37 protein-coding genes are annotated in these 41284 nt (G+C 35.4%); 15 read left to right on the top strand and 22 right to left on the bottom strand.

All coding sequences use genetic code 11. The features are described 5' to 3' along the window. Positions 1–481 precede the first annotated feature (481 nt). A complete protein-coding gene (gene glyS / locus VKJ25_RS23390) occupies positions 482–2638 on the bottom strand; it encodes a glycine--tRNA ligase subunit beta (RefSeq protein ID WP_324239090.1) in 2157 nt (718 codons plus the stop codon). A 1774-nt stretch (positions 2639–4412) separates the two neighbouring features. On the opposite strand from glyS, the gene VKJ25_RS23395 reads away from it, so the two are divergent. The 3 genes from VKJ25_RS23395 to VKJ25_RS23405 are packed head-to-tail and all read left to right on the top strand — an operon-like array spanning position 4413 to position 5812. Next, positions 4413–5198, top strand: coding sequence for an ABC transporter ATP-binding protein (locus VKJ25_RS23395; protein ID WP_324239056.1), 786 nt, complete (start codon positions 4413–4415; stop codon positions 5196–5198). Between the two features lie 54 nt (positions 5199–5252). After that, positions 5253–5477: a DUF433 domain-containing protein gene (locus VKJ25_RS23400; RefSeq protein ID WP_324239057.1), complete on the top strand. Its 225-nt coding sequence runs from the start codon at positions 5253–5255 to the stop codon at positions 5475–5477. Further along, complete coding sequence (locus VKJ25_RS23405) at positions 5474–5812, top strand: DUF5615 family PIN-like protein (RefSeq protein WP_324239058.1); 339 nt, start codon at positions 5474–5476, stop codon at positions 5810–5812. The genes VKJ25_RS23400 and VKJ25_RS23405 overlap by 4 nt, the downstream gene beginning before the upstream one ends. Before the next feature lie 342 nt (positions 5813–6154). Here VKJ25_RS23405 and VKJ25_RS23410 read toward each other — a convergent pair whose 3' ends face one another. Beyond that, the gene (locus VKJ25_RS23410; RefSeq protein ID WP_324239059.1) at positions 6155–7186 is read right to left on the bottom strand and encodes a hypothetical protein; all 1032 of its coding nucleotides are present in this window, start codon (positions 7184–7186) and stop codon (positions 6155–6157) included. 119 nt (positions 7187–7305) lie between these two features. On the opposite strand from VKJ25_RS23410, the gene VKJ25_RS23415 reads away from it, so the two are divergent. Further along, positions 7306–7611 carry a hypothetical protein gene (locus VKJ25_RS23415; RefSeq protein ID WP_324239060.1) on the top strand — a complete coding sequence of 102 codons (306 nt, stop codon included), beginning with the start codon at positions 7306–7308 and terminating at the stop codon, positions 7609–7611. Positions 7612–8214: 603 nt separating this feature from the next. Here VKJ25_RS23415 and VKJ25_RS23420 read toward each other — a convergent pair. The 7 genes from VKJ25_RS23420 to purE all read right to left on the bottom strand — a co-directional run bounded on the left by VKJ25_RS23420 (position 8215) and on the right by purE (position 14618). Further along, positions 8215–8397 carry a hypothetical protein gene (locus tag VKJ25_RS23420; protein WP_324239061.1) on the bottom strand — a complete coding sequence of 61 codons (183 nt, stop codon included), beginning with the start codon at positions 8395–8397 and terminating at the stop codon, positions 8215–8217. Positions 8398–8422: 25 nt separating this feature from the next. Further along, a complete protein-coding gene (locus VKJ25_RS23425; protein ID WP_324239062.1) occupies positions 8423–8635 on the bottom strand; it encodes a hypothetical protein in 213 nt (70 codons plus the stop codon). Continuing rightward, the gene (locus tag VKJ25_RS23430; protein WP_324239063.1) at positions 8610–8855 is read right to left on the bottom strand and encodes a hypothetical protein; all 246 of its coding nucleotides are present in this window, start codon (positions 8853–8855) and stop codon (positions 8610–8612) included. Before VKJ25_RS23430 ends, VKJ25_RS23425 begins: the two co-directional genes overlap by 26 nt. A gap of 127 nt (positions 8856–8982) precedes the next feature. After that, a complete protein-coding gene (locus VKJ25_RS23435; protein ID WP_324239064.1) occupies positions 8983–10188 on the bottom strand; it encodes a 4-hydroxy-3-methylbut-2-enyl diphosphate reductase in 1206 nt (401 codons plus the stop codon). A 409-nt stretch (positions 10189–10597) separates the two neighbouring features. Next, positions 10598–11380 (bottom strand): SGNH/GDSL hydrolase family protein, encoded by a 783-nt coding sequence (locus VKJ25_RS23440; RefSeq protein WP_324239065.1) that lies wholly within the window; start codon positions 11378–11380, stop codon positions 10598–10600. A 1087-nt stretch (positions 11381–12467) separates the two neighbouring features. Continuing rightward, positions 12468–13841: an ammonium transporter gene (locus VKJ25_RS23445; RefSeq protein ID WP_375340368.1), complete on the bottom strand. Its 1374-nt coding sequence runs from the start codon at positions 13839–13841 to the stop codon at positions 12468–12470. Positions 13842–14108: 267 nt separating this feature from the next. Further along, complete coding sequence (gene purE, locus VKJ25_RS23450) at positions 14109–14618, bottom strand: 5-(carboxyamino)imidazole ribonucleotide mutase (protein WP_324239067.1); 510 nt, start codon at positions 14616–14618, stop codon at positions 14109–14111. 619 nt (positions 14619–15237) lie between these two features. On the opposite strand from purE, the gene nagA reads away from it, so the two are divergent. After that, on the top strand, positions 15238–16422 hold the full coding sequence (nagA, locus tag VKJ25_RS23455; RefSeq protein WP_324239068.1) for an N-acetylglucosamine-6-phosphate deacetylase: 1185 nt from the start codon (positions 15238–15240) through the stop codon (positions 16420–16422). A 455-nt stretch (positions 16423–16877) separates the two neighbouring features. Here the strand turns inward: nagA and VKJ25_RS24900 are convergent, their stop codons facing one another. Next, entirely contained in the window at positions 16878–17048 is a 171-nt protein-coding gene (locus VKJ25_RS24900) for a hypothetical protein (RefSeq protein ID WP_483143755.1), read from the bottom strand. Continuing rightward, positions 17045–17326, bottom strand: a complete 282-nt coding sequence (locus VKJ25_RS23460; protein ID WP_483143756.1) for a hypothetical protein — start codon at positions 17324–17326, stop codon at positions 17045–17047. Before VKJ25_RS23460 ends, VKJ25_RS24900 begins: the two co-directional genes overlap by 4 nt. A gap of 206 nt (positions 17327–17532) precedes the next feature. Here VKJ25_RS23460 and VKJ25_RS23465 point away from each other — a divergent pair, with 206 nt between their 5' ends. Together VKJ25_RS23465 and VKJ25_RS23470 are read left to right on the top strand one after the other, a co-directional pair. Next, positions 17533–19155, top strand: a complete 1623-nt coding sequence (locus tag VKJ25_RS23465) for a cation:proton antiporter (protein ID WP_324239070.1) — start codon at positions 17533–17535, stop codon at positions 19153–19155. Positions 19156–19288: 133 nt separating this feature from the next. Next, positions 19289–19456, top strand: coding sequence for a hypothetical protein (locus VKJ25_RS23470; protein ID WP_324239071.1), 168 nt, complete (start codon positions 19289–19291; stop codon positions 19454–19456). A gap of 548 nt (positions 19457–20004) precedes the next feature. Here the strand turns inward: VKJ25_RS23470 and VKJ25_RS23475 are convergent. Beyond that, a complete protein-coding gene (locus VKJ25_RS23475) occupies positions 20005–21471 on the bottom strand; it encodes a high affinity choline transporter 1 (protein ID WP_324239072.1) in 1467 nt (488 codons plus the stop codon). Between the two features lie 187 nt (positions 21472–21658). Between VKJ25_RS23475 and VKJ25_RS23480 the strand changes: the two genes are divergently transcribed. Together VKJ25_RS23480 and VKJ25_RS23485 are read left to right on the top strand one after the other, a co-directional pair. Further along, positions 21659–22033, top strand: a complete 375-nt coding sequence (locus VKJ25_RS23480; RefSeq protein WP_324239073.1) for a DMT family transporter — start codon at positions 21659–21661, stop codon at positions 22031–22033. 80 nt (positions 22034–22113) lie between these two features. Continuing rightward, the gene (locus tag VKJ25_RS23485) at positions 22114–22440 is read left to right on the top strand and encodes a DMT family transporter (RefSeq protein ID WP_324239074.1); all 327 of its coding nucleotides are present in this window, start codon (positions 22114–22116) and stop codon (positions 22438–22440) included. Positions 22441–22799: 359 nt separating this feature from the next. On the opposite strand, the gene VKJ25_RS23490 is transcribed toward VKJ25_RS23485, so the two are convergent. Next, complete coding sequence (locus VKJ25_RS23490) at positions 22800–24446, bottom strand: urea transporter (RefSeq protein ID WP_324239075.1); 1647 nt, start codon at positions 24444–24446, stop codon at positions 22800–22802. Between the two features lie 642 nt (positions 24447–25088). On the opposite strand from VKJ25_RS23490, the gene VKJ25_RS23495 reads away from it, so the two are divergent. Next, a complete protein-coding gene (locus VKJ25_RS23495) occupies positions 25089–25964 on the top strand; it encodes a type 2 periplasmic-binding domain-containing protein (RefSeq protein WP_324239076.1) in 876 nt (291 codons plus the stop codon). 14 nt (positions 25965–25978) lie between these two features. On the opposite strand, the gene VKJ25_RS23500 is transcribed toward VKJ25_RS23495, so the two are convergent. From VKJ25_RS23500 to VKJ25_RS23535, 8 genes are all read right to left on the bottom strand, one after another. After that, positions 25979–26113 (bottom strand): hypothetical protein, encoded by a 135-nt coding sequence (locus tag VKJ25_RS23500; RefSeq protein ID WP_324239077.1) that lies wholly within the window; start codon positions 26111–26113, stop codon positions 25979–25981. Between the two features lie 315 nt (positions 26114–26428). After that, positions 26429–27544, bottom strand: a complete 1116-nt coding sequence (locus VKJ25_RS23505; RefSeq protein ID WP_324239078.1) for a Gfo/Idh/MocA family protein — start codon at positions 27542–27544, stop codon at positions 26429–26431. A 610-nt stretch (positions 27545–28154) separates the two neighbouring features. Then, positions 28155–29144 (bottom strand): glutathione synthase, encoded by a 990-nt coding sequence (gene gshB / locus VKJ25_RS23510; RefSeq protein ID WP_324239079.1) that lies wholly within the window; start codon positions 29142–29144, stop codon positions 28155–28157. Positions 29145–29413: 269 nt separating this feature from the next. Continuing rightward, positions 29414–29674: a glutaredoxin 3 gene (gene grxC, locus VKJ25_RS23515; protein WP_324239080.1), complete on the bottom strand. Its 261-nt coding sequence runs from the start codon at positions 29672–29674 to the stop codon at positions 29414–29416. A gap of 253 nt (positions 29675–29927) precedes the next feature. After that, positions 29928–31115 (bottom strand): glycosyltransferase family 4 protein, encoded by a 1188-nt coding sequence (locus VKJ25_RS23520; RefSeq protein ID WP_324239081.1) that lies wholly within the window; start codon positions 31113–31115, stop codon positions 29928–29930. Between the two features lie 383 nt (positions 31116–31498). Beyond that, the gene (locus tag VKJ25_RS23525; RefSeq protein ID WP_324239091.1) at positions 31499–33274 is read right to left on the bottom strand and encodes an N-acetylmuramoyl-L-alanine amidase; all 1776 of its coding nucleotides are present in this window, start codon (positions 33272–33274) and stop codon (positions 31499–31501) included. 562 nt (positions 33275–33836) lie between these two features. Beyond that, a complete protein-coding gene (locus VKJ25_RS23530) occupies positions 33837–34514 on the bottom strand; it encodes a PspA/IM30 family protein (protein ID WP_324239082.1) in 678 nt (225 codons plus the stop codon). Between the two features lie 289 nt (positions 34515–34803). Then, positions 34804–36039: a hypothetical protein gene (locus VKJ25_RS23535; protein ID WP_324239083.1), complete on the bottom strand. Its 1236-nt coding sequence runs from the start codon at positions 36037–36039 to the stop codon at positions 34804–34806. A 283-nt stretch (positions 36040–36322) separates the two neighbouring features. Between VKJ25_RS23535 and VKJ25_RS23540 the strand changes: the two genes are divergently transcribed. Continuing rightward, positions 36323–36883, top strand: a complete 561-nt coding sequence (locus VKJ25_RS23540) for a DciA family protein (RefSeq protein WP_324239084.1) — start codon at positions 36323–36325, stop codon at positions 36881–36883. Positions 36884–37525: 642 nt separating this feature from the next. After that, the gene (locus VKJ25_RS23545) at positions 37526–37774 is read left to right on the top strand and encodes a hypothetical protein (RefSeq protein WP_324239085.1); all 249 of its coding nucleotides are present in this window, start codon (positions 37526–37528) and stop codon (positions 37772–37774) included. Between the two features lie 293 nt (positions 37775–38067). Here VKJ25_RS23545 and menB read toward each other — a convergent pair whose 3' ends face one another. After that, positions 38068–38901 carry a 1,4-dihydroxy-2-naphthoyl-CoA synthase gene (menB, locus tag VKJ25_RS23550; RefSeq protein WP_375340369.1) on the bottom strand — a complete coding sequence of 278 codons (834 nt, stop codon included), beginning with the start codon at positions 38899–38901 and terminating at the stop codon, positions 38068–38070. Between the two features lie 207 nt (positions 38902–39108). Between menB and tadA the strand changes: the two genes are divergently transcribed. From tadA to VKJ25_RS23565, 3 genes are all read left to right on the top strand, one after another. Further along, positions 39109–39585 carry a tRNA adenosine(34) deaminase TadA gene (gene tadA / locus VKJ25_RS23555; protein ID WP_324239087.1) on the top strand — a complete coding sequence of 159 codons (477 nt, stop codon included), beginning with the start codon at positions 39109–39111 and terminating at the stop codon, positions 39583–39585. Between the two features lie 184 nt (positions 39586–39769). Further along, positions 39770–40549, top strand: a complete 780-nt coding sequence (locus VKJ25_RS23560; protein ID WP_324239088.1) for a lysophospholipid acyltransferase family protein — start codon at positions 39770–39772, stop codon at positions 40547–40549. 178 nt (positions 40550–40727) lie between these two features. Beyond that, complete coding sequence (locus tag VKJ25_RS23565; protein WP_324239089.1) at positions 40728–41153, top strand: hypothetical protein; 426 nt, start codon at positions 40728–40730, stop codon at positions 41151–41153. The last annotated feature ends 131 nt before the right edge of the window (positions 41154–41284 follow it).

Consider the following 41284-nt stretch of genomic DNA (forward strand, 5'->3'; position numbering starts at 1 on the left):
AGTAGCAGGGGCGGGTCTAGCTAGCTTCAGGTCAAGACTCGTGAGCTTACTGGTGAGTAGCAGGGGCGGGTCTAGCTAGCTTCAGGTCAAGACTCGTGAGCTTACTGGTGAGACCCGCCCCTACAGAGGTGGTGTAACTTCCTACTAATTAGGAATTTTTGCTGTTTTCTGATGGTAGAACCTGATTCTCCAAAGCTAGCGGGTTTGATATTACACAAATAAATGCGGTTTTGACAATAAAAAAGAGGAAATAAGGAATAGGAAAAAAGAATTATTTTGAAATTGGAGCTACTAAAAAAAAGCTTCTCCAATTAATTTTTAGACAGCTATCTCTATCATTTTTCTTTTTTTTCAATATTTCCAGGACTTAGGCATGCGAAACCTGGTTTCTTTGGTAAATCATTGTTTTTAATAATAAACATCTGGGAGAAACCTGGTTTCTGGGTTCAATATTTCTTCCTTCTTCGTTCTTTTTTCTTCCTTAACTTTTAACTATTTGCCCAAAGTCTGCTAATACCCTCGCATTATTCCGAAGTATACCCAATAAATTCAAGCGATTTTGTTGAATTTTGGGGTCAGGATCCATTACTAATACACTTTCTGGTCCATCAAAGAAATTACTAACTGTGGGAGCTATTTTTGCTAAAGCATCGACTAATTGTTGATAATTCCTAGTTTTTTGAGATATTTCTGTTTGAGGAACTAGCTCAACTAAAGCATCATAAAAATCTGATTCGGATTTACTTTTAAACAGTTTTGCATCTACAACTTCTCCAGGTGTAATTTGCATTTTATTCAATTCACCTTGAGCTGCTAAACGAGTTGAACGATTGACAGTTTCATAGATTTTATCAAGCATACCATTTTGCCGAATATTTTGTAAGAAAACTGCTCGGTTACGCACATCTAATAAATCTTTTAATCCTCTTTCCTGATATTCAGAATCATTATCTCCTAAAACTGCATTTACCAAATCATAATCAAGATTTTTTTCTTCTTGTAAAATAGTTCTAATTCGCTGTAAGAAAAATTCAAATAATTGTGGTAATAGCTCAGAATTTGCTTCTGCATAAATTTTTATAAAACTCTCAGCAGCTTGTTCTAATAATTGATGTAAATTTAATGGTAAATTCGCCGACCAAGTAATATTAATTACAGCATTTGCAGCTCGACGTAAAGCAAAAGGATCGGCGGAACCTGTAGGTAACATTCCTAATCCAAAAATACTCACCAAAGTATCCAGTTTATCTGCCAAACTTACAACTTTACCGACAATCGTTTCTGGTAAAATATCTCCTGCACCTCTAGGCAAATAATGTTCAAAAATTGCCGTTGCTACTGCTTCATTTTCTCCACCAGCACGGGCATATTTTTCTCCCATTACTCCTTGTAATTCCGGAAATTCATAAACCATTTGAGTTACTAAGTCAGCTTTGCAAAGTAGAGCTGCTCTTTCTATATTTTCCGATTCTACTTGACTAACTTCTAATTGTTCAGCAATTAATTTAGCTATATTAATAATACGTTTTACTTTTTCTCCCATTGAGCCTAATTTTGCTTGAAAAGTAACTGTTTCTAATTCCGGCAAATAACTTTCTAATGGTTTAGATAAATCTGCTTTATAGAAAAATTGTCCGTCAGCTAATCTGGCTTTAATTACTCTTTCATTTCCTTTAGCAATAATCTCTGATTTTTCTGGGTCGCCATTAGAAATAGTAATAAAATATGGTAACAATTCTATTTCTTTAGTAGTTTTTGGAGATTTTAAAACTGGAAAATAACGTTGATGTGTCACCATTACAGTTGTGGTAACTTCCGCAGGTAAAATTAAAAATTCTTCGTCAAATTTTCCAACTACTGCTGTGGGAAATTCTACTAAATTTGTAACTTCTACTAATAATTCTTCGGGAATTTCTGCTGTGCCTTCAACTTCTTTAGCAGCAGTTTTTATTTGTTCTTCTATCTGGCTTTTTCTTTGTTGATAGTCTACTTCAATATATCCTTTTCTCAACTCTTCCACATAATCTTTGGCTTGAGAAATTTCTATTGGTTGAGGATGTAAAACTCGATGACCGTAAGATAGGCGATCGCTGGTTATTTTTTCTGAACCATTCTCTAAATTTATCGGCAATATTTCATCATCTAATAATGATACTAACCATCTAATTGGGCGGGGAAATTTAATATCTCCATCCGCCCAACGCATGAATCTTTTACCTTCTAATTTATTAATCCATTCTGGGATTAATTCTGTCAAAATTGCTGTTGTTTGTTGACCTTTAATTTTTTTATTTACGAAGACAAAATCACCTTTTTCTGTAGGGCGTATTTCTAGGTCACTAAGTTCGACTCCTTGCTTTTTCGTAAATCCTTCTGCTGCTTTAGTAGGTTTACCATCCTTAAAAGCTGCTTTTGCTGGAGGTCCTTTAATTTCTTCTTCTCGGTCTGGTTGTTTAATTGGTAAACCATTAATCACCACTGCTAAACGTCTAGGGGTTGCGTATACATTAACTGCATCATTTGTCAAGTATGCTTCTGTAAGGGTTGTGGGAATAAGTTTTTGCCACTGTTGTATAGCTTCAGAAACAAAAGTTGCAGGTAATTCTTCTGTACCAATTTCTAATAAAAATGTTGCCATTGTCATTTCAGTTATCAGTTATCAGTTATCAGTACCTCCCAGCTATTGCCAGAAGTTTGAAATACTGAAGTTTATGGGAATAATTACCACAGTTTAGCAGAAAGAAGGAAGAAGGAAGAAGGGAAGAGGAAATATCTAAAAAATCCTTAGTAAACTGAGTCTTATTGTGGTGTTTCAACAAATTAAAATACTTTTCCTATCCCTTATTCTGGTGCTGCTGAAACCAGGGGATGAATCTTTGGATAAAAGGTAAATCCCATCTTTTACTTCTTCTTTCTATAAAACTATAGCAATCCTATTTTATTTGTGTATAAAAATCCTATTGCTTTTAGGGAATAGTTCAATAATGGATAATTGATAATTGATAATTATCTCTCCCTAAAAGGAAGAGCATTCAATAAAAGGAAAAAATTTATTTCTCAAGGGGAGATTAGAAATGGTTAGGGAACTCATCCATCTCACCCTACAGGAAGCTCGGCTTTTCATGTCGGCTTAATCAAGGGCCGAAACGACCGCTTTTTCCCTTTTAAAGGGGAGGCTTCAAGGGACGAATTATTTAATTATTTAATTATTTAATTATTAATTCTTCGGTAAGAGTTTGAGTTTTTTTTATCTACTTTTTAATTGGTCGCAACATAAGCACGGATTGCCATATAATCCATCCCGTAAATATGCAATGCCCTAATTATCCATTATCCATTATCCATTATCAATTATTAATTATCCATTCGTAACAATTCAGACATTATTTTTTGAAGTTCAAACTTAAAATTTAAGTAAGCATTTATAAGGGATTAGTTTCTCAAGAAAATTAAAAAATTAAGATATGAAAATGGCTTTAAATGAATATGACCTTGAAAGTCGGCTTTGATAAGAAAATTCAATTTACCTCAATTAATAAAGCTTTGTTTATTGTTTATTGCTCCTAAAATAAATAGCTGACCGCTGTTGGCGTAGCATTCCGTAGGAAATGCTTACCTGAATTATTATTAATTCCTTTCTCAGTCAACTTTCAGACAAAGGCTAGTTAAAACTAATCTATTTTATGTAATTTATATAGCCATAAGAAATCAGAGGTAATTCTCCATTATCCAAATTATGAAAACCTATTTATAATTCCTATAAGTTCCATGTATTAATTTATCAAAATAATCGGATCTAAAACCCCTACTTATAAGGCGAAACGTTTTTGGAGCTTTGCTCTAAGTTCCCTTTACAAAAACAACTTTTGACTTCTGAATTCTGACTTCATTAAAGAGGATTTAAGGAACGGATTTTATAGAGATTGTAGCATTTACTATCACAGCCAAAATGTCTATGGTACAAAGATTTTACTATTAACATTTATACTTCAAAATCCTAATAATCCGCTGTAAAACTTAGCAAGATTATATAATAAAGAATAAATCAATAAACTTTATTTTTATTTAGTTCAAAGGCCATTCAATTTGCCAAAATCTATGAAATCAGATTTCAATTTTAAAAAGATATACAATTTAAGTTGAATACAAAAATTTAAGTAACTCAAGCAAATAATAAAAAACTTGCATCAGCAGACCATTTATTCTACCTTATTCCTAAATATTTCCCAAATACTCTAGCCTACCAAAAGTTGTACATAATGACCAAAATAAGGTCTCAACCTCCCCCTCCCTGGACTTAGCTCCTCCGCTAGCTTGTCGTTCTACAAGGGTAAAAAAAATAAACCTTAGTATTTCCAGCCTTTGGCTTCACAGAGGTATTCGTAACTGATAACTGATAACTGATAACTGAAATGACTACTTTCAATATGTACATGACTGCTGCAACTAAGACTCACAACCAATCTCTTTCTAATTCTAGGGATTTTGCTAGCTTCAGAACAGCAGCAATCAAGTCTTGTGGGGTGACAATGACCTACCAAACTGGACAACAATCTTATCAGGTACTCAATAATATTGACTTGACTATCAAGAAAGGTGATGTCCAACTATTGATGGGACCATCTGGTTCTGGCAAAACTACGTTGCTGTCCATTTTAGCAGGATTATTAACACCAACATCTGGCAGAGTTTGTCTCTTGGGACAAGAAATTACGAAAATGTCCAGAGAACAATTGACCAAATTTCGACTTGAAAATATCGGCTTTATTTTTCAGGGGTTTAACTTATTTCCAGCATTAACCGCTACAGAAAATATAGAAGTGGCTTTGAATATGAAGGGTATTAAAGGTAAGGCAGCAAAACATGAAGCTCAGACACTTTTGGAACAGGTAGGGTTAGCTCCTCAAGCCAAACTACATCCACGAGATTTGTCTGGTGGCCAAAAACAAAGGGTAGCGATCGCTCGTGCCCTATCTGGAAGTCCTAAAATAATTATGGCTGATGAACCAACAGCGGCTTTAGATTCTCGTAGTGGTCATACGGTGATTGAGTTATTGCGTCGGTTGGCTAAGGAGGGTGGTTGTACGGTATTAATGGTAACTCACGATCCGAGAATATTAGATTCTGCTGATAGAGTGGTTTATCTTGAGGATGGAGTTGTACAGGAAAATAAACTTTTATCAGATAATTTGTTATAAATTTTTGTGAAATATTATTGACAACTGATAACTAACAAGTAACTAATAACTGAAATGACAATCCTACTTGAAAGAATCACCATTAATCCTCGTCAATGTGGTGGTCGTCCCTGTATACGAGGCATGAGAATTAGGGTATCAGATGTATTAGATTTATTTGCAGCTGGTCTCAGTGCAGGAGAAATTTTAGAAGAAATGCCCGATCTTGAAGAGGATGATTTGAAAGCCTCGCTTTTATATGCTTCACGGAAACTTAACCACCCAATTTTAGTGCCATGATAATTTGGGTTGATGCACATCTGTCTCCTGCAATTTCAATCTGGATTAGTAGTACATTTGAGATTGAGGCTTTAGCTTTGCGCGATCTTGGACTGAGAGATGCTGAAGATTATGAAATCTTTGAAGCGGCAAAAGCTCAGGGAGTTATCATAATGACTAAAGATAGAGATTTTGTAGATTTGGCTGAACGACTTGGTTATCCTCCACAAATTATTTGGCTGACTTGTGGCAATACTTCTAATACTCGGTTGCGTGAAATTTTGAGCGAGACGTTGCCGAGAGCTTTAGAGCTTTTAGCTGCTGGCGAGAAATTAGTAGAAATTAGCGGAAACTAATTGTACAGATAAGCATTATGGACATTAGGTAAAGAGACACTACTTTTTCATCCAAACTATGGGATAAATAAATTTGATTATGATCGATCTCCTTTCTATCTTTTTTATAGTTCTAACGCTCACCTTTGCTATAATATCAGGATTCAACTCAATCTACCCCATTGTGGAATTATTTTCACATGAGCTGCTCTGTCTTAATTTTTATCAACAGGAGTTGATTAGCAGTCAATTTGGGCTACAAATAGTAAGCTTAATCCTTGGCATTAAAACATCTTTTCATCCGAAATGTAGGTTTTATCTTTACCTTTTTTGATATTTTTACTTACTAATTCTCAATTTTTTTCATTCAATTGAAAAACGGTTTCCTCGATAGCATCCTTGAAAAGAAGTTAAATTAGTATCAGTCAATTTCTCAAGTTTAGTTACTAAAGAAACCGTCTCAGAATTAGGAGAAAGTTTATTCCACTTATAAACAAATTCACCTAAATATTTACCTGTTCCTTCGTAACTAAACTCTTCTATAGGAATGCCAGAAACACCAGAAATTTTCTGGTCATGGTATCCATTAATAATAATTTTTTCTATCTTAACATCTTTACCCAAACTTAAATTCCAATCTACAGGTTCGTAGGAGGATAATGCTAATATTATGGGTTGGTTTTGGCGTTCTATCGAAACATTAATAATACCAGTAGGATGATATCTTCCTTTATGATCGGAACTTGCTTCATACACACCTATTAAATGCAGTTCCTTATTTCTTTTAGGGGTATTAAAAAAAGATGAAAAATCATTACTACCTCCAACACCACAAGCCGCACTACCAACTACTACTTGAGGAATTGGATTTTGATTAGCTTGCTGTGAAAATCTTGACCTAATCAATGACCAACTACCAAAACTTAAAGTAGCAAATAAAGCACCAAAAATTCCTATAGGAATTAAGGGTTTAATAGAATGAGCAAATAAATCTAATCTCAGTCGTTCTGTTTGAGTATTAAAAATAGAGATGCCATGATTTTTTTCATCCAGAGCAGCTAATAAATTTAAACTTTCTGGTTGTTCAAACATTGTTGGAACTATTGTGGCTTCTGCTACATATAAATTTCGATTTTTTCTATCTAGAATTAACCAATATTTATCAGTTTCATCTAATTGATAATCTTTAAGTTCAACACTTACCAAAGGATGGTGAATAAAAATTTCCCAAGCAGGATTAATACCTGCACCAAAATTGTGATTATCATTATAAATAACTTGGTTGGTTTCTGGTTCCCAGTGAAAAGCTACCCAACGATAGTTTGCTTGATATCCTAATGATTTTTCTAATTTTGGGTGAGCTGTTAAATTTAATGGTTTTATTAAGTGAGACATAATTAACTTAGGAAATAAGTTTGATAGTGGCAATGTTCAGTTTTATGAACTAGCAAACAAAAGAGATACAAAAATCTGGGATTTTGCCAGATTAAACTATAAGTCAGGTGGAAATAACAATGCTCAAACTAAAACGAGATTCCGGCTCGGTTGATTTATTGCGTGCATATAAAGTTGTGCTTGATGGTAACATAATAGGCTATATTAAAAATGGTGAAGAAAGAGAATTTGATATTGCAGAAGGAAATCACGACTTATTTCTTAAAATTGATTGGTGTCGTAGCAATGTTCTTAGTTTTAAAGATAATGCTAATACAGTTAATTTTGAATGTGGGAGTAGCTGTAGAGGCTGGAAAGCTTTTCTGGTTATTATCTATATTATATTCCTCCCGAATAAGTACCTATGGTTAAAAAAGAATCTGTAATTTCTCCATGAACTAGGACAGCAATTTTAGTACACTCTACTTTCATTAGTAAGATTAGTCTAAAGAAACCTGATTTTTAGGATAAATCGTTGTTTTTATAACAGAAACCTAGGCAAAAATTTGGTTTCCGGGTTTGTTCACCGACACAGCAATTTCCAAAGTTATGAGGTACAATGATTTTTCTTCTTTTCTGTTCCCTATTCCCCATTTCCTGTTCTCTCAAACCTAAAATTTTTACCTCATAACAACGGGAAGCACTTTGTATTTATCATAGATTCAGTAATTATAAACACACACTATAAAAATAAAAGTTGTATTTTTTAGCTGCTCATCAACTCCGTAATTAAGATCATATATTTCTCAGGCAAGAGGGCGACAAAATTTTCTAAGGAATCAATTAAAAAAGCAGTTTTAGTTAACTATTGGAGTGACTAAATATTATCAATTTTATTAACAGTATCTACAATATTTGTAGGTACATTTTCAAACCTAGTTTCTCAAACTATGATGATTGATTCCTTAGCAGATTTTAGCTCCCCTTTCTCTCAACCAATTTCTTCAATACTGGTAATATAAGACATCTTTTTTTCCTCCTCATGGGTTCTATACTTTTGTTGGAAATTCTCTTTTCAATTCTTCTGGTAATATCATCATCCAATCTATTAATCTGAATAACTGAATCACCATTTTTCTACTATAACCCCTATCATATCGCACCAAAGTCAACTTAGTTTTCAATCTAATCAGAGGAGTTTTCCTAATTTCCTGACTTTTTAAGTAAGTCATAATCACCACCGCAAAAGGATTATTATTAAGGATTATTATTTTCGACTAATAACTCCCAATTTTTGTTATATTCTAATAATTTAACTATCGGAAACTTCAATTTTAATTGACAACCCCAAGGACTATAACTATATTTTTTAGGTCGCCATTTTTTCTGTTCATCTCCCAATACAGCTAAACTTACAACTTCTGTATTTTTCAACCGATACTTATCATAAATGCCGCAGGTGATAAACATACATTCTTTCAGCAAAATCACTTTCATATTGCCCTGGGATTTCTGTATGAATCAAAATCACAGTTTCTTGATTATTTTTTAGACAAACTTTAACTAATTTATCAGCTAAACGTTTACCTAAACTAGCATCTTGAACAATTTGTTGAAACTCTTTATCCAAAATTTCATAACCTTTTTCCCAATCAATTTCTTGGTAAGTATCAGGAAAAAAGAAAGCCATAAATTTAGGAAAGTAAACATAATCATATTTCTTTCCCAAGACTATCTTACGCTCCTAGAGTTTGTGGTTCCATATCAAATATTCATCAGTAAAGGGAGGCTTTAAATTTATAAGGATTAATAATTAATTATCCATTAGTATTTAACTTCATTTCTAAAATTTTATTAATAGTATCTTCAACAGCTTTATCAGGAGTTGAAGCACCAGAAGTCACGCCCACAACTACCTGACCTTCAGGCAACCAACCCTCTGATATTTTCACCTCATTTCCTAAAGGTTTATGTTCAATTCTATTCCCAGATAAAATCCTTTTGGCACCATCAATATGATAAGATGAAATGCGATTTTCTATAGCCATTTCCTGTAAATGAGTCGTATTAGAAGAATTAAAACCTCCTATTACTATCATTAAATCTACCTCTTCATCAAATAAACCTGCCATTGCATCTTGTCGTTCTTGAGTAGCATCACAGATAGTATTAAAGTTTTGATAATGCTCATTTAATTTATCTGGTCCGTACTTTTTCATCATGGTTCTTTCAAACAACTTTCCTATTTCCTCAGTTTCACTTTTGAGCATAGTTGTTTGATTAGCAATACCAACTTCTTCTAAATCTAAATCTGGGTTAAAACCTTCAGAATAAGAAAATTTAAACTTACTTAAAAATTCATCCCGGTTGCCACCATTGAGAATATAATTACAAACATATTCTGCCTGCGACATATTCAGAACTATTAAATATTTATCAGCAAAAGAGCTAGTGGCAATAGTTTCTGCATGACTATATTTCCCATGAATAATAGAAGTAAATTTCTTCTTTTTATGTTTTTCTACACTGTTCCAAACTTTAGAAACCCAAGGGCAAGTAGTATCAACAATTTGGCAATTTTTATCCTTTAAAATCTGCATTTCTTGAACACTTGCACCAAAAGCAGGTAAGATTACTACATCGTTATTTCCAGCTACAGAAAAATCTTTTTTACCATCAATTACAGGAATAAATTTAATTTCCATATCCCTCATATCTTGATTCACAGAAGGATTATGAATTAGTTCGTAAGTAATCCAAATTTGTTGATTAGGAAAATGTTGACGAGTTTCATAAGCCATTGCTACTGACCTTTCTACACCCCAACAAAAACCAAAAGCTTTGGCAAGTTTAATAGTAACATTACCTTTTTTTAAAGTATAATTATTGTTTCTAATTTGTTGGATTAGGTTACTTTGATAAACAGACTCCATAACTGTCGCTACTTCTTCTGCATGACCAAATCCTTTACGGTTATAATTGTCAGATTTTTTTAGTTCCCTAGTAAAAGCTTTTGTATCCATTATGTTTTGTTATTAACCTTTCCTAATATCTGTTTTATCTTACAATATTTTTCCTAATAAAAATTCCAGATATCTATGTTGATGAGAATAAGGGGATAAAAGTTAAGACAGAGCAGTAGGGGAGTCGGGGAGTCGGGGAGTCGGGGAGTCGGGGAGCAGAAAAGTAATTTTTTTTGCTCTAAGGATGTGCCTAAAATGGTAACTTTTGGATTTTTCGGTTCCCGATAAATCGGATATTTTATCCCTTGACTTGGGTACCCAAATATAACCAAAATACTCACTTTTTTACCCAAAAAGGGCGAAAATCTGGTACTTTTTTAGTCACCAAAAATGCTATAACCTTTACCTGTAAAGCTTTTGAAGTTTAACCAGCCAGCCCTATTTATAACTGAAAAAGCTGATAACTGAATTACTGAGGTTCTTCCAATGTCATTTTACTGTACATATTAATTGCGGTACTCCAAACTTGATAACCTTTATCATTCAAATGTAGACCATCGGTACTTAATTCAGATCGGAGAAAACCTTGAGCATCTGTAAATAGTGGATGAATATTTAAAAAGAAAGCCCCTTCATTATCAGCTATGGCTTTCAAACGACGATTTATTTTTTTAATCTGGCTATTAGATAGTTTCAATAGGCGATCGCGACCTTCCCAAGTAGCCGATTGGCCACTATGGGGCAAAATAGACTGGACAACTATTTGACTTCCTGGATGGACAGCTCGTAATTGATGAATAATTTTTCTGTAATTGGCCAAAACAGTTCCATCATTTACTCCATGTATCAAATCATTAATCCCAATCATTACAAAAATTGTTTCTGGTCTGGTACTATCTAATAAATATAATCTCTTCAATAAACCTGCCGAAGTTTCTCCAGAAATTCCTTGATTTAACCAACTTCTATCCCAGGGAAGAAGTTTTGAGGGAAACCAAAGACTCAAAGAATCTCCTAATAAAATTGTTAGACGTTCAGGACGGTTATTAGCTGCAGCGATCGCCTCTCGCTCCAACTGTTCCACCCATTGTTGATATGTCCACTTGTGATTTCTCCCAATAGCCAGAAGTTTTGTGCGAGCTGCCCCGAATAGTGGACTTGGTGTATTAGGTTTGATACTGTGAGAAGTAGGGGATATTATTGTAGTAGTTGCTTGAGGGTTTTCTGGGTTATAATCAGTGACGATTAGCATAGCCACTATGAATGATAGTAGCCCATTTGCAGCTACAGAACACCAGACCCATTTTGGAACATCTCTAGAGAAAGTAAACACCGTAGCTAAATTGAATTAGTCTCTATTAAGAAAACCAAGCCTAATCTGGAACATCTTGAGAAAAATTAAGGTTACCAAATAATTAATAATTAATAATTAATAATTAATAATTAAATAATTCAGTTTATAAAGTCTCCCTTTTCAAGGATAAAAAGCAGTCGGGAGATGGGGAAGTTTCCCGCTCTTGCGGAGGTTTTCCCAAGTACGCCATCTCTAATATATATCAAGAGAAATAAATTTTTGACTTTTAGAGAGAGGTAATTATCAATTATCAATTATCCATTAATGAATTTTATTTTGCACAAGGGAAGGTGGGTTTTCCCAAATTCTCTGAGAGTTTGGTCTTTCGGCTAGCCGAGGCTTGGATTTAGTTTATTATTACCGAAATCATTAGGGTATGTGCCTCCCCTTGGCTGCGCCACTAGCTGTAGCTCTACAGCAGGATGAAAAAAAATTCAATTCAGTATCTTAAGCCTCTCAGCTACTAATTTCTGATAACTGAAATAATCAGCTTATGCTATTTTATCCAGAGAGTTGATTAAATTAAGTTAAGAAAGTTAAGTAGTTGTGAAAAATTATTCCTAGTTGAGATAGGGAATAGGGAACGCTTAACTGGGAACAGGGAAAAAATTAATAATTTCTAGATAAGATTGAAGATTTATAATAGAATGTGCGATTGATTTTGCTTATGAAATTATACAATTAATTTTGCATAAGCACTTATTCATATATCAAAAGTAATATCTGGATAAATTTTTCCTGTGGAAATGCTTGACAAATAAAATTTAGCAATTTCCGCCTCTTTTGCTTCTACTGCTATATCTAAATACTTCCCCAAAAACTTTCAATCCTCCCCATGCTTTGCTTAGGGAGGGAGTAGGGATATTAAGGAAGTTTTGAATCAACTTTTTGGAAGTTTCTCAATCCCAAGACCTCACAAACTTCCTACTCTCCCCACACTCTTTTACCTTAGTCTCTATCTAAATAACCTTAAGTTATGACTATTTTAGTGAGAATGATCTTGAATAGCACCAGTTCCCAGGGAATCAGGTTCCTTCACAAAACCATGATAAGCTTCCATGCCATGTTCAGAAATATCCAAACCTTGATATTCTTGTTCTGCATGAACACGAATACCAATAGTAGCCTTCAAAGCTAGCCAGAAAATAACACTCATAATCACTGTAAACAATCCGACTGAGATAATACCTATAGCTTGAGTTACGATATTAGCTCCTTCGACAAAAATACCAACTGCTAAAGTACCCCAAATTCCACAGACTAAGTGAACTGAAGTAGCACCTACAGGGTCGTCAATTTTCAATTGGTCAAAGAAGGGAACTGAGAAAACTACAATTATACCTGCAACAGCACCAATAATTACTGCTGATAAATAAGATACTCCATCACAACCTGCGGTAATTCCGACTAGGCCAGCCAAAACACCATTAATAATCATGGAAAGGTCTGGCTTAGTATCTTTCAACCAAGATGTAATAGTTGCGGTTACACCACCTGCTGCTGCTGCTAAGTTTGTAGTTACAGCAATATAAACCACATTTTCGTCTGCTGCAAGTTGAGAACCGGGGTTAAAGCCAAACCAGCCGATCCAAAGAATTAGACAGCCCAAGGTCGCAAAACCCATGTTATGACCGGGAATAGCTCTAGGTTGATTATTTTTATCGTACTTGCCCATTCGCGGTCCAAGTATATAGGCCCCTACTAAGGCTGCCCAGCCACCTACTGAATGAACTGCGGTTGAACCAGCAAAGTCTTTGAAACCCATTGCACCTAGCCAACCACCACTACCCCAAATCCAATGTCCAGTAATGGGATATGAAATACCTGTGATTAGTAAGCTAAAAAATAAAAAGGCTGAAAATTCAATCCTTTCTGCTACTGCTCCAGAAACAATAGTGGCTGCAGTGGCTGCAAAAGCTGCTTGGAATAGGAAAAATATGGGGACTGGCAAACCCGCAGGAAATGGGTCTAGTCCATAAGTGCTAGAGTCACCAGTTAGAAAAAAACCACCCCCACCAATGAAGGGATTTTCTCCAGCAAACATTGTGGAAAATCCTATAGACCAATAGACTAATGTCGCCAAGGCAAATACAATTAGGTTTTTTGCTAAAATATTAACTGCATTTTTCTGGCGACAGAATCCTGTTTCTAACATTCCAAAACCAGCATTCATAAAAATCACAAATACTGAAGCTACTAGAATCCAAATTGAGTCTAGAACTCCTTTTACATATTCTGTGGTTAACTCTTGGTCTTGAGCTGCTGCTGCTCCTGCCCATACAGCTATAATTATACATACTAAGGGTATGCAGGCTAATGTGGTTGGGGAAAACCATTTTTTCCGACTTAACCGATTCATTATTTTTGTCGGTTCTAAGAGACGGGTATTCTTTATTTTGTTGCTCCTAAATTTTAGCTTAGATGTCATTTTTTAGGCCAAATTAATTAGTTATATTGCAAATGCCAAAAATATAGCACCAGTTGTTGTGTGATTTTTCTGTATCATCTACTACTATTATTGATTTTTTAGTAGCTGCATAAACAGTATTTCTACAACAGTTTCTGACACAAAGAATAGCAAGTATTTGTGAATTTTTAACACAAAATATTTGCATGATGGTTAAGTTTATCTCAAATATTCTTGATATCCAAGTTGTTCTAACCGATTTTGTTTTTCTATCACTGATTCTGCTAAAATTTGACGATATTTTTGTATTTTTTCTAACAATTCTGGTTGGTGGGTTCCTAAGATTTGAACTGCTAATAAGCCAGCATTTTTGGCATTGCCGATCGCTACTGTAGCAACTGGTATTCCTCCTGGCATTTGCACTATAGAATATAAGGAATCTATTCCTTGTAATGTTTTAGTTTGGACTGGTACACCGATGACTGGGAGTGGCGTTAAAGATGCGACCATTCCTGGTAAATGTGCTGCTCCTCCAGCTCCAGCAATAATGACTTTTAGTCCTCTTTGATGAGCTGTTTGGGCATATTCAAACATTCTTTGGGGTGTACGGTGGGCTGAGAAAATGCCTACTTCCGAGGGTATGTTAAATTCTTCGCAGATAGCGATCGCTTCTTTCATGGTGGGCAAGTCTGAGTCACTGCCCATTATTATTCCGATTTGGGGAGTCATTTCAGTTATCAGTTACCAGTTATCAGTTATCAACATTTAGTTTTTTCTAAATTTTCAACAATAACCCTGTAGAGACCTTGCATGCAACGTCCCTACGTTGTGGTTGAATAATCATAAAAAACTATCTAAACTATATCGCTTTTTTTAGCAAACTTAAAGATGCAAAAGATATAGAATTCCTATTTAATTTGTAATATTTGCCTGGCAGCTTTAAGTATAGTAATATGAAATAATTTGTGAAAAAAACTGTAGGGATTTGGTCTCAATATCCATTAGCGCTTGGGTTTGGAGATCAAACCCCTACGTTAACCAAGTCAGAAGTCAGAAGTAATTTTTGTAAGGGTTATTTGAACAAGGTTCCCAAAATATTTCGCCTTATAAAGGCGGGGTTTTAGACCCATATTATTTTGATAAAATATTATCACCTATTTAGGATTTCTATACATATAAAAATTATCACAACTGAATTTAGGATTGCTATAGTTCTTAAAATGAAAAATTTAAAGTTGATTAATCTACATTTTAAGATTTTTTTCTAGCAGAAAAACTACTTTTAAATTGCTTTCTAGTTGAACACCAGTTATCATAATTTCTGACAAATAATTAGAAATTTAAACCTGTGAACGTAACTACTAAAATTATTAATGCTAAAGTCCCTGGTTATCAAAACCTACAGCAAATTTTCATTAATTCTACTGGCAAAATTGAGCAAATTATTCCTCAGACTGAAGAACTTTTACCTACCACATCTGCCACCATTGATGTAGAACAAGACTGGATTTCTTTAGGTGGAATTGATTTACAAATAAATGGTGCTTTAGGCTTACCTTTTCCTGAAGTAAATGAAACTTCTATCACTAAAATACATGAAATTTGTCAATACTTATGGCAACAAGGAATAGATGCTTTTTTGCCTACTATTGTCACAACTTCCATAAATAATATTCAGCGATCGCTCCAAATATTCCAAAATTTTGCCTCTCAACCTCCACAATCAGAAACATCCCAAATTTTGGGTGTACATTTAGAAGGACCTTTTTTAAATCCAGAAAAGCGGGGTGCTCATCCTCAAGAATATTTATTACCATTAACTCTAGAAAATGTCAAGCAAGTAATTGGGAATTATGGTGAGACAGTTAAAATAATTACATTAGCACCGGAATTAGACAGTACAGAAACAGTAATTCCCTACTTAAAAAATCTAGGAATTACAGTTAGTTTAGGGCATTCTCAAGCCACAGCAAATCAAGCAGAAATAGCATTTAAGTTAGGAGCTTCAATGGTGACTCATGCTTTTAATGCCATGCCAAGTTTACATCATCGTCAACCAGGTTTATTAGGAGCAGCAATTACAAATTCTGAGGTTATGTGTGGGTTAATTGCTGATGGTCAACACGTCTGTTCAACAATGATTGAAATTTTGTTGAAAGCCAGTCAATTTCAGCAGGGAATATTTTTAGTTAGTGATGCTTTAGCACCTTTAGGATTACCTGATGGAATTTATCCTTGGGATACTAGAGAAATAGAAGTTAAAAATGGTACAGTCAGACTAGAAGATGGAACTTTAGCAGGAACTACTTTATCTTTATTAGTTGGGGTTAAGAATTTGGTTAAGTGGGGAATTTGTGATGTGGAAACAGGAATTAATTTAGCAACTATTGCACCTCGGAAAGCTTTAGGAATGAATAGTGAAATTATCGGGAAATGTGAGAAAGATTTATTAAGGTGGCGAGTAAATAATGTAGGAATTTCCTCTTCTAAAGCAGTTGATATAGAGTTGAGTTGGCAGAGACTTTTATTTTAATATTAAATAACTTTCTCGTAGGTTGGGTTAAGCTGGCGAAATCCAAAAATCCCTCTAAATCCCCCTTTGAAAGGGGGACTTTTTCTTGGCTCCCCCCTCTTTACAAAGCGAGGGGGATACGAATGAGCGATCGCTGATAATGTAGGTTGGGTTGAGGAAGTACGAAACCCAACAAATATATTTTTTTAGATAGATATTTTTGTTGGGTTTTCTGTCGTCAATCCAACCTACAAACTACAAATATAGAGTAGAGTTGGCAGAGACTTTGTTGTTTAGTTTATGGCTTTGATAGTAACATAAAAAATGTCTGTTGGAGAGCGATCACTCATTGATAAACTCAAAACTTTTTTTCTTAATTATTGTAGTTAAGACATAATTTTTATTTAGTTTTATCTTCTGGTATTATGTGACTATAAATTATTATAAAATATCTCCAAAAACTATGACCGTAAAAGTTAATTATCCTCATATAAAAATAGAATAAAATCAACTGGTTTGTCCAAACAATCACCAATTTCACATCTTGCTAAAATTGAAGCAATTTCTTGATTAGCATTGCTATAGGAACTTCCAAATAAAAGAAGCTCAATAGCATCTTTTTGTCTTTCATCTAAAGAATGTTTTATAAAAAGGTCTTTTCCATTAAATTAATTTTAGGAGTTTGATTACTTAAGCTTTTTGTAGGTAAGGCTTGAAACTTATAAATGCGGTGAGTATTTTTCCAGTAATATTTCATTTCTTGATTAGGAAACAAATTATTAAATTCTCTACTTATACGTTTGAGCATTTCTCCTCCAAAGTCAGCCATAATAACCAAATTCTTAACAAATAAGTTTCCTGACAAAGCCGAAGAGTTTACTATTGTAAATAAGTCCTCTAATTCTAATACATCAATACTTAAAATTTTTAGGACTTACGCATTAACGCTATCCGTAGGGTGGGTTTTGCGTTCCGCAAAGCTCCGCTTTATATGTCCGCTCAAGCGCCTAAACGCTACGCGACATGGAAAGCGTATCTCGTAACCCACCGATACTCTATATCTAGTGTCTTTGCGTAAGTCCTGATAGTAAATTAAATTAACCTCTAATTTCTTCTTCCCTCTTCCTTCTTATGTTAGAAAGTATTATTTTAATATTATTAATCGGCTTTTTTGTCGGCGAAATAGCCTTTAGATTAAAAGCACCACCCCTAGTCGGAATGGTCTTAGTGGGAATATTATTAGGTCCCCAAGTTAGCAATACCATCGACTCTAGCATTCTGCAAGCTGCTGACTCCCTGAGAGCGATCGCCGTAACTATAATTTTAATGAAAGCAGGGTTAGGGTTAGACAGAGAAAAATTAGCACAACAGGGAACTGTAGCACTCCGGTTAGGTTTTCTCCCGGCAACCTGTGAAACTATTGTTGTTGCTCTCGCAGCTATGTGGTTACTTAATTTTGACTTTGCTACCGGGTTATTACTGGGTTGCATTATCGGTGCTGAGTCGCCCGCAGTTATTGTTCCTGGAATGTTGCGTCTCAAAAGTTTGGGTTGGGGCGTAACTAAAGGTATTCCTGATGCTATTTTGACTGGTAGTGCTTTATCAGATGTTTTGCTGTTGTTAGTTTTTAGTTTACTGCTGGCATTTTTGTCCCAGGGAACAACAATTGTAAATTTACCTGGTGGCATCACTCTCAACGCTTTACAAATATTACCGTTCCAGGTTATTTTACAAATTATTTTGGGAGCGATCGCCGGATGGTTGACAGCACGAATATTAGTATTGTTGTTAGTCAAACAAAATTGGACTAAAAATGCCACCCAGGATACTTTGGTGGCAGCAAGTATGGCTTTATTGTTAGTCGTCTTAGCAGCAAAATTTCCTGTATTTTCTGGTTATTTGGCAGTTATGGCAACAGGATTTTTTCTGATCGAACTTGATGCACCTCTGGCGCGACGGTTAAGAAATGGTTTTGATACTTTGTGGTTGGTAGCGCAAATAATTTTGTTTGTCTTGCTCGGTGCAAGTATCCCTTTGCCAGTGCTGGAAAATGTCTTATTGGTAGGGTTGTTAATTTTAGCCGTCGGTACTTTAGTCGGACGAATGATCGGTTGGTATCTCTCGACTTTAGGCAGTAATTGGAATTTGCGAGAACGTCTATTTTTACTGCCAGGAAATTCTGCGAAAGCAACGGTGCAAGCTGCTATTGGTGCTATTCCTCTAGCAGCAGGTATTGAAGGAGGAGAAACAATTTTAGCGATCGCTGCCTTATCAATATTAGTCACAGCACCTTTGGGAGCTTGGGCAATACCTACTTTTGCACCCAAACTCTTAGAAAAAGGAGAAGTCGATCCGACAAAAGTAGCGATGGCTCGTCGTATTATTTTGTTAGCTGCCGTTGATACTTCACCTCTTGCTGTGGATGTGTTGTCAAAAGTTGCCGAGTTAGCAAGACGTTGTGATGGGGAAGTTGTGGTGTTGCACGTTATGCAGTCTGATGATGCGGAAAGTATTGATCGACTGCAACAGCAAACCAAGCAACTTTTAGCAGATATTCGGTATCGGTTTATAACTGTTACGGGTGTGGTATCAGAGGAAATAATTTCTATTGCGCAAGAGTATAGAGTAGCAGAAATAGTGATAGGAAAAAGAGGGCATCGTTTATGGGAAAATGTGTTAGTTGGTTCCGTTTCTCAAACAGTTTTGGAAAAGAGTTTAATTCCTGTGACAATAGTTGAAAAAATAAAAATATAGTTGTTTCTTTCCATCAAAAACTATATTTTCAAGATAGGGTTGACAACTTTATTTTTTCTGTTACTATTTAGATAATAAATTGAACCAATAATTCTCTGTTGATGAAACTATATTTAGATACTAGCCGATTGAATTGAATAGAATATTTGATGACCAATCTCAGGTAAGAATATATTTAGAATCAGTATCAATGACTCTGATTTTTTTATTAAAAGAAAATCAAACATTAGAGATTGTCTCATCAGAAGCTTTGGTAACAGAAACTAATAATAACCCATACAATAGACATCTCCAAAAATGAAAAATAAAATCAATTATTATCCATAAATTATCAATTATTTCTTCCTGTTCCCACATATCTAGTGTTCCCTGTTTCCTCTTTTCTGGAGATGTCTATTGAATAGAATATTTGATGACTAATCTCAGGTAAGAATATATTTAGAATCAGTATCAATGACTCTGATTTTTTTATTAAAAGAAAATCAAACATTAGAGATTGTCTCATCAGAAGCTTTGGTAACAGAAACTAATAGACATCTCCAAAAATAAAAAGTAAAATCAATTATTATCTATAGATTATCAATTCTTCTTCCCTGTTCCCTCCATACCTGTTCCCTCTTTTATGGAGATGTCTATTGGTATAATTTAGAATTAGGGAAAAATAGTTAATATTGTAGGGGCGTTTCATTTCGCGCCAGCGTTTCGCTATGCGATATATAAAGCGGAGCTTTGCGGAGCGCAAAACGGCCGTTCGCCCCTACTGACGGTAAAATTATATTGCTCCGAAGCCACCGGATTTGATATAATTACTTTAATTGCAATGATTTGTGCAAAACCCACTGATCCGAATCACTCTTGCACCCCAAGCTTTTTACCACTACTCGTCAGCAGAGATACAGTAATAAATGCTACCAAACCCACTAAAGGAGAAATTAAGGTAGGAAAGCCATCAAAATCAGCAGTAAAAATTGAATTTTTGATGTATAATAAAGTGTTATCGCTACCAAACATTTTGGGCATGAAAACGAACAATATTAGTCGAGTTCCCGTTCCGGCAATGACGCAAGCTAAAGCCCCGTATTTATTTGCTTTCGGCCAATACAAACCCCCTGCTAGAGGAACTAATAATCCTGCAAACCCCAAATCGAAAGCCAACAACAACAAAATCCCAGTCTGGGGAACCAAAACAGCAAACAAAACCCCTAAAGACGTAATGCCAAAAGCCATCAACCGAGTCAACCTTAATAAGCGATCGCCACCAATATCACGATTGCCTTGGCGAATACCAATCACATTATGGGCAATCACTGAAGAAGTACCGAGAATAGCTCCATCAGCAGTAGAAAGGGAAGCAGCAAGAATAGCAGCAATAACCAGCAAACCTAAAACTGGTGGAATTACCCCTTTGATTAACGCTAAAAGTAAGGGACCTTCAGGAGTAATACCTGCTTGAGCTAATATTTGGGGAGCAGATAGAGCCATTATCGAAAATGGTACGCCGATAATTACCGTTCCTGCTGAAGCGATCAAACAAGCGCGTTGAGCAGTTTCCGGACTGTCAGCCGCAAAAATTCGTGCCATAAAGTCGATCGCCACAATATCTCCCAAACCGAGTGCTAACAAAGTTGCCCAGTTAATCGCAGCTCCAGCAGCAGGAGCTGCTAATTGCTCTAAAGCCAATGGCCCCATTCCCTCTGGTATGTCAAGGCCAAAGTTGACCGCCATAAAACTAAACAATACCATAGTACCAATAAAAGCGATCACTGCCTGAATAGCATCGGTATAAACTATAGCAAACATTCCTCCAGAAGCAGTATAGACAAATACAATAATTGCAATCAGTATCACCCCAAAAGCATAGCTAGTTCCTAAAAAAGTCTGAAAAACGTAGCCCCCTGCCACCAAATTTCCTGCCAGCAAAAACCCAAAGCTCAAAACCATGATCGTAGAAACCAGAACTTCCGTTAAACGTCCGTATTTGACTTGATAAAAGTCTGGGAGGGTAATTAATCCCATGCGGTTCATGGGTTTAGCAAAAAATATACCGCTCAAAAGCAAACACAGAGCTAATCCCAAGGGTAAAGATGCTCCCGCCCAAAAGCCAAATTCACTAGCTAGGTCAGTATTACCCAAGGTAGCATTGGAATCAACAGACTGGGCCATCAAGGTAGCAGCAGCTAGGGGGAGGGTGAGGCGACGTCCGGCGACAAGGAAGTTGATGCTATCTCCTTTAATTTGTCTGGCAGTCCAGATACCAATGCCTAAAGTAGCAAATAAGAAAAGGATAATTCCGCAAAAAAATATTATATCTGTCATAATGTTATTCCTTGTCAGTTTTACTTTTTAAAGTCCCATTGTTTTTGGCTAGGATAATCATCCTATTGCCCAAATCATAATCCTATTTTGGTTTTGGTGATAATACTTCTCCTTGCCAAAAGCCAACTTGGTTCCCTTGTCTAGTAAGGCTTGACTTTTTTAACCACTAAATCAGGAATATCGTAACATGGCATGGATTTATTTAATGATAGCGGTAGGCTGTGAAATTATCTGGGCTATTAGCTTAAAGGCAACTGCAGGATATTCAGAGCTTTGGCCATCTGTTTTTAATGCAAGTGTTTTAACTATTAATATTTATTTTCTTTCTCGTGCCGTCAAAACTTTGCCTGTTGCTGTAGCTTATCCAATTTGGACTGGTTTAGGTGGTGCAGGAGTGGCAATCGCCGCAGTTGTATTTTTCCACGAAAGTCTGGGAATATGGCAAATAATTTGCATTCTAGCCATAATTTTAGGAGTCATTGGTTTAGAAATTGGCAAACCGAAAGAAAATGAGGAGAGTCTGGGAAGTGTTGAAAGTCTAGGAAGTTTGGAGAACGGATAAAAAATTCGATTGAGTATTTCAAACCTCTAGCTTTAGTCAGAGGTACTGATAACTGATAACTGAAAAAGCTGATAACTGATATGAGTTGGGAATGGATTTACTTAATACTCGCGATAATTTTTGAAATTATCTGGGGTTTTACTTTGAAAAGTACAGAGGGATTTACCAAGTTTATTCCTTCTGTTATAACGATAACAGCTTGTGGAGCTGGGTTGTATTTTATTTCTCTTTCTGTTAAATTTTTGCCAATAGCAATAGTTTACCCCATCTTCACTGGATTAGGAGGTGTGGGAGTTGCGGTCTGTAGTTTCCTTTTTGACAAGGAAAAATTGAGCTCGATCCAAATCTTTGGCATTCTGATCGTTTTGGTAGGATCTGTGGGATTGAAGCTAGCTGAGATTCAATAGTTTGAGTTATTTTGGGTGCATTGAAAAGAATTTGAGTAATACTAACAGGACTAAAGTCATGGGAACCCAGAAACCTGGTTTCTCCTAAACGCTTACAGTTCAAAACAACGATTTGCAGTAGGAACCGGGTTTCTTTGCGTAAGTTCTGTACTGTTATACAGCGGTTTTTATTTTAGTAAACCACTGTAGGGACGTTGCATAACAAAAATGCCAACGTCCCTACAATATTTGGGTTATGGTGATGTGGTTTATCCACAGGATTTACGCAGCAACCTTAGACATGGTGCTTAAAACCCCATACGCAATAGTTTTTTCACTATATATATATAGTACCTTTGCGTAAGTCCTATCCAGGTAGTTTAAATCACTAGCAACAATTCTAAAAATCGTTCCCAGGTAAGCTCTTTACCTCCAATTCGCTCTCGCAAAAAGGTTAATTCCTCATCAGAAAAGGGAGGCTCATTCACACTGGCTAACACTACATTCATTTCTTCTGGCTCCAACACTCCATTCCCATCCTGATCAATGGGAATAAAGTAAGTGGCAAACTCATCAAGTCTTGACATCAGACGACGGTGGCGTAGCATTAATTCCCCAAATTCGGAGAAATCAATTTCCCCACTGTTATCAGCATCCATGCTAGAAAACAAAAAGCTAAGTTCCTCCTCACTCATAGCATTCCCAGCTTGCTGCAAGTGATATCTGAGTTCTTCTAAAGACAAGCTGCCACTACTATCTTGGTCAATAGCATCAAAAATATAACGTAGGTCATTTTTGATTTCTAGAGGTGCTTGCTCGAAAAAGATTTTGTGATGCTCCCCTTGCATAGCAGAGTGTAACTGGCTGCGAAAGGCCGAAATTGCTTCCCTGGCTGTGAGGTAGCGAAACCGATGTTCTTCAGGACAAGCTACGGCAAAGGGAGCAACAGGTACTAGGGAAGAGATCGAACGCCGTAAAATCAGGAAGCAGGCATAAGTACCCAAGTGAAATGAAACGGCTAAAATAGGTAATCCCAAGGGAGCGATCGCCAGATTCAATAACCATTCAACTACTGCTGCTCCAAAAGCTCCACCACAAGCAAACAGAATACTTTTTCGATTAGGTGCATAGAAAATGCCCCCAATAGAAATCGCGGTTAAAGCTGAGTTGTATCCTAATAAACCAGCGTACACCATATCTCGGTCTATTCCCACTATAATTGCTACCAACATACCAATAGCAGATCCCAGAGACCCTACTAAGGCTCCCATCGGACTACACAAGGCTAAAGCAATAATAATTAATACAGCAGAAACTAAGTTGTCTGAAAAAAAGATTTGACCGATGCCAGTGATGAGAGAGGATAAAATACTCATCCCATCTAAAGACTCAGCCGGAGGAAATGGTGGCGGTGGGCCAAATTCAAAAAAAGGTTGGGGAACATAGATGGCAATTATTAGAAAACTATAGGTGACAATTTGAAATGGTACTGCCATAGACGGGAGTCCTAGACGTGTCGCCATCCAGTTTCCCAGATACTCCATTAATACAGTGCTGAGGGCAGCGCCAGCGATCGCTGCCAGTACCCAAAACCAGTTTCCCGTACCATTGCCCCAAGGACTAAAAGTTCCTAAAGCTAGTCCGACCAAAGCTCCATTTAAGCCAAAAACACCATTACGAACACTAGGGCGATCTAGATTCATCAAAAAGCCTGTCCAGGTAGCTGTCACAACTCCAACAACTAGCATAAAGGCTGTCCAGGGCGATTGAATAAAAATTGCTAGAGTGATGAGTAGTCCAGAAATTGGATTATTAGCAAATCCTACTTGACCAATGCCACGAAAACTGGCATTGATAAAATCTAAAAGGGGACGCTGCTCCAAGGCATCATTGAGGTCTTGCATGGTTCCCATAATGGGCAAGGGATGCCGATGAGAAGTTTTTTCTGACTTCAATAAACGAGAAAGCAACTCATGGAGAGGCAGAGGTTCAGAATTGTTTTGAGAAATTTCAGAGGCATTTGACATGGCAAGTTTATACTATGTAAGATAAAATTTGTCCCTGTAATTATACTATGGATAAGTTTTGAATTTTCCCCTGATCTTCCCTAGATGCTTTTGCTAGTGCATCCTTCCTAAAACTTTCCATAAAGATGAGCCAGCAAAGAAAATTTTAGTAGCGATCACTCAAATAATTACTCCTAAAATATATAGGACTTACGCGCGCGCAACGTATTTCTGTCATTGCGTCAGCAAGCGACAGCGTTTCGCTCCGCATTCATGTCGCGGAGCATTCCGGACCGAAAGCAATCTTCAGCCTTGAAATTGAGTTCCTCATGGCTTTAGTCCTGATATATTTAATTGCAACTTACAGCAGATTTGACCTGAGTGAGGTAAACCAGGGCAAGCTTTTCAGCCCGCACTACAAAGTATTTCCATAACTTAATCTTTACCTCATCTGCCTGAAATATACTGTCAATTAGTTCACATTATTTTTTTATACCTTTTAAAATAAATTCTGCTGAGTTTTTCTTCTGCTCAATGCTTGTTTTTATAAAAACTTGACTTTTGTTACTTCTATTGTATAATCATCCAATGTATCCTCCTTTTAAAGAAACTCTAGAGTATTAAATAGAGGATAATATTAATCATTCTCATAGAAAGTAAAAGATGAAAAACCAACTAACAATAATCATATTTAGCATTATATTTGCTTTCATAAATCCTGCATTTGCTAAGGCAGAAGGAGTATTACAAGAAATTCAAAAAACAGGTGTACTCAAAGTAGGTCTTAGAAAAGATGCTGCTCCTTTCGGTTACATTTCTAGTGGTAAATGGGAAGGAATTTGTCTAGAATTAATGAATGGTTTTAAAGAAGATTTAGAAAAAAAATTCAACCAAACTATTACCATAGAAAAGTTAGAAACTATTCTTGATGAAGATTCAGAACAAGGACGTTATCGCAGTGTAGTTAATAATCGAGTTCATCTAGAATGCGGTCCTAATACTATTAGAAAAAAACCACCAACAGGAGTTATTTATTCTGAAAGTTTCTTCATAACTGGCACATATTTAATGATGAGACCAGATAGAAGAATAGGAGTTAATCCTGATGGATTTCTAGAAGGAATTTTAATTGGAGTTCTCAATGATTCTCTCACACAAAAATTTATTGATAGTCGATATCAACTGGCAGATCAAAAAGTTTATCAAAGAGGGTTGGGAAGAGAAACTGCGGTTAAAGATGCCATTTCTGGTACAATAGATACTTTTGCTAGTGACGGGATTTTATTAGTAGGAGAAGCTTTCCGACAAGGATTAAAAGAAGACCAATATGCTTTAGAACCAAATAGACCACTTACTTGTATTTCTTACGGCATGATTTTACCTGCTAATGATTCGGAGTGGCAACAAACAGTCAATGAATATGTTGTGAAGAAGAGTCAACTTAATACAATGATAAACATTTTAACTAGATTAGCAGGAGGCACATCTCGATTTATCGAAGTATTTATTTCTGATCAAGATAAATGTAGTGGGTTGTAAGGCATTTTTCAATATTAATAATTAGGGTTTACTGAATTTTTATCAAAATTTTTACGGGCATTGGTTTCAGCCTTTGGAACACCTAAAGCATCTCCAATACAAAGTCCTATTAAACCATCTCTAATTTTTAAGTGATTTGACTTGGGCATTGTTTTCAACTCCCATTAGTTATCAGGAACTAAAATTATCATAACAGGACTTACTCAGACAAACTCAGAAACCCGGTTTCTCTGTGTAATATCATATCTGGTTCAATAGTTATAATTAAAGTTCGTAGTAGGGGTTTGGTCTCCAAACCCCAGTAGTGTATCAAGGATTTGCAAACCAAACCCCTACCCTAAAATGTGACAATCTAGTTTAGGGTTGCTATATAAACAAAAACTTTTACAAAAATTCATTAATTCATTCAAAACTGCTATAGAATAAATTAATAAATTACAGCTAAATACTAATATTAAATACTCCTATTTTTTACCAATAAATTCATCTAAATTTGGCACATTTACCCAACTACCAGTCATATTAGATTCATGGGTTAAATCCATTAATAACTGAGAATAAATACCTTCTTTTAAAGATGGAACTAAAGATTTTCCTGTCTCTATTCCTTGTATCCAATTATCAACAACTCGAACAAAAGGAGCAATTCTACCATCAGCAAAAACTTGAGGAAAATCTAATCTTTCAGGAATATTTATTTCTACTAAATTATCCCCATTTTGAGAACCCCAAACTTTAAATCCATGCACATAATCTTTTTGATTATTACTACCAACAATTAAAGTACCTTTACTACCATAAACTTCTAGCCAATGACCGCGCCCTTGATAAGTGACAGAACTAATACAAATTTGACAGGGAGTACCATCTGCTAACTCTAACATAATATTACAAGTATCATCAGCATCAACTGGTTTTAATTCATCTCCCAGAGTCGGATCGGGGCGAGTTTTAATTGAGGTATTAAGTTTTCCCCAAAGTTTTTTCCCAGGACCAAATAACCAGTCAACATAATCAAAAGTATGGGAAGCGATCGCTCCTAATGCACCACCACCTTGATCTTTTTGAGAATACCAATTCCAAGGACGATTTGGGTTAGCACGACTTGATGCTAACCAATCAATTTTTATGAGGCGTTTATCTCCTACATATCCATCTGCTAAAATTTCGGCAAATAGTTGCCAAGCAGGAACAAAACGAAATTCAAAATCCATCGTTACTACACATTTATTTGTAGCAGCAAGATGATATAATTCTCTGGCTTCTTCTACTTTTAAAGTTGTTGGTTTTTCTAATAATAAATGTTTGCCTGCGGATAATACTTTTTTTGCCATTTCATAGTGTAGAAATGGGGGAGTTGAAATTGTTACGGCAGCAATTTCAGGTAGGGAAATTATTTCCTCTATGGTATTAAAAGCATGAGGAATATTGTGGTCTAATGCAATTGATTTAGCTTTTTCTAAGTTGGGATTATAAACAGCTAATACTTCAGTTTTGTGATGTACTTGTAAACCTGGTATATGTACTTTTTTACCAAATCCTGTACCGATAACTGCTACGCCAATAGTTTGATTTTTCATTGTTTTTAAGAAGTAAGAGGGAAGAAACGAAGAAGGGAAGAAGAAAGAGGAAAGTAAAGAAGGAAAAGAGAATAAATATTTACAACAAAGGGAAAAATGTATAGATATAGCAATCCTAAATGATTTATAAACTGTAGGGGTACCCCTTTAGATAAAATGTTATATCAAATCCCCTGGCTTTGGAGAATAAGATTTACCATCAGAAAAGAGCAAAAACTCCTAATTTGTAGAGGGTACGGTTCCCGAAAAATTCGAGACCAAACCCCTACGATATTAAATTCTACCGATGCTACGGGATTTGATATTACAACCTATTAAAGACTACTATATGCTATCTAAAATCAATCGCAGCATAGAAAATATTGTTTCCTGCGAAATACTGCGCCAACAAATTTCTCTTTATTACTTTTGAATTTTGACTTGCTATTTCCTAATTACAAATTATTACTTTTGAATCCATGAATTTTGACTTGATCAATATTACAAATTCAGGACTTACGCAAAGGTACTATATATAGTATGTCGGTGCGTTGTGCGTTGTGCGCTTTACATGTTGTCGCGCAGCGAAACACACCCTACCAATAGCGTTTATGCGTAAGTCCTAAAATTATTACTTTTGAATCCATGAATTTTGAATTTTGACTTGATCGATTACCCATTCGATTACTTTTTTCCCCAAATTAACATTATCAAGTAAATCAATTTCTCTAATTCCAGTAGGACTTGTAACATTAACTTCTGTGAGATAACCACCAATGACATCTATTCCTACAAAATATAAACCATCTGCTACTAATTTAGGTGCTAAATATTCGCAAATTTCATATTCTCTTTCTGTAATTTCTGTCTGAGCAACTCTACCTCCCACTGCCATATTTCCCCTAAATTCTTTACCAGTAGGAATCCGATTTACAGCTCCAATAGGTTTACCATTTAACATAATAATTCGTTTATCTCCTTCTTTTGCTGCTGGTAAATAACTCTGAACCATCACAGGTTCTTTACCTTGTTTGGTACTAATTTCTATTAGAGAATTAAAGTTTCTATCCGTAGGTTCTAAAAATAATATTCCTTCTCCAGCTTTTCCTCCCAAAGGTTTTAAAACAGCCGAATTTTGTGACTCTAAAAACTCTCTAATTACCTGTTTATTTTGACTAACAATTGTCTCTGGAATTGCTTTAGTAAATTGCAAAGCATACATTTTTTCATTAGCAGCGCGTAACCCTTGAGGAGAATTTATAACTAAAGTTTTTTCTGGATTAATATAGTCTAAAAGATAAGTAGCATAGAGATATGGAGTGGTTACGGGTGGATCTTTCCGCATAAATACAGCATCCATTGACTCCAGTGGTTCCAGAATTGGTTTTCCCTGATCGTACCAAGGATTACTTACTACCCAATGATTTTCTACCCTTTCAATGGGAATTAAATGTACCCGCTGAAGTGTTGCCCAAGTTTTACTATCAATAATAGTTAGCTGGTTAATTTCCGTTATCCAAACTTCGTGACCAAATTCTTGAGCAGCTTCCATTAAGGCAACGGTACTATCGTGAACTGGGTTTAGTTGGTCTATAGGATCTATGATGAATGCAAATTTCATCTTTTTTTATTGATTAATTTAATATATGTCAGGACTTACGCATGAACGCTATTAGTAGGGTGCGTTAACGTCAGTGTCACGCACCGATACGCTATATATAGTCCCTTTGCGTAAGTCCTAATATGTTTACTCATTAGGTTTTTCTTATAGCGTCTAGCGCTAGGGAAAAGGGAACCAGGAACAGGAAACAGGGAACAGTAGAATATCAAATGGTTTTAGCATTTAGAAATGTCTTAACCTTTACTTCGACTGCTATACAAAAATTGAAACTACACCCCTAGAAGTTGGTTGAGTTTCCCTTGAGCTTCTAGTTCATATAAATCATCACAACCACCCATATGTTGGTCATTAATAAAAATTTGGGGTAAAGAACGACGACCATTTGCTCTCTTGGCCATTTTTGCCCGTTCTATTTCATCACCATCTATTGTGTATTCCTGATAGGTTACTTGCTTTTCCTTTAAAAGCGCTTTAGCACGAAGGCAAAATGGACAGCTTGACCAAGTGTAAATTTCTACATTAGCAGACATAATTAATTACCCATAAACAATATTTCTTAAATGATTGTAATATTAATCGGCTCTTTAAGAATAATTTTAGATTTTATAGCGCTACTTGAATCGGGAACAGGGAACACAGAAGGTGGGAACAGCGGTTGTAGGAAGAATAATTGTTCTTTAATATTTCTTAGGACTTACAAAGAGCTAATCAATATACTAAATTATATGAAATATTAAAGAGGGAGTAGGAAAGTTCTATAAACTTTCCGTTCTCATAAATTTATTACCAAACTACTTGCAACCTTTCTGCTACTACTCTTCTGTAGACTCCATCGGTTTCTCTTGCTATCCGACTCCAAGAAAATTTCTCCTCTAATTCTTGATAAGCATTTTTCACTAAATTTTGGGCAAAACATTGGTCTGTCAAAACTTTTATAATTCCAGATGCCAAGGAATTAGGATTACCAACTTTAGTCACAATACCTGTTCTACCATTTTCAACTACTTCTGGCAAACCTCCTGTATCCGAAACTACTACTGGTACTCGTGCGGCAAAACTTTCTAGAGCAACAATACCAAAGGGTTCATAAAGACTCGGAAATACTGCACAGTCTGCGATCGCTTGGAATTTATCTAAATTTTCGTCAGACATAAACCCTGTGAAATGGAATTTTTCGGCAATTCCTAAATTCCGGATTTCTTCTTTCCAATAGTCAGTTTTGCCACCTCCAATTATAATAAATTTTATCTTTCCTCCCATTTTTTTGATCACTGTTGGTCCTGCATGAACTAACACTGATAAGCCTTTTTCTGGAGTCATTCTGCCTAAATAGTAAACAATTTTTTCTTCATCTGTTGCAAAATAACGACGGAAATTTACAGCATCAAATTCATCCCGACTTGGTTTTTTTTCAGCGTAAATTCCATTATAAATTACATCTATTTTGTCTAAAGGAATATCTAAAGTTCTGGTTACATGTCCTCGCATATAGTTAGAACAAACTATTACTCTCCAAGCATTATAAACTAGCTCTTTTTCCTTTTCGTGAACATATTGTTGAGTATGATTATGAATACCATTATGGCGACCATTTTCTGTGGCATGAACTGTGGCTATTAGTGGTAGTTTAAAGATGTGTTTAAGAGCGATCGCTGCATCTGCAACTAGCCAATCATGGGCATGAATTATATCAAAATCTTTCTCTTCTGTAATAAGTTTTCCTCCATAACTACCCATCGCTTCGTTCATATTTGCTACCCAGTGAAAGAAATTTTGACTTGGTGCAACTGACACTCTATAGACCTTTATTCCATTTACAATTTCATAACTTGCTGCTTCACCAGATTTAATTGTAATTAAATGAACTTCATTTCCTAATTTCACTAATTCTGGGTATAATTCTGCTACATGACGTGCTATTCCTCCGATAATTCTTGGTGGAAACTCCCAACTTAATACTAAAATCTTCATAACTACTAATCCCTAAATTTTCACTATCTTTACAATTCTTGATTTTTAGTAATTTTACTCTAAATATTTTGGTAAATATTTAATAATTTTCCTGATAAATATTACAGACATTCTAACCTAAATATTCAAGAATAGTTAGATAAATCCCGGAATTAGCATACCAAAAAAAGGGAGTAGGAAGTACGGAGTAGGAAGTATGGAGTAGGGAGTAGGGAGTAGGGAGTAGGGAGTAGGGACGTTGCATACAACGTCCCTACAGAGTAAACACAAGCCAAGGATTTTAATCCTTTAAAGATGACTAAATTGCACACTCCTTCCTTCTTCCTTCTCCCTTCTTCCTTTTTCCTTCTTTCTTCTTCCTTCTTTCTTTTTCTTTCTTCCTTTTATTCAGAATCTTTTACCCACTCAACAATTCCATCTGCTAATACTTTTGCTAATTTCTTTTGTTCTTGAGAATTAACAATCCATTCAAACTCATCAGGATTAATCATAAATCCTAATTCCAATAATACAGAAGGAGCGATCTCCGGACGAGTTAAAGCTAAATTATTCCAAAATACTCCATAGGAAGGTCTGTCTAATTTTTCCACTAAATAATTATGCAAAAAAACTGCCAAACTATGAGCTTGAGGATGATACCAAAAAGTACCAACTCCCTGAGTTTTTAGCGCATCACCATAATCAGGTAAAGCATTATAATGAACTGAAATAGCTAAATCTGGTACTTCTTTATTAATCATTTCTACACGGTCTTTGGGATATAAATCCTCCTCTGCTTTCCTTGTCATCAACACTGAAGCTCCCAAATTAATTAACTCTTTTTCTAACAATTTCGAGACAATTAATGTGACATTTTTTTCTGGATAACCATTGGGACCTCTTGCTCCTAAATCATTCTCACTTCCATGTCCTGGATCGATTAAAATTTTCATTCCAGTTAGAGGTTTATTTGAAGAATTAATTCCATTTTTTACTGCTGGAGGATGTCGCAAAGTTAATACTAAAGTTGTACCAATATACTCTAATTTATAACCCCATTGTTGTGCTTTTTTTAAATTAAATTTATATCTAACTCCTTGATTATTTTCCACTGTTGAAGTTAAAATTGGTTCCCAATCTAACCGCTCAATTAAAGGGTCATCATCTAAACGAATAGTATCAGTTTGAGCCGTAGTATTATGGAGAATTAAACTGAAATAGCGATCGCCTTGTTCAACTGTTACTGGTACCGGAACTTGTAAAGGAAATCTAATTTCGGTTGCACCTTCAACTTGACGAGCGATCGCACTTCTAATTACGGAACGGGGTGGTGCAGCATCTGTAAATATTCTAGTTTCATCAGCTTTGATCCAACCTCCGTAGTCAAGTCGTAAATAATCTCCCTCTTTCCCTGTAATCATAGCTTTAGTACCTTTTGGTAAAGGAGTCAACCGGGAATAAGTGGTACTTGGTCCGGTCCTGGCAACTCCCGCTTCTGCTGTCACCTCTGCCACCTCAAATGTAGTGGGAGAAAGAATAGTTACTTTTCCCGGTGCTTTTTGAGTCACCGTTTCTCCTCCTACGGTTAGTTTAAACTCAGGTTGACCTAAATCTCCTGTTTTTTCTGCTTGCGCACAACCTTGATAATATTCTCCCGTAGAAGGAACAGGTTGATTATCTCCAGTTAATACTGCCAAATTTCCTGGTAAATTTACTACTTGAGATTGGGAAAGTAAAGGAATAGTTTGAGCAGCTAATAATACAGAAATATTAGCATTTGCAGGAGCGATCGCTGCAAAACAAATTAACTCTCCTGGCATTCTGGCAATATCTTTTGCCGGAGTCAAAGAGTCTTTACCAAAAGTTATTCCTACTGGTAAAGGTGGTTGATTTGAATTGCGTGTTATTTTTAAAATAATCTCTTCATTTTGCTGACGAATAGTAAATATATTTTCTCCCATTTGTAATGGAAAAGTAGGAGCAAAATGACCTGATTTACTCCGCTGATTAATTGCTTTTCCATTAACAGTAACTTCAGTTTTTGGAGAAGCAGTACCTATTAAGAAAATTCGGTCGGAAGTAGTTTGATGATTAGGTGGTGGATAAGCAATAAATAGAGATTTTTGGTGAGAATCTGATTCTTGTTGAAGTTGATTATTATCTGCAAGCTCGTGTGACATAGCATTAGGATAAATGGTACTTATACTTCCTAAAAATATCATTAATCCTAAAGTTGATGACCTGATAATTTTGCTCAATATTTTAGGATTTTTTGTTTGTTTAGTAGTCATTGGCAGTAGATTAAAATTTGCCATTTTATTTCTGGGTTTATCTTGTTTTATTGTAAGCATTCTGCATCATCACCATTTAGCTATTCAGCTATTTATTTGAGTTTTAAATAAAATAAAAGCTTTATTAGTTAAGCCAAATAGAATCTTACTATCAAATTAGACTTTAAAGGTTATACAATTTAAAGGTTTAGATAGAGTTTGCTATTTCTGCGGAATGCTACAGAAATAGCTGAAGGTTAATAGCTGAATTATTACCTTGTACTTGATAAATTTTTCAGTAGTTTTCTAGATTGACAGTAGCATTAAAGTGTCTGTCTGCTTCAAATATTGATTATTAATCAATACAGTTCAGTTCATTTCAGGATTTTTTAGGCATTTTTATAGTCGAAAAAACCTATCTAATGGTTCCATATATTATAAGTTTTCGTCTGAACTGAATCGTCTTGAATTATCAATTATCAATTATTTTTCGTGACATTTGCCCTTTCATTGCTGCTAACTGAGTTTCAATATCATCATCACCTTTTTCCAGAGAGACAAACTTTTTTTCTAAACTATCACCTCCAAACTCAGTCATCATCTCAGACTTAGCCTCAAGCTGCATTATTTTCTCTTCCATTTGCTCAAAAACACTAAGAGTATTACCAGCATTCACCGAATTTAACATTTCATTTAGCTTTTCCGAAGCTTGAGCAGAACGCGCTCTAGCAATATAAAGATTCTTTTTTAATTTCGCTTCACTAATTTTCTGCTCCAACTGCCTCATATTTTGCTTCAGTTTTTCCACCAACTGTTTTTGCTGTTCCACTTGAACCTTCATCACAGTAGCGGTTTCTTGATATGACTTCCGTCTAGTTAAAGCTTCCCGCGCCAAATTTTCCTGGCTTTTTTGTAAAGCTAACTGCGCTCGTCTATACCATTCATCAGCAGTAGATTTAGCTTGATAATATTGTCTTTCTGTACGTTTTTGAGTAGCGATCGCTTGTGCCACCGCTTGACGTAGTTTCACCAAGTCATCCTGCATATCTTTTACAGTCTGCTCTAGAATCTTCTCTGGATCTTCAGCACCAGAAACCAGACTATTTATATTAGCACGAATTGTGCGCCAAAGGCGGTCAAAAATTCCCATCAAGGATCTCCAATATTATTTCTTATAAAAAAGACATTGCATTTATGCACTGTGGAACAGACATCCTGCTAGTTTGCTGTTCCTTATGTTTTCGGATGGGCTGCCCATCCCACTTAGATCATCTCTTTATTCAGCAACACCATAAAAAACGTAAGCATTTCCTGCTGAATGCTGACTCCTACTAGACATCTCCAATAATCAAAAATCAAATCAATTATCCCACAAAAATAATCAATTATTTCTCCCTACTCCCTACTCCCTACTCCCTACTCCCTACTCCCTATTTTTACTACTCAGGTTTCAAGTTGTAATATTTAGCATTCAATCCTGCTTTGCGTAATTCTTCCAGAAACATCTTTGCTCTTTCTGATTCCGCAAAAGCTCCCATCTGTATCTTCATACCATTAGTCGTTTGACGCAGATAAGCATCTGAAATTATTGCCTGTGCTTTCAACAAAGATTCTTGATTTGCATAATCTACAACAACATAATACCAACCATCATCAGATTTAACAGGATTAGTTATTGGAGAACTATTAGAATTTTTTGGTGAAGGTTTAAGACTTGGAGATGGAGTTGGAGAAGATATTGTCACCTTAGTAGATGGGTTATACTGAGGCAATAAAGTGCTACCAAGGTTATCCAGTTTTGTACTTCCTTGACTAGGTTGTGAAAGAGTATTAACACCTCCTGATATTGGTGGTGGTATCATAGGTTTAGCTTTTACTGTAGGAGAGTAAACCTGGTTAGGTTGAGGATTAACATTACTGAGAGTATTCAAATCTAAATCTACAAATTCCTGAGATGTCAAGTCAGGAGATTTTGGTAAAGCTTTCCCTTTATTGTTGTCAGTAGTAGTCTCATCTGTATTTTTTTGAGCAGAACTACCTTTGAAAAGACGGTCTAAACTAAAATTGCTTAGACTTAAAGGATTTATTAAAACATAACCCAAAGCGGTACAAGAGATTAAGAATACAAACATTGCAGCTATTCCCAGGGGAGTAAATAAACTTGCTAAGTAAGAAGATTCTCCCTTATGACTTGGCTTTAATTTATCTAAACTTTCTAGGAGTTTCTCTGAAGATTCCAGATAGTTGTCTGGTGCCGTAGATTTATTTTTATCTAATAAAGATATCTGTTTGTGACTACCCGCGTCTATATTACCTTTTTTGGCCATGCTAATTTCTGTAGGAGTGGGAGGCTCAATGGCTACTGGTTTAGCTTTCGGAGCAGAGGTATGAGATGTTTCCAAGTTTTTCAGTGATGATTCTATCTCAGATGTAGAAGATGAGGGTACTGTTTGCTCTTCCACTGGTAATAGAGACATTAATTCGGGTGTTTTATAAATTTGTTTACTAATATTTCTCTGAGAAATTGGGGACTTTTCTGTTTGGTTGCGGTACTTGCGATATCTTGTTAGTTCCGCTTCTAGTCCTACATCCAAACTTTCCATTACACCTTGTAAAGTTTGATTCAATTCCTGAGTAGAATTTTTAGTAGATTTTACTATTGAATTTTGACTCATTTAATAACTCCTGTTAATCGCTCATTGAGGCTCCCTTAGATATAGATAAAGGGATTGTTAAAATTTGCTCCCATTAAACCAATGATTATAGCAGGAGTTTCTCAAATAAGAAGAACTAAATCTCATTTTTTCAAGGCTTATGTAGCAGAACCCAGAAACCTGGTTTCTTTGCACAAGTCCTATTTGAAGAGCGACAAACCACTTTTTCATCAAATTTGTTATTATTATAGAATAGCTTTAAATACTTACTTGTAGAGGAGCGTCCAAAGGATGTTAATAAATTATGGGTTTCCAGTCTCTTAATCATATTTTAAGCTCTCTCAAAATTATAGAGCGATCGCCAGCACAACAAGACTTTCAAAAGCTCAGGGAATATTGGGAAGAAGTTTTAGGGGCAATGGCTAGCCAAACTCAACCTTTATACATTGAGCGAGGTGTTTTATATGTAGCAACATCCAGTGCTGCCTTATCTCAAGAACTTAGTTTTCGGGTACCGCAACTTTTACCAAAGCTAAACCACTTTTTGTCCATACCCCTAGATAATATCCGATTCTCGGCAGCTCAATGGCATACCCATTTTCCTCTTAGTCAAGATAACCAAACTGAAAAAAATGATTGGCAACAGCATCCCAGTATGATTCCTCAGTTAACAAAAACATCCCTAGTAGACACCACTCCCACAAATCAAAACCCTCAGACCACTTTTCCAAATTGGGCGAAAGCTATACAAAAACGTTCTCAGGGATTACCTCTTTGTCCTCAATGTCAATCTCCTACTCCCCCTGGAGAAATCCAACGTTGGTCTGTTTGTGCAATTTGCGCTACTAAATTAATGGATAATTGATAATGAATAATTAATTATATGGAATCCCGATAATTATTTGATGAAAAACTTTGCGCTTTCTCACCTGGTTCTTTTCCTTCTACCCTCTGCCCTCCTTTTGATTAATAAGGGTCGATAATTTTTCCATAATTTTCTCTACCCAAATGTAATTAAAAGTACAAAATAATTAATTTATCTTAATAAGGGATTGAAAATTTTTGATAACTTATTTTGTATGTATTTATACATATTTAGTAGCTATGAATATTACCTAAGAATTAGTTTTATTTAACTAACCAATTAAGATTTCAAACCTCCCCATTTGAAGGGGATAAAAAAGAAATTTTAGATTTTTTGGTCTCATAAACTTAGTAGTAAACACTGATAACTGATAATTGAAATGACTTATATTTTAGCTTGATCCCCTCTTATTTTAGCAGAATAATGTATTTATTCATACAATTTTTCTGGCCAACCATGATCAAAATATTTCCATTTATAACAAAATTATAAAAATAATATAAAGTTCAGTTAACTAAAAGAGTTATTTAAAATCTATATGTCATAATAGTTTTAGTTGATTAAAAGAGTAACTTCCTATAGATAAAAAATAGTATAAAGTCAACTATATAGATAGTAAAAATCAATTTAGGAAAATTTTTTATGAAAACCAATCTAGCTTGTCGCCATTGCCAATACTATTCACCAGAGGGAAGGCGCGGAGGTATGTGTCAAAAATTAATGGCACCAGTTGAAAGTAATTGGAAAGCCTGTTCATTAGTTTTACCTCCTTTTGCACCATCCTGGGAAAATCAAAGTAATATAGCTATCTGGCATCAGAAAATAGATAAAACATTGGAAGTAGTTTTTCCCCTACAACCTACCGCTAATAATATCCATCAATTAACATAGTAGAGGTTAGTTCTTATTAAGTAAGAATCAGCTAAAGTTTCAGTAAATCTAGTCTGATTTTCATTTTGATCTAAACGTTAGCAGAAGACCCGAACCATAGTATAGCTTGGTCTCTACCTTAACCATCAGACTTTCTATAAGCAAACCCTAATTAATATACCCAAGTCATTGGGACGGTCTCTCCGTGAAAGGAAGCAATCTTGGGGGTGTGCGGAAATTGCTTCCTGTCGTCAATAGGGAAGATTATTTAACCGGATTTTAGATCGCGCACTTAAGGGAAACTATCGGTTAATTTAGGGTAGCCAAGGATATTTGCTAAAATCGGGAGGTCGTTTTTCTAAGAACGCCTTTTTACCTTCAGCACCTTCCTCTGTCATATAATAAAGAAGAGTAGCATTACCCGCTAATTCTTGTAGTCCAGCTTGTCCATCACAGTCAGCATTAAAAGCTGCTTTAAGACAACGAATAGCGATAGGGCTTTTTGCCAAAATTTCTAACGCCCATTTAATGCCTTCTATTTCTAACTCTTCTACTGGGACAACACAATTAACTAAACCCATTTCTAGAGCTTCTTGAGCTGTGTATTGCCGACAGAGAAACCAAATTTCTCGTGCTTTTTTCTGACCAACTATTCTGGCTAAATAACTAGCTCCAAAACCACCATCAAAACTACCTACCTTGGGACCAGTTTGACCAAAAATTGCATTATCGGCAGCAATAGTTAGGTCACAAATAATATGCAAAACATGACCTCCACCAATAGCATATCCAGCTACTAAAGCAATAACAACTTTAGGCATAGAACGAATTAACCGTTGCAAGTCCAATACATTTAACCGTGGTACACCGGCTTGATCAACATAACCTGCTTTACCCCGCACACTTTGGTCTCCACCAGCACAGAAAGCATATTTACCATCTGTATGAGGCCCTGCACCTGTGAACAAAACTACCCCTATATTTTGGTCTTCACGAGCGTCAACAAAAGCATCATAAAGTTCAAACACTGTTTGAGGACGAAAAGCATTGCGTTTGTGAGGACGATTGATTGTTATTTTGGCAATGCCGTCAGTTTTGTGGTAAAGAATATCGCTATAGTCTTTAACAATTTGCCATTTTATTGGCAAAGATTGATTCGTCATTTCAGTTATCAGTTATTAGTTATCAGTAAATATTACAGCGCTTCCTGTTCTTAAAAGATACAATTAATAATTAATAATTAATAATTTTGGTAACACAACCTTCCAGGTTGTTACAGCAAAAGAAGGCTGTGTTACACCTTGTAGAGATTAATTTTCAAATGTACCTCACAGGCAACGGAAAGCGCTATAATTATGATTAATAATTCTGATTATCTAGTCCATAAAAAATGGATGAGTCGGGTATTAGAATTGGCCAAAATTGCTGGTTATGCTGGAGAAGTCCCAGTAGGTGCTGTAATAGTTAACTCAGATGGTCAGTTAATTACAGAGGCTCAAAATCGACGAGAGCGAGATTTTGACCCTACTGCTCATGCGGAAATATTGGCTTTGCGACAAGCAGGACTAATTTTGCAGAATTGGCACTTAAATGAATATACTCTTTACGTTAACTTGGAGCCTTGCCCAATGTGTAGTGGAGCAATATTGCAGGCCAGAATAGGTTTATTGGTTTATGGAGCGGACGATCCGAAAACTGGCACAATTAGAACTGTGGCTAATTTTCCAGATAGTGTTTTTTCTAATCATCGTTTGTCTGTATTGGGAGGAATCATGGAAACTGCTTGTCGTCAACAATTACAGTCTTGGTTTACTCAACGAAGGAAGAAGTAATAAGGAACAAGTTTTAAGCATTGAAAAAAAGGGAAAATATTATAGATATAAGTATTTGATAAACTGATAGCTGACTGCTACTAAAGACAATTAAATAAGTGTCATTAAAGAAGGAATTAAAGAAGCTACAAAATTTATCTTGAAGTTAAGAAAGAAATTAACTTAGACATTGAGGTAAAAAATTATGATGCTTCTTAAATATATTCGTTCATTTTTCAAAAGAGCAAATTTTCCAAATTGTACAACTTCAAATATTTGTTCTTGGTTAGTTTCTTTATCTTATTTTCTAGGTAGTTATATAATAATGCCATTTTATTTTCGCAACATAAATATTATTGGCAAAGAAAATATTCCGAAAACAGGAGCGGTAATTTTGGCTCCTACTCATCGTTCTCGTTGGGATGCATTAATCATCGCTCATGCTACGGGTAGGTTGGTGACAGGTAGAGACTTAAGATTTATGGTTAGTATGGATGAAGTTAAAGGTTTACAAGGTTGGTTCATTAGACATTTGGGTGGGTTTCCTATTAATCCTAAAAATCCAGCAGTTTCTTGTTTTCGTCATGGAGTAGAATTAATGTTAAATAGAGAAATGTTGGTAATATTCCCTGAAGGTAGAATTTATCGCGATCGCCAAGTTCATTCTTTGAAAACAGGACTAGCGAGAATAGCATTACAAGCTGAATCTCATCAGCCAAATCTTGATGTTAAAATAGTGCCTATATGTTTGAATTATGACCCAGTTATGGTTAGTCGTGGTTGTAATGTTACAGTTAAAATTGGTAATCCTTTATCTGTGAAAGATGATGTTAATGATTTGGGAAAAAAGCGGGCACAAAAATTAACTACGGATTTAGAGATGGCACTTAAAAGTCTCAATTTTCAGTCAGGAAAATTAAAGCAGTTTCCCAGCATAACTTATCAAGGATTAAAATCCTTGGCTAATAGCTTAAGTCATTTTTAGATGATTACAAATGTCACGCCCTGTCTTTTTGTATTGTGGTAAATTACAGGAAATTCTAAGTATATAAAGTACAAATATTAATAATCAAATCTTTTCAGTGGGAGCCGGAAAGCTCCCGTGGATGTAACTCACTAAAGTTTAATCTGCTGTAATCTGATATAATTATCTATTATTAATTATGAATTATTATATGCAGTCAACATCAAAAGATTTTATCCCTAATTTTCAACCAAGTCAAATTGTCTGTTTGGAATATGAAAATACCTGTTTATATGCAGCAGTAATTCAGATATTGACACAACGAAAAATGTGTTGGGTTCGTCCCTTACTCCTAAAAATATTTATTTCAGAAAATAAGTCTGAAAATTATCAAGATAATTCTGATAAATCGACTTTATGGGATTTACGAGAAGGTGCAGATTTAGTATGGCCGATTTGTCTATTTAGAGAAGCGATTGATACAGAGTTTATTCCACTTTTAACTGAATTAGAATTGTTAGATAGTCAAGAGAAAGATTTGCAAGTTTCACATCAAAAATTAAGACATTTTATTAGAAATGTTTGGCAAGCTTATTCTGATATTTTTCCTGTAGTTGAAAATTAATATGGTGTTCTTTAATTATATTACTAATATTTGATTTTGGGGGTGGGCAGACCAAACTCCTACAATTTTTTTTCATAATAAAGAAAATTCATATGGTGTTCCTTAATTATATTACTAATATTTGATTTTGG

It is taken from the genome of Okeania sp. (assembly GCF_035285525.1).
Lineage (GTDB): Bacteria > Cyanobacteriota > Cyanobacteriia > Cyanobacteriales > Microcoleaceae > Trichodesmium.

What these genes read in the sequence shown, in the direction of transcription:
- glyS (WP_324239090.1), bottom strand. Translation starts at nt 2,638, where the DNA reads ATGGCAACATTTTTATTAGAAATTGGTACAGAAGAATTACCTGCAACT.
- VKJ25_RS23395 (WP_324239056.1), top strand. Translation starts at nt 4,413, where the DNA reads ATGACTACTTTCAATATGTACATGACTGCTGCAACTAAGACTCACAAC.
- VKJ25_RS23400 (WP_324239057.1), top strand. Translation starts at nt 5,253, where the DNA reads ATGACAATCCTACTTGAAAGAATCACCATTAATCCTCGTCAATGTGGT.
- VKJ25_RS23405 (WP_324239058.1), top strand. Translation starts at nt 5,474, where the DNA reads ATGATAATTTGGGTTGATGCACATCTGTCTCCTGCAATTTCAATCTGG.
- VKJ25_RS23410 (WP_324239059.1), bottom strand. Translation starts at nt 7,186, where the DNA reads ATGTCTCACTTAATAAAACCATTAAATTTAACAGCTCACCCAAAATTA.
- VKJ25_RS23415 (WP_324239060.1), top strand. Translation starts at nt 7,306, where the DNA reads ATGCTCAAACTAAAACGAGATTCCGGCTCGGTTGATTTATTGCGTGCA.
- VKJ25_RS23420 (WP_324239061.1), bottom strand. Translation starts at nt 8,397, where the DNA reads ATGACTTACTTAAAAAGTCAGGAAATTAGGAAAACTCCTCTGATTAGA.
- VKJ25_RS23425 (WP_324239062.1), bottom strand. Translation starts at nt 8,635, where the DNA reads ATGTTTATCACCTGCGGCATTTATGATAAGTATCGGTTGAAAAATACA.
- VKJ25_RS23430 (WP_324239063.1), bottom strand. Translation starts at nt 8,855, where the DNA reads ATGGCTTTCTTTTTTCCTGATACTTACCAAGAAATTGATTGGGAAAAA.
- VKJ25_RS23435 (WP_324239064.1), bottom strand. Translation starts at nt 10,188, where the DNA reads ATGGATACAAAAGCTTTTACTAGGGAACTAAAAAAATCTGACAATTAT.
- VKJ25_RS23440 (WP_324239065.1), bottom strand. Translation starts at nt 11,380, where the DNA reads ATGCTAATCGTCACTGATTATAACCCAGAAAACCCTCAAGCAACTACT.
- VKJ25_RS23445 (WP_375340368.1), bottom strand. Translation starts at nt 13,841, where the DNA reads ATGAATCGGTTAAGTCGGAAAAAATGGTTTTCCCCAACCACATTAGCC.
- purE (WP_324239067.1), bottom strand. Translation starts at nt 14,618, where the DNA reads ATGACTCCCCAAATCGGAATAATAATGGGCAGTGACTCAGACTTGCCC.
- VKJ25_RS23465 (WP_324239070.1), top strand. Translation starts at nt 17,533, where the DNA reads ATGTTAGAAAGTATTATTTTAATATTATTAATCGGCTTTTTTGTCGGC.
- VKJ25_RS23475 (WP_324239072.1), bottom strand. Translation starts at nt 21,471, where the DNA reads ATGACAGATATAATATTTTTTTGCGGAATTATCCTTTTCTTATTTGCT.
- VKJ25_RS23480 (WP_324239073.1), top strand. Translation starts at nt 21,659, where the DNA reads ATGGCATGGATTTATTTAATGATAGCGGTAGGCTGTGAAATTATCTGG.
- VKJ25_RS23485 (WP_324239074.1), top strand. Translation starts at nt 22,114, where the DNA reads ATGAGTTGGGAATGGATTTACTTAATACTCGCGATAATTTTTGAAATT.
- VKJ25_RS23490 (WP_324239075.1), bottom strand. Translation starts at nt 24,446, where the DNA reads ATGTCAAATGCCTCTGAAATTTCTCAAAACAATTCTGAACCTCTGCCT.
- VKJ25_RS23495 (WP_324239076.1), top strand. Translation starts at nt 25,089, where the DNA reads ATGAAAAACCAACTAACAATAATCATATTTAGCATTATATTTGCTTTC.
- VKJ25_RS23500 (WP_324239077.1), bottom strand. Translation starts at nt 26,113, where the DNA reads ATGCCCAAGTCAAATCACTTAAAAATTAGAGATGGTTTAATAGGACTT.
- VKJ25_RS23505 (WP_324239078.1), bottom strand. Translation starts at nt 27,544, where the DNA reads ATGAAAAATCAAACTATTGGCGTAGCAGTTATCGGTACAGGATTTGGT.
- gshB (WP_324239079.1), bottom strand. Translation starts at nt 29,144, where the DNA reads ATGAAATTTGCATTCATCATAGATCCTATAGACCAACTAAACCCAGTT.
- grxC (WP_324239080.1), bottom strand. Translation starts at nt 29,674, where the DNA reads ATGTCTGCTAATGTAGAAATTTACACTTGGTCAAGCTGTCCATTTTGC.
- VKJ25_RS23520 (WP_324239081.1), bottom strand. Translation starts at nt 31,115, where the DNA reads ATGAAGATTTTAGTATTAAGTTGGGAGTTTCCACCAAGAATTATCGGA.
- VKJ25_RS23525 (WP_324239091.1), bottom strand. Translation starts at nt 33,274, where the DNA reads ATGTCACACGAGCTTGCAGATAATAATCAACTTCAACAAGAATCAGAT.
- VKJ25_RS23530 (WP_324239082.1), bottom strand. Translation starts at nt 34,514, where the DNA reads ATGGGAATTTTTGACCGCCTTTGGCGCACAATTCGTGCTAATATAAAT.
- VKJ25_RS23535 (WP_324239083.1), bottom strand. Translation starts at nt 36,039, where the DNA reads ATGAGTCAAAATTCAATAGTAAAATCTACTAAAAATTCTACTCAGGAA.
- VKJ25_RS23540 (WP_324239084.1), top strand. Translation starts at nt 36,323, where the DNA reads ATGGGTTTCCAGTCTCTTAATCATATTTTAAGCTCTCTCAAAATTATA.
- VKJ25_RS23545 (WP_324239085.1), top strand. Translation starts at nt 37,526, where the DNA reads ATGAAAACCAATCTAGCTTGTCGCCATTGCCAATACTATTCACCAGAG.
- tadA (WP_324239087.1), top strand. Translation starts at nt 39,109, where the DNA reads ATGATTAATAATTCTGATTATCTAGTCCATAAAAAATGGATGAGTCGG.
- VKJ25_RS23560 (WP_324239088.1), top strand. Translation starts at nt 39,770, where the DNA reads ATGATGCTTCTTAAATATATTCGTTCATTTTTCAAAAGAGCAAATTTT.
- VKJ25_RS23565 (WP_324239089.1), top strand. Translation starts at nt 40,728, where the DNA reads ATGAATTATTATATGCAGTCAACATCAAAAGATTTTATCCCTAATTTT.